Source organism: Campylobacter sp. P091, from assembly GCF_002138935.1.
Taxonomy (GTDB): Bacteria; Campylobacterota; Campylobacteria; order Campylobacterales; family Campylobacteraceae; genus Campylobacter; species Campylobacter devanensis.
This window is the reverse complement of the sequence record NZ_MJKZ01000006.1, coordinates 1-57122: the sequence shown is the minus strand read 5'-3', so window position 1 is coordinate 57122 and position 57122 is coordinate 1. Positions and strand designations below refer to the sequence as shown.

Genomic DNA, 57122 nt, shown 5'->3' with positions numbered 1-57122 from the left:
AGAGACATGCAACGAGTGCGCAACTATAGGCGTGCGATAGTATATGGATTCAATGCTTTGAGTTAGCTCCATTGAGCTTAATAATCCTCGCCTAATATCACCATCACTAATTGTACCTAAAAGTTTGCCATCGCTATTTACAACTAGCGCCATTTGGAGTGCGCCACTATCGATTATTTTAAGAGCCTCTTTTATACTGCTAGTTGGGCTTAGCTTTAGAGAGTTTATATTCATATTGTGGCCTTTTTGGGGTAGAACCCCCCCCAATTTAAAGTCATACCAAATCCTTAAATCTTTTGATTGTGATATCTTTTAAATTTATATTTTTTAGAACTTTGATTATGGTTTTACTAGGCTTTGAGTTGCCATATGGATTTTGTTTTTTCTGGACTATTTTTTGAAATTTTGGACTATAGGCAAGTTTTATTGCTTTTAAAATTTGCGCCTTTATGGGCTTGATATCTATGATGCTTGGTGCTTTTAGTCTACCATCTTGTCTTGGGCCTATATTTATGGTTGCAACTCCCATACTAGGGGCTTCTAAAAGTCCGCTAGAGCTATTACCTAAAATTATATCTACATGCTTAAGTGCGCTTAGATATCTTAGGCTTCCAAGGGATGCAAAGGCGATACAATTAGGGCGAGATTTGACATATTCATCTATCATTTTATTTATAGCTATTCCACCAGCATCACTATTAGCTTTTGTAAAAATTATATTTGTATCTTTTAGTTCATTTAGTGCTTTTAAAATCTCTTTAAAATCTTTTTTATTATCTGTTTGAGTAGTAAGTGGATGGTAGGTTACTAGGATATTTTTTTTATTTAGATTAAATTTAATTGAGTCTTGAAATTTGGCTTTATTTAATAGCTTTAGCCTTTTTATATTTTCAATTCCCATACCGCCAACATTAAAGATAAATTTAGGATCTTCGCCTAATTGAGCTACTCTTTTAGCATACTCTTTATTTGCAGTAAAATGGATATGCGACATCTTTGTAATGCTATGCCTAAATGACTCATCAATAGCTCCAGCGCTGAGTTCCCCACCGTGAATGTGAGCTATTGGAATACCTAATACTAGAGCCGCAGATGCTGCGCAAAATATCTCATATCTATCGCCTAAAACCACAACAATATCAGGAGCTAGTTCGCTTAAGGCTTTGCCAATCTCGCTAGTAGCTACTCCCATAGATTTGCATACACCAAGAGCATCATTGGCAAAATTTAAAATATTAACCTTTTTATTGATATTAAACTCATCTTGAATTTGTAAATATGTATTGCCAAAATCGCTTCGCAAATGACTACCTGTTACAATTAATTGAAGTTGCAGACTTTTGCTGATGCTAAGCTCTTTAATCAGCCAATAAAGCAGACCATATTCAGCTCTTGATCCAGTTATTACGCATATTTTTCTCATATTATCTCATCTTTTTTATAATTTTTTTGTGCTGGAGTTCCTATTATTTCATCCCATTTCATTGGGCTAATTCCTGCTGGCGTGGTACGTTTTGTAGTGATATTATCATCGGTAAAAATTTCACCTTTTTTAATATCAAATTTAGCTACAATAGACTTTCTAGCAATGTTTATATTTTTTATCTCGCTTGGGCTTGGGCTTTTGATTCCATCTCCTAGTGCTAGCTCAATTGCTCGAATTCCAGCTACCATTTGAGCTAATTCGTTTGGTTCTAAACTAGCCTTGTGATCTGGGCCTGGCTGAGTCTTATCTAGGGTAAAGTGCTTTTCAATCACACTTGCCCCAAGTGCAACCGCTGCAATTGGCACAGCAATTCCTAATGTGTGATCACTATAGCCAAATTTAACTCCAAATTCAGCTCCAATACTAACCATTGCTTTTAAATTAACATCGCAAAAAGGTGTAGGATATTCAGTATTTGCATGCAAAATCGTGATATCTTCTAGTGCTACATTGGTAGTAAGAATATTAAAAGCATCCCAAATCTCAGCCATTGTAGCCATCCCAGTTGATAAAATTATTGGTTTTTTAAATTTAGCAATAGTACGAAGTAGTGGTAGATTTGTTAGTTCGCCACTTGGGATTTTAAATTTGCTCAGACCAAGCTCAAAAAGTAAATTTGCTGAATCAATATCAAATGGAGTAGATAAAAACTCAATTCCAATATTTTTGGTATGCTCTATTAGTTTAGTATGGGATTTAATACTTAGCTCAAGAGCCTTTAGCATCTCATATTGGCTTTGTTTAGAATCTGTAGTTTGTTTTTGATAGGTTGCCTTTAAAGCAGTTTTACTAGCTAAATTTTCAGCTTTAAAGGTTTGAAATTTAACAGCATCAGCACCGGCCTTTTTAGCTTCATCTATTAATTTTTTAGCTGTGTTTAAATCTCCATTGTGATTTACTCCAGCTTCTGCTATTATATAGACTTTTTGCATAGCTTACTCAAAGTCGCTAAGTTCTAAAGGCTTAGCAAATTTAAGATCTTTTGTAGCTTTTTTGCCAATGGCTTGTTCATAATATCGTGGGTGAAGACCTTGAGCTGGGCGAATAGAGCGGATATTTTCAGGGGTTAAAATTTCTCCTTTTTTAATATCTTTTGTTACAAAAAGCGATCTAGCATATTTACGATTTTGCTCGCTAAAGCTATAATCAACCTTACCAAGGGCTTTATATGCATTTTTAACCGCTTGAGCCATTGCGCTAAATTCATCTTTGTTTAGCGAAAATCCGCTATCTTCTCCACCTAAGGCTCTATCAAGAGTAAAGTGCTTTTCAATCACACTAGCTCCAAGAGCCACAGCAGTGATTGGTACTTCTAAGCTCATTGAGTGATCGCTTAGCCCAACCTTTACACCAAGTGGAGCAAATCTAGCCATCATATCAGAGATAGTTGCAATATTCATATCTTCTATTTGAGCTGGGTAGTTAGAGGTACATTTTAGAATTGTAATATCGTGATTACCAACACTTTTGCATGCGTCAATTGCCTCGTAAATTTCATCAATTGTGCTAACTCCAGTAGATATTATCATTGGCTTTTTATGCTTTGCAGCATATCGAATAAGTGGATAATCCATCGCTTCAAAAGAGGCTATTTTATAGCGACTGACATTGATGCTTTCTAAAAAATCAACTGCGCTAAAATCAAACGGTGTGCTAAAAAACTCAATCCCAATCTCATCAGCATAAGCTTTTAAATCAGCCTGCCATTGCCACGGCGTGTAGGCCTTTTGGTATAATTCATAAAGGCTTTGTCCGGCCCAAAGTCCATCATCTCTAGTCATAAATATCTCATCACGGCAATCAATCGTAATAGTATCTGCTGTGTATGTTTGAACTTTAATAGCATCAGCGCCGCACTCTTTGGCAGCTTTGATAATTTTAAATGCTAAATCTTTATCCCCGCAGTGATTAGCCGACATCTCAGCTATAACAAATGGATTCATGATAACTCCAAATTTGATTTTATAGATTGTATCTAAAAAAGGTCAAAATATAGCTACAAATGTAGAAATTTAATCTAAATTTTTAATCCAAATCCAAATCGCCCAAAGACAAGATGAGCAAATTTAGTAGTTTTTAGTTTATTTTATAAACTAGCGGGATTTGAATTTGAACGGTTTTATCGTGTTTTGGAAAACTTTTAGCCGCTGCTGTTATTGTAGCTAGTGCAGCTTCGTTTAGAGCTTTGTGCTGGGAAGATTTTAGAATTTTTAACCCTTTTAACTCCATATCTTTTGTCCATATAAACTCAACTAATACATTGCCTTGTTGTCTTAGTCTTTTAGCGGTGCGTGGGTATATGTGATTATCATTTATAGCTGATTTTATCGCTGCTAAAAATGGATCTGGTGTAGCACTAGTTATATTATATGTTTGTATTTGTTCTACTGGTTGGGCTTGTGCTACTGGAGTGGTTTGTGCTGCTTGTGTAGTTTGTTCTATTTTTTTAGCCGGTTTAGATTCTATAGGCATTGGTTTTGGAGTTGGAGTTGGCTTTGGTTTGACTGGAGCTGGTTTTGGGGTTTTGATTGGTTCGATTTTTTGAACTTGTTTTGGTGTCTCAAATTTAGGTGTTTGCACTGGAGCTGGTTTTGGAATTTGGACTATCTGATTTAGGCTAATGCTTTGTGTAGTGATAGCTGGAACGATTGGTTTTAATGCATTTAGACCAAACCAAATAAATGGAATAAATAGCATACTAGTTAAGCAAAATGATTGGGTTTTGCTTGAGTAAATTGCTCGCATCATCGTGTTTTCTCCGTAATGATTGAGAAATTTTGGTGATTATTGACCTTTAAAATATCAATAATTTTGACAAAGCTATCAAATTTAGCACCTTTGTCGCTTTTTAATTCAACTACTGTTTGTTTTGGCGTAGCGGCAATTTTAACCTCAAGGTCGTTAATATCTATGATAGTATCGTTGAGATAAAAGTTATCGTTTTGGTCGATTATGATGGTTAGCTTTTCTTTGGATTCTAGCGGTTGAGCTGAGCTAGCATTTGGAAGATCTACTTTGATTTGTCCGCTAGCAATAAATGTAGAAATGCTAAGCACCATAGCCAAAACAACAAGCATAATATCTATAAATGGGATTATATTTAGCCCTTCATTTTTAGGTAAATTTATCAATTTTGCGCCTTATTTGTGTATTGACTAGAGATTAGATTTACCCAGCGTAATAGATAATTATAAGCTATTAGACTTGGTATAGCAACTAATAGGCCAAGGGCTGTGGCCTTAAGCGCAAGCGAGAGGCCTAAAACCACACTTTTGACATCAATAGTAGCTGAAATACTCATATCATAAAAGCTAATCATAATACCAATAACAGTTCCTAAAAGCCCTACATATGGAGCGTTTGAGTAGATTATATATAGTGTTGTAAGATTATAGCTTAGAGCATTATCAAGCTTGGTTTGGCTAGTGTAGCTGTTTATATCTACTTTGCGTAAGAACAACACTCTTTCTATCACGCACCAGCAGGCTATAAACGCCATAATTCCTAAGGTAGCAAATATAATATAATCTATATATTCTTTTAAAAATTCCATATAATTCTCCAAATCTTTTTGATAATTATACTCAATTTAACTTTAAATTAAGATTATAAAAATAGCATAAATTAGGAAATAAATTTGATATAAATTATTAAATATCTTTTTGATTTCATAATCTTAAGAATTATTATCATAGTTGAGATGTGATTTTGGAAAATTAGTACGGCATTAATGGCTAAATAATTTATTATAATTATTTTTATGTTTTTAAATTTACAATATTTAAATAATTTGATATATTATTAATTTAAGTGATAAATTTATATTTAGAGTTAAATTTGAGATTGAAATTTTAATCTCAAATTTAGCAATAAAATAAATTTATTAAAAATACTCTAAAATTACTTAGTATTTTTAATTAGCAATTTTAAAATTGAGCAATCCTTAGCAAAATCATCTAAATTATCTTTGCTATCCTTGATTGTTTCAATTGCTAAAAATTCCCCGCCGCACAAAAGCTTTAATACCCTTGCTAAATCAATGCTCCCATCACCAAAATGCATATGTGCATCAAGTTTTGCGTTCTCATCGTTATCGCTTAGATGATAAATTCTAGGATTTAGCTCGTTTAATTTAGCAATATACTCATAAGGATTTAATCCTTGATAGTTTGCACTACAAAGCGCATGTCCAGCATCAAGGCAAAACTCACATCCTACTTCGTCTAAAATTCGCTTAATACTTAAAAAATCTGCCCCTACGCAAAATGCGGTTCCATTGTCCATTGGTACGATATATGGTTTATTTTCGATAGCAAATTTGAGATTTTTTACCATTTTCATCTGTCGCACGCTCTCATCAATGCTTCCACCAATTCCAGGATGAAATACAGTATAAACGGCCTCTAGCTCGCCGCTATAGCGTTTTACTTGTTCGCATAATTCTAGATTATAACGCTGTTTATTAGGATTTGAAAAATCTAGCCCACTGCTAAAATGTGGCGCATGAATGGCAAATTTAACACCGCAATCTTTAGCTAAATTTTTCCACAAAGGTAGCATTTGCAAGCTATTAGGCACGGTATAAAGTTCGATATAATCATACTCGCCACACTCATAAAGCTCTTTAGCTGGTGCTATGTAATTCTCATTTAAACTCCAAAGCTTTAGTCCAATTTTATAGCTCATTTTTTACCTTAAATTTAATCTCTGCCATCTTCCAATCCTCCATTGTATCGATATCTTGCGCTACAGATTCATCTATTATATATGGAATTATATTTTTACCATTTAGCTTTGTGCCTTTGTAAAAGTAAAACATTCCTACATCATGATACATAGGCTCTAAATCTTGACTTCTTTTAGATGCATTTTGCGGCTCTCTATACTCTAAAAAACCATCTTTAATCCTAAAGGATCTTTGAATCGGAAAACTAAATTTAACAACAGGAGTAAGTCCATCAGCGCCACTTGATTTAAATTTATCATAAGCTAAGCGTAAAATCTCTCCATCTAAAAATGGCACGCACGGATAAACACAACAGACCACAGAAGGTTTAATTCCACGCTTTTGATACTGCTCTAAAACTTCAGTTAATACATCATTTGTAGTAGCATAATCATCTGAGTTTTTAGAAGATCTCATAAATGGTACATTTGCACCAAACTCTCTTGCTACAGTTGCGATTTCATCATCATCAGTTGAGACCATAATCTCATCGAAAATCCCTGAATCTTTGCACGCATCAATAGCGTATGCGATCATAGGCTTTCCCATAAATTCTTTAATATTTTTGCGTGGAATTCGTTTTGAACCACCACGAGCAGTAATAATAGCTAAAGCGTTCATTATAATCCTAGTGTTTTAGCATCAATTAGCATAGGCACACCACGTACAGCACCGGTGGTAAAGATTTTATCAACTTGAGCTTTAAACTTATCAATCTCTTCTTGGCTAATCATTTTAGGCTCTTTGGCATTTGGGGCAAAATATTTTCTTAGGATTTTTATTTTAGCGGTATCATTTTTAGCACTTTTTGCTTCGTTTAGTATCGCAATAGATTTTTTAATTGCAGGAATACCGTGGTTTGAGACTGGTGCTAGGATTATTTTTAAATTTGTGCTTTTTAGTTTAGCTTCAATTAGCTCTAAATCCTGGCGACAATATGGGCAATCTGGATCTGTAAATAGATATTTTGTCTCTTTGTTTTTATCATTGCCAATTGAGATTATATTATCTTTTGGTATTGATTTGATAAGTTCGCCTAGTTTTTTGGTTGCGTTTTCTATGGCGATTTTGGCTTGAGCGTTTTCAAAATTTGCTAGATAGCTGATTTTATTTTTAATATCAATCACATCAGGAAATATATAAGCCCCATCACTATAAAGTGCAATGTAAGCGCTATTTTCACCATCACTCATTTTGATTTTGATCTCTTCAAAATTTGTATTTGGTAGATTTTTGCGTGAGTCGATTGTGTATTTTAGCTCTTCATCGCCACCTTCAAAAACTTGTAAAATCTCAGCATCGCTAAGTGCGCCAAAAAGTAGGCTTGAACTAAGCAAAGAGCTTATAAAAATTTTTTTCATTATAATGTATCCTTGTTTAAAATGGCTAAGCTAAATTATATGGTTAAATTTTAAATAAAAATCAACAATTTTAAGGAAGGTTTTAAGAATTTATACTAAATTTTGGTATTTTAATAGGATAAAATTTACCAATGGTAACATTTTTACAATTTTATTTAATTTTTTTATTATAAATTTTTATTATAAATTTAGTTAAAGATATTTAAATGATTGAGTCAACACTACCTTTTAAGCACTATTTTACCAATATAAAAAGATTAAATTTATCTTAACTAAAATAAGTAAAATTTATATTTCATACAAATAATTAATACTTAAAGAGTATTTTTAGCTTAAATTCGCTATTTTTTATTTACTTTCAATTATTATATTTCTAATCGCAAACCAAATTTTGTAAGGAGTTTCATTGTGAAAAGTAGATTACTTTTAAGTTCTGTATTAGTTGCTACATCTTTATTTGCTGCTAGTGATGCTGATCTTTTAAAAGCTGCTAAAGATGCTGGTTTAAAAGCACTTCCAACTACACAAGCTCAAGTAGATGAGATGCTAAACGAGATAGGCGTAAAACCAAATAAATTTACAAAAGCAAAAGCCGAACTCGGTAAAAAGTTATATTTTGAGCCAAGATTATCAAAAAGCGGTATAATCAGCTGTAATACATGCCACAACCTAGGTCTAGGCGGAACTGATGGTATCGCTGCTGCTGTAGGTCATAAATGGACGGTAAATCCGCACCATCTAAATAGCCCAACAGTCTATAACTCAGTGCTAAACACAACACAATTTTGGGATGGTCGTGCTATGACTTTAGTAGATCAAGCCAAAGGCCCAATCGAAGCTGAACCAGAAATGGCAACTCCAGCTAAATTAGCTGTAGAAAGAATAAGCTCACTTCCAGAGTATCAGGCTGAATTTAAAAAAATATATAAAGATGGTATTACATTTGATAATATCGCCGATGCGATCGCAAGTTTCGAAAGAACACTTCTTACTCCATCTAAATTTGATAAATTTATGAATGGTGACTTAAAAGCTCTAAACAAAGCTGAAAAACAAGGCCTACAAACTTTCATTGACAAAGGTTGTGTTACTTGCCACACAGGTGTAAATCTAGGTGGATCTATGCAAGCATTTGAAGTAGCAGGTAAATATAAATTTGCTAATGTTGGCGACTTTAAAGGTGATGCAAATGGCATGGTCAAAACTCCAACTCTAAGAAATGTAGCAGAGACTGCTCCATACTTCCACAATGGTGCTATATGGAAACTTGATGAAGCTGTAAAAGAGATGGGAAGTATCCAATTAGGTATCGAAATCAGCGATGCTGAAGCAAAAAGCATTATTAACTTCTTAAATGCTCTAACAGGCGAAAAACCAAAAGTTGTATATCCACAATTCCCAGCAAGCACAGAAGCTACTCCAAAACCAGAGCTATAATCTCAAAGCCTACCAACTCGGTAGGCTAAATTCAAATTTCACCCCAAATTTAGTCAAAATTTATAATAAATTTAGTATAATCACGCCTTAATATCCAAAATAGCTCCATAAATCTCTTTAATAAATTTTTATTTAAGAGTGCTTTTTGGTCTTACCAAATTTTAAAGGATAGTTTGATGTATGCGATTATCAAACATGGCTCAAAACAATATAAAGTTAGCGAAGGCGACTTCCTAAATTTAGATCATTTTGAAGCCGAAGCAAAATCAATTGTTGAAATCACTGAGGTTTTAGCAGTTAATGATGGCAGTTTAAAGGTAGGTGCGCCGTTTGTGAGTGGTGCAAAAGTTGTTTTAGAAGTTATACGAGAAGGTAAAGACAAAAAAGTTGTTATCTACAAAAAACGCAGAAGAAAAGACTCAAAATTAAAACGCGGTTTTAGAAGAGAATACACTCGTGTAAAAGTTACAAGTATAAAAGCCTAAGGAGAGTAAAGTATGGCACACAAGAAAGGTCAGGGTTCAACCCAAAATAACCGTGATAGTATAGGTCGCCGCTTAGGTGTTAAAAAATTCGGTGGCGAGTTCGTAAGAGCCGGAAATATCATAATCCGCCAAAGAGGAACAGCAACTCACCCAGGCAACAATGTAGGTATGGGAAAAGATCATACTATATTTGCTTTGGTTGATGGCTTTGTAAAATTCGAAAGAAAAGATAAAGATAGAAAAAAAGTTTCTGTCTATCCAGCTGCATAATTTAAGCTCCGTAACGGGGCTTTCTCTTTAATTAATTTATTCTTTAAATAGCCTTTAGATAAAGGATATCCAAAATGTTTATAGATAGTGTAAGTTTTACTGTAAGTAGTGGCAAAGGTGGGCCAGGCTGTGCTAGTTTTCGCCGTGAAAAGCATGTTCCTCTAGGTGGGCCAGATGGCGGTGATGGCGGAAATGGCGGTGATGTATATTTTATAGTTGATAATAATACGCATACTTTAGCAAACTACAAAGGTAAAAGAGTTTTAAAAGCTGCAAATGGCGTACCAGGACTTCCAAGAAATATGACTGGTAAAAAGGGTGAGAACCTTGAATTAATTGTACCGCCAGGAACTGCTGTGTATGATAATGATAGTGGAGAGTTGCTACTAGACCTTACAACTGAAGGTCAAAAAGAGTTATTTTTACTTGGCGGCAAAGGCGGTCTTGGCAATATTCATTTTAAAACTAGCGTAAATCAAGCACCTTCAAAAGCTCAGCCAGGACTTCCAGGTGAGACTAAGAATATTAGACTTGAATTAAAGCTGATTGCCGATGTTGGTCTTGTTGGTTTTCCAAATGTTGGTAAATCTACCTTAATCTCAGCTGTATCAAATGCTAAACCACAAATTGCAAATTATGAATTTACTACGCTTACACCAAAGCTAGGATTGGTTGAAGTAGATCAATTCAATGGATTTGTGATGGCTGATATTCCAGGTATTATAGAAGGAGCTAGTGATGGCAAAGGGCTTGGAATTAAGTTTTTAAAACATATCGAAAGAACTAAAGTTTTGCTATATATGATAGATTTAGCAAACTATAGAAGCCTTGAAGAGCAGTTTGAAACTCTAAGATCTGAAGTTGAAAAATTCTCACCTTTACTTGCTAAACGAAGTTTTGCCATTGCTCTTACTAGAGCAGATGTGGCTGAGGATATTGATGAAAAAGTTCAAAATTTTATATCTAAATTTGGCTTTGAAACAAAACAAAGTGGATATAAAATTGATACTTCACTTCCATATTTTGTAATGCCAATTTCAAGCGTTAGCGGAGAAAATTTAAAAGAGCTTAAATTCGCTCTTTTAGAGATTTTAAAAGATGATACTACAGCCTAAAATTAGGTGATAAATTTAGATAAATTTAGATATAATTCTAGCCCTAAATAATTATAAAAAGGGCTAGAGTGAAACGCATAGTTATAAAAGTTGGCTCACATGTTTTAAGCGATGAGAATGCAATTAGTCAAAGTAGAATAGACAATCTTTGTAAATTTTTAAGTGATTTAAGCAATAAATTTGAAGTTATTTTAGTTAGCAGTGGAGCAATTAGCGCTGGTCAAGCCAAATTTGATCTACCAAGAACAAGTGTTATAAATAAGCAAATTTTATCTAGTCTTGGACAACCATATTTGATGGAAATATACTCTAATACCTTATCAAAATATGGTAAAATGGCAGCTCAAATTTTGCTTACAGCAGGTGATTTTGACTCTAGAAAAATTACTAATCATGCTAAAAATGTAATTAATGGCTTGCTTGAAAATAAAATTCTACCAATTATAAATGAGAATGATTCTACAGGAATTAGCGAGATAGTTTATGGGGATAATGATAGATTATCAAGTGCGGTAGCGTACTATTTTGATGCTGATTTATTAGTGATATTAAGTGATATAGATGGTTATTATACAGCCGATCCAAGTTTAGATAAAACTGCTACAATAAGATCAGTAGTAACTAGTATCGATCAATCTGAATTAACTAAAAATTCGCAAACAGGCTCAAAGCATGGCACAGGTGGAATTACTACAAAGCTATTAGCGGCTGAATTTTTAATGCAAAATGGCAAAGATATGTTTTTAGCCAGCGGGTTTGATCTTAGTGTAGCAAAAGAGTTTTTGTTAAACTCAAACCAAATTGGCGGTACAATTTTTAAAGGTAAAAGATGAAAAATATAGTTTTTATGGGAACTCCAAGCTATGCTAGTAAGATTTTAGAAGAGATTTATAAGGCTAAATTTAATATTCTTGCTATCTATACTCAGCCTGATAAACCAGTAGGTAGAAGTCAAACTCTTACCCCACCAGATGTAAAAAAACTAGCCATAGATTTAGGACTTAATGATATAGTTTATCAGCCAAAATCTTTAAAAGAGAGCGGAGTTAAAGAGCATATTAAATCACTAAATCCTGATATTATTATAGTAGCAGCTTATGGACAGATTCTACCGCGTGAAATTTTAGATATTGCGCCTTGCGTGAATCTTCATGCATCTATTTTGCCAGCATATCGTGGTGCATCTCCTATACAATCGGCTATTTTAGATAAAAATAGTTTAAGCGGAGTTGCAGCTATGGCAATGAATGAAGGGCTTGATAGCGGTGATATTTTAGCCTTTAGTATTCTTGATATTACCAATATGAACTCATATGAATTATTTGATAAGTTAAGCATAATGGCTGCAAATTTGACTATTAAAATACTAAATGAGTATGAAAATATCAATCCAATCAAGCAGTTTGATGCTCTTAGTTCAAAGTGTAAAAAGATAAAAAAAGATGATGGTCTAGTTGATTTTAGTGTTGATAGTGTTAGTCAAATTTGGACAAAATTTTTAGCATATTATGGATGGCCAGGGATTTTTACTAAAAATGGAATAAAAATTTTAGATATAGAAGTAGCAAATCTAAATGGTGGAATTGGTGAAATTTTATCCATTAATGATAATGGTTTTGTAGTTGGTGTAAATAATGGAAGTATTTTAATAAAAACACTACAAGCAGCTGGTAAAAAATCAGTTGATGCAAAAAGTTATTTAAATGGCAAAAGGCTAAGTGTTGGAGATAGAGTATATTTGTGAGTGCCAATCGACACAAACTAAACTAATTGAAGATATAAAATCATTTAAAAAATATCCTCCGTGTGCTATAGTGGCTGATTGTCAAAGTCATGGCATAGGAAGTAGAGCAAATAACTGGCAGAGCCCAAAAGGCAATTTATACTTAAGCTTTGCAATAGATGCCAAGGATTTACCAAGCGACTTAGAGCCAGTATCTGCAAGCATATATTTTGCCTATATTTTAGTCTTGGCACTTAGAGAAAAGGGCTCAAAATTATGGCTAAAATGGCCAAATGATATTTATCTAGGAGAGCATAAAATTGCAGGTATTATTACAACAAAAATTAATAGCGTATATGTATGTGGAATAGGGCTAAATTTAAAAAGTGCTCCTAGCTTTGCTAAGTGCCTAGATATAGAGCTTAGTAGGGATTTTATACTAGATTTGTATTTTAAAAGTTTAAATGCTAAGCCGCAATGGAAGCAAATTTTTAGCAAATATTTGATAGAATTTGGATTGTCAAAGAATTTTTGTGTCCATATAGATGAGAAGCCAGTGAGCCTAAGCGGTGCTACATTGCAAAGCGATGGCTCGATAATAATAAATAATAAAAGGGTGTATTCAGCAAGATGAGTGAGGTTATAACCATTGCCAACCAAAAAGGTGGCGTAGGAAAGACTACTACAGCTGTCAATTTAGCAGCTTCGTTGGCTGTGGCTGAGAAGAGAGTTTTGCTACTTGATATTGATCCGCAAGCTAATGCGACGACTGGGCTAGGCTTTAAAAGAAGTGATTATGAATTTAATATCTATCATGTTTTAACTGGTAGAAAAAATATCAGCGAAATAATACTAAAAACAGAGCTGCAAATGCTTGATATTGCCCCATCAAATATTGGGCTAGTTGGTATTGAGCAGGAATTTAACGAGCAAAATCGTGACTATAAAAATATTTTAAAAAGCAAGCTAGCAACCATCCGTGATAGCTATGATTATATAATAATCGATAGCCCACCAACACTTGGAATTTTAACAATTAATGCACTAACTGCTAGTGATAGCGTTATTATTCCGATTCAATGCGAGTTTTATGCTATGGAGGGTTTAGCACAGATTTTTAACACTGTAAAAGTGATAAAAGAGACAACAAATCCAAAATTAGCTATCAAAGGATTCTTGCCTACGATGTATAGTTCGCAAAATAATCTCTCTAAAGAGACGGTTGCTGATTTGAAAAAACACTTTAGTAATAAGCTATTTAAGGCTGAAAACTGCGAAGATGGGTTTGTCATAATTCCTAGAAATGTTAAATTAGCTGAGAGTCCAAGCTTTGGTAAGCCAGTTATTTTATATGATATAAAATCTAGCGGCTCTTTAGCCTATCAAAAATTAGCTCACTCGATAATGGGGTAATATGGCACTTGGTAGAGGATTAGACTCCATCTTAGGTGATGTTGAGCAAGCATATAATAAGGAATTACACAAAGAGTTAGTAGCTGATATTGAAATTGATAGAATTGAGCCAAATCCGTTTCAGCCTAGACGAAATTTTAGCGATGAATCATTAAGAGAACTTAGTCAAAGTATCGAGCGTCACGGGCTAATTCAGCCAATTATTGTTATTAGAAAGGGTGATAATTTTACACTAATTGCTGGCGAAAGGCGTTTAAGGGCTACTAAACTTTTAGGAGAGGATAAAATCAAAGCAATCGTCGCAAATATCGGCGATAAAAATTTAAGAGAATTAGCACTAATTGAGAATATCCAAAGAGAGAATTTAAGCCCAATTGAACTAGCAAATGCATATCAAGAGCTAATTAATGAATATAAAATTACCCAAGAGGCTTTAGCGTCTATTGTTAAAAAAAGCAGAACGCAAATAACCAATACTCTAAGACTTTTAGGGCTTGATGAACATACTAAAGAGTTAATAGATGAGGGTAAAATTACTCAAGGTCATGCTAAGATTATGGTTGGTCTAAATAAAGATAATCAAAAACTAGTAGCTGATAGTATAATGGGGCAAAAGCTTAGCGTAAGAGATACTGAAAATTTAGTAAAAAGACTTAAAAATAGCAATCAAAGCAGACCAAGGATAGATTTTGAGGATAGAAAAAATTTAAATTTGCTTAAAGATTTAATTGAAGAACTTGGAATAAAATGTAAAATAAACGGGCAAAAAATTACTTTAAATTTAAATGATAGTAAAAAAATCGATAATATGATAAAAATAATTCAAAAAATTCAGTAGAATTTATTTTTTAATATTGTAAAATACTCGATTAGTTTAATGAAATTACATAAGGAGAACCGATGCTACAGATAGATCCGCCGTTGTTGCTGATTACATTAGTGATCTTTTTAGGGCTTATCTTTGTGCTAAATTCCATTCTCTACAAGCCTTTGCTTGGTTTCATTGATGATAGAAATAAATCTATCAAAAATGATGAAGAGAGCGTTAGTAAAAATGCTAGCGATACTGGAAATTACGAAGCCCAAATAGAGAAGATCATAGGTGATGCTAGAGCTGAAGCTCAGGCTAAAAAGCATGCTGCTTTAAGTGAAGCTAAAGAGAGAGCAGCTACTAAAGTTGCTATCAAAAAAGAGAGTTTAGAAGCTGATTTTGACAGCTTTATGGCTGGACTTGCCGATAGAAAAGCTGAGTTAAAATCTAATTTAACCGCTAAAATTCCAGAATTAAAAAGTACCCTTGCTGGTTCTTTATCAAAAATGTAGGAGATTTGTATGAATATTAAATTTATCCTATTATTAGCAGCTCCAATGCTTGCTTTTGGTGCTGGTAGCGGAAGCGGTGAGTATGATATCATTCCTAGGGTGATTAACTTTGTTATATTCTTTGCTATACTCTACTACTTAATAGCTAAGCCAGTTAAAGCTGCATATCATGGCAGAATTAACGCTATTGCAAATAGATTAAACGCTATTCAAGAGAAGCTAAAAGCCTCAAATGCTAAAAAAGAAGAGGCTGCCAAAAAGGTAGAAAATGCTAAAGTTATTGCAAATGACTTAACTCAAGCTGTTAAAAAAGAGATAGAAATCATGTTAGTTAAGATAGAAAAAGATACTCAAAATGAGATTGCTATCTTAGAAAAAAGTTATGAAGAACAAAAAGACTTTGAAGAAAGAAAGCTTGTTAGAGCCGTAGTTAGCGAAGTTTTAGATGAGCTATTTGCAAGTGATGCTATGAAAATAGATCAAAATGAGCTTATCAATCTTATTATGAAAAAGGTGAGCTAAATGAGAGAAATAGTAGCCAAAAAATATGTAAAAGCACTAATTTTAGCTTTAGACGCTGATGAATTTAATAGAGTAAGTGACGAGATTAGTAAGTTAGCTGCTGCGTTTGGCCTAGATAAATTTAACTACATAATAGACTCGCCAATCATTGATGCGAAGTCTAAGGTTGAGTTTTTGCTAACTTTAGTTAAAGATAATAAAAATGAAAAACTTGCTAATTTCTTAATGCTTTTAAGCCATAGAGGTAGATTACACTTAATTCCAGAAATTGCAAGAGAATTTGAATATCAAAAAGCTTTAAGAGATGGTAAATTTAAAGGTTTAATCTCTGGAAATATCGAGTTAAGCGAAGCTCAAAAGAGTGAGTTGGAGCAGAAATTTTCTAAGAAATTTGATGTAAATATTGAATTTCAAACTGTAAAAAACGAATTTAATGGCATTAAAATTGAGATTGACGATTTAGGTGTTGAAGTTAGTTTTTCAATCGATAGATTAAAAGCTCAAATGAGCGAATATATATTAAAAGTAATTTAATAAGGAGTAAAAGCGTGAGTGTTAAGTTAAAAGCTGATGAGATTAGCAGTATCATCAAAGAACGCATAGAAAACTTTGATCTTAGCGTTAATATTGAAGAGACTGGCAAGGTTATATCAGTCGCTGATGGCGTGGCAAATGTTTATGGTCTTAAAAATGTCATGGCTGGCGAGATGGTTGAATTTGAAAATGGTCAAAAAGGTATGGCGCTAAACCTAGAAGAGAGCAGCGTTGGTGTTGTTGTTTTGGGTGGTTGTAATGATATTAAAGAAGGAAGTAGCGTAAAAAGACTTGGTAGACTTCTTAGAGTTCCAGTAGGTGATGCACTTATTGGTCGTGTTGTAAATGCCTTAGGAGAGCCAATTGATGGTAAAGGTACAATTGATGCTACTGAGACTAGATTTATTGAAGAAAAAGCTAAAGGCATTATGGCTAGAAAATCTGTTCATGAGCCACTTCAAACAGGTATTAAGGCGATTGATGCTCTTGTGCCAATTGGTAGAGGTCAAAGAGAGCTTATTATTGGTGACCGTCAAACTGGTAAAACTACAGTTGCAACTGATACAATTATCAACCAAAAAGGTCAAGATGTAATTTGTATTTATGTAGCAATTGGTCAAAAACAATCAACAGTAGCCCAAGTTGTTAAAAAACTTGAAGAATATGGCGCTATGGACTATACAATTGTTGTAAATGCAAGTGCTAGCGATGCAGCTGCTTTACAATATTTAGCACCGTATGCTGGTGTAACAATGGGTGAATATTTCCGTGATAATTCTCGTCATGCGCTTATTATTTATGATGATTTAAGCAAACATGCTGTTGCATATCGTGAGATGTCACTTATTCTTCGCCGTCCACCAGGTCGTGAAGCTTATCCAGGTGACGTATTCTATCTACACTCAAGACTACTTGAAAGAGCAAGCAAGCTAAGTGATAAACTAGGAGCAGGAAGCTTAACAGCATTGCCTATTATTGAAACTCAAGCTGGCGACGTTTCAGCTTATATTCCAACCAATGTTATCTCTATTACAGATGGTCAAATTTTCCTTGAGAGTGATCTATTTAACTCAGGTATCCGCCCAGCAATTAATGTCGGTCTATCTGTATCTCGTGTTGGAGGTGCTGCACAAATTAAAGCTATCAAAAAAGTATCTGGTACTCTAAGACTAGACCTAGCTCAATACCGTGAATTACAAGCATTTGCTCAATTTGCAAGTGATCTAGATGAGAGTAGCCGTAAGCAATTAGAGCGTGGTCAAAGAATGGTTGAAGTTCTAAAACAACCACCATACAGCCCGCTTCCAGTTGAAAATCAAGTTGTAATTATTTTTGCAGGAAGCAATGGATATTTAGACGATCTTCCAGTGTCTGCTGTTACTAAATTTGAAGCTGAGCTTTATCCATATATCGAGGCTAAATACCCAGATATTTTTGAACAAATTCGTAACAAAAAAGCGCTTGATAAAGATATCGAAGAGGCACTAGATAAAGCATTAAATGAATTTAAAGCAATATTTAGCGCTGAATAAGGCTAAAATATGTCAAATTTAAAGGATATTAAAAGAAAGATCAAGAGCGTACAAAACACGCAAAAAACTACAAAGGCGATGAAGCTCGTCTCTACTGCGAAATTAAAAAAAGCAGAAGAGGCAGCTCGCCATTCTCGTGTTTATGCTCTAAAGATCAATGAGGTCTTAAGCGAGATAGCTTATGAGATTAATAAGTTTAAAATCGTTGGCGAAGGTAATAAATTTTTTGATACAGAGGCTAAGGTAGAAAAGGTTGATATAATTTTTGTTACTGCTGATAAAGGTCTTTGTGGAGGTTTTAATATCTCAACTATTAAAGCTGTAAGAAATATGATAGATGAGTTTAAATCTAAAAAAGTTAAAGTTCGCTTAAGAGCTGTGGGTAAAAAAGGTATTGAATTTTTCAATTTCCAAGGTATTGAGATTTTAGAAAGTTACCGCGGCGTAAGTTCAGCACCTACATATGAGAAAGCTCAAGAGGTTATTAAAGTAGCTATTGCTGATTTTGTAGCTGGAGTAACTGATAAAGTTATTTTAGTTCATAATGGCTATAAAAATATGATTTCTCAAGAACTAAGAGTAAATACCATAGTTCCAGTTGAACCACCAGTGATTGAAGATAATCAATTGCATAGTTCACTTATGGACTTTGAGCCGGAACATGATGAGAGAATACTTGATGAGCTTATGAGAAAGTATTTTGAGTATAGTATGTATTATGCTCTTATTGACTCTTTGGCGGCTGAACATAGTGCTAGAATGCAGGCTATGGATAATGCAACAAATAATGCTAAAGCTAGAGTAAAAGAGTTAAATCTTGCCTATAATAAAGCAAGACAAGAGAGTATCACAACAGAGCTTATAGAGATTATAAGTGGCGTTGAGAGTATGAAGTAAATTTATAAGGAGTAATAATGAAAGGTGTAATTAGCCAAGTTATGGGTCCTGTAGTTGATGTTGATTTCAAAGACTACTTACCTAAAATTAACGAAGCTATTGAAGTAAATTTTACTGTTGAAGGTAATACGCATAAGCTAGTATTAGAAACTGCTGCACATCTAGGAGATAATAGAGTTAGAACAATTGCTATGGATATGAGTGAGGGTCTAACTCGTGGTCTAGAGGCTACGGCTTTAGGCGCACCTATTAGTGTACCTGTTGGTGAAAAAGTTCTTGGTAGAATTTTTAATGTTGTAGGCGATTTAATAGACGAAGGTGCTGAAGAAAAATTTGACAATAGATGGTCTATCCATAGAGATCCGCCTCCATTTGAAGAGCAAAGCACAAAAAGTGAAATCTTTGAAACTGGTATTAAAGTTGTTGACCTTCTAGCTCCATATGCAAAAGGTGGTAAGGTAGGTCTATTTGGTGGTGCTGGCGTTGGTAAAACAGTTATTATTATGGAACTTATTCATAATGTTGCATTCAAACATAGTGGTTACTCAGTATTTGCTGGTGTTGGTGAGAGAACTCGTGAAGGTAACGACCTTTATAATGAAATGAAAGAATCGGGCGTTTTAGATAAAGTTGCCCTATGCTATGGTCAAATGAACGAGCCACCAGGGGCAAGAAACAGAATTGCTTTAACTGGTCTAACAATGGCTGAGTATTTCCGTGATGAGATGGGACTAGATGTTCTTATGTTTATTGATAATATTTTTAGATTCTCTCAATCAGGTTCAGAAATGTCAGCACTTCTTGGACGTATTCCAAGTGCGGTTGGTTATCAACCTACACTTGCTAGTGAAATGGGTAAATTACAAGAGAGAATTACATCAACTAAAAAAGGTTCTATCACATCAGTTCAAGCTGTTTATGTACCTGCAGATGACCTTACTGACCCAGCTCCTGCGACTGTTTTTGCTCACCTTGATGCTACTACAGTTCTTAATAGAGCCATTGCTGAAAAAGGTATTTATCCAGCGGTTGATCCACTAGATTCAACATCTAGAATGCTAGATCCACAAATTTTAGGTGAAGAACACTATAGAATTGCTCGTGGCGTTCAAGCAGTATTGCAAAAATATAAAGACTTGCAAGATATTATTGCAATTTTAGGTATGGATGAGCTAAGCGAAGAAGATAAATTAACTGTCGATAGAGCTAGAAAAATTGAAAAATATCTATCTCAGCCATTCTTCGTTGCAGAAGTATTTACAGGTAGTCCTGGTAAATATGTAAGTCTAGAAGAGACAATCGCTGGATTTAAAGGTATTTTAGAAGGTAAATATGATCACCTACCTGAAAATGCATTTTACATGGTAGGAAATATTGATGAGGCTATCGCTAAAGCTGAAAAGATGAAATCGTAAGCCAAAAAGGAAGCTATATGAATACAATACATTTAGAAATAGTCACCCCAGAAGGGCTAATATTTTCTAATGATGCTAAAATGGTAGTCCTTCCTGGTGCAGATGGCGAGTTTGGCGTTTTGCCAGGCCACGCCTCTTTGGTTTCCTTGCTTAAAATTGGCGTAGTAGATATAGAAAATCTAGATGGAAGTCATGACGCAGTTGCTATTGATTGGGGCTATGCTAAGATCGATGAAAACAAAATTAGCATCTTAGTTGATGGTGCTGTACATGTAAGTGGTAATAGCGAAAGTGAGATTGCTAAATCTATAGAAAACGCTAAAGCTCTTGTAAGAAAAATGCATGATAGCAATGGAATCTTAGCTACTGCATTATCTAAGATTGATAGTTCAGTAAGGGTTAGATAAGTGGAGTCTATAGAACTTCTTATAAGTTATTTATCTAAAAGTAGCTTGGTGACAATCGTCGTTCTTGCGTGGTTGTCACTCTACTTTGTTATTAGTTTTACTATTTTATTCTCAAGATATAATGGACTTAATCGCTGGATTAAAAGAGAGAAGCAATCTTTGGAGGCGATCTTGCTTGGAAATAAGCTTGAAAATACAGATTCAGTTTTAAAAAAATGCCCACAATCAAATTTAAGCAAAGAACGTCTAGAAGTCTTTATATCACTAGCTCAAACTAACTCTACAAGTGGCCTTACAGCTCTTGCAATTATCGCATCTACTTCACCATTTATAGGGCTTTTTGGGACTGTTATTAGTATATTAGAGACATTTGCAGCACTTGGTCAAGGTGGTGGTGCAGCATCTCTTTCAGTTATTGCGCCAGCTATTTCAGAAGCTTTAGTTGCTACTGGTTGTGGAATATTTGTAGCTATTCCAGCTTATAGTTTTAATCTATTGATTAAACGTAAAGCTTATGAATTAATAAGTCTTATACAAAGAGAAACAAATTTATTGCTTAGTAGTAAATAGATGATAAATTTTGATGAAAATCCAGAACTAAATATTACCCCTTTAGTTGATATTATGCTGGTGCTATTAGCTATTTTAATGGTAACAACACCAGCTATTATTTATGAAGAGCAAATTAGTTTGCCAGATGGTTCAAAATCTAAAGTATTAAGCCAAGAATTAAAAAGTTTAACAGTTAGAATTGATAGTCAAAGACAAGTATATATTGATCAATCTAAAATGTCTTTAAATGAACTTAGCGATAATTTAGTATTATTATCTAAAAAGTATGATAAAAATTCACCAGTATATATAAAAGCTGATAAGAGACTTATATATGATGATGTTATGTTTGTTTTAAAAAGTATGAAAAATGCAGGTTTTTCTAAGGTTGCCTTAGAAACAAATGGTTAATGAATAGTAAATTTGGAATCTCATATAACACTACAGGCGCTTTTTGGTGTTCTGTAATATTATATTTTTTCATTATATTTTTTATATTTTTTAAACTCAGTAGATATGAAGAGAGCATAAAATATACAAATGACAAAGACGCATTTATGGATGTTTTTGTAGTAGAATCAGATATTAGTCAAAGTATCAAAGCGCCTGAGCAAAATGAACAAAAAATAGAAGAATTTATAATTAAAAAGCAAGTAGAACCACCTTTAGAATTAAAACAAGAGACAACAAATAAAGATATTGTGTCACAAAAACAAGATATACCAAGTGTAAATTTAAGCGATCTTTTTAGCGAGGCTGCACCTATAGATATTACTCCACAGACAACTCAAGCCGTTCAAAGTAATGCTAAAAGCGAGACAAAATCTAATTCAAAAAGTGCAGCTGATATTATCGCTTCGCTCCAAAAAGATATAGATAAAAAAGCACCAAAATCATCAATGACAGGCGTATATAATAAATATATGGGCGATATAGTAGAGATTATTCAAAATAGATGGGTGCGCTATAAAGCAGATACAAACAATAATGCTAAGGTTAAAATTATTATAGATAAATTTGGAAAACTAAGCTATCATATAGACGAGTATTCATTAAATAGTGCATTTAATAGCAAGGTTAGGGAGTTTTTAGAGCAGTTAAAAGCCATAGATTTCCCAGTTCCACCTAGTAAAGATGCTACTGTATTGGATATAAATTTAATTGATTTAATAGAAACGGAGTAAAAGTGAAAAAGCTATTTTTGTTACTTATGATCTGCATTGGATTAATAGCTGCAGATGGTAGAGTCGATATTGTAAATAAGGGGCTTGTATTGCCAAAAATTATAGTTCAAGATGCTACGCAAAATTTTGGCAATAGAGCATTACAAGATAAATTTTTTAAGCTTATCGTAGGGGATTTAAAAGTTGGTTCAGCATTTGAGGTCTTAGATAAGTATTATACTAGTGATTTTAATGATAGCGCAATCCTTACTAGCGAGCAAAATGCTGATTTGATATACAGATATGCTCTAACTCAGTTAGGCAATCAATTAAGTCTAAAAGTTAAGGTGTTAAATGCTAAAAATAATCAGATAAGATTTAGTGGTGAGTATATCCAAAGCGTGGATAAATTTCCATTTTTAGCGCATAAAAGCATTGTAGAACTTGCTAGAAATCTAAATTTATCCCCAATTGAGTGGATGGATAAATCCATTATATTCTCTCAATATACAACACCTGGCAAGAGCAATATTGTAGTAGCAGATTATACGCTTACATATCAAAAAATTATAATTAGCGGTGGATTAAATATCTTTCCAAAATGGGCAAATGATGATCAAAGTGCTTTTTATTACACATCTTATGTAAATTTAACTCCGACTCTTTTTAAATTTGATTTACATACTAAACAAAAGAGTAAAATCATTCAAAGTAGCGGTATGATTGTAGCAAGCGATGTCAGTCGTGATGGTACTAAATTGCTTTTAACAATGGCACCAAATGATCAAAGTGATATCTATCTATATGATATATTTACTAAAAACTTAAAACGAATTACTACATTTAGTGGAATCGATGTCAACGGTAATTTTGTAGATAATGATACTAAAGTAGTATTTGTCAGTGATAGAATGGGATATCCAAATATATTTTCTACTAGTCTTGATGGCAATGGGTTAGTTGAACAGATGGTATTCCATGGTAAAAATAATAACTCAATTAGTACTTTTGATAATTATGTGGTATATTCAAGTCGTGAGAGTGCAAATGAATATGAGCAAAAGACTTTTAATTTATATTTAATTTCAACAAAAAGCGACTATATTAGACAACTTACAGCAGGCGGAGTTAATACTTATCCAAGATTTTCTAGTGATGGTGGAAGCATTGTATTTATCAAAAATATTAATGGAAGTAGTTTGGTTGGAATTATCAGGGTTCATGAAAACCGCAGTTTTCAGTTCCCTTTAAAAATTGGTAAATTACAGTCAATTGATTGGTAATAAATATTAAATTTATATCTAAAATTTGAATATTTATGCTATAATTCGCCCAAAATTTTTTTAAAAAGGAATGAGATGAAAAAAATAGTCCTAGTTTCTACTGTTGCTGCGGCTCTATTTATGGCTGGTTGTAGCTCAAAATCTCCAGAGGTAGATATGAGTGCAGACGCAAATAAAGCTAATCAAGGTGTTATCAGCGCTGCTGAGAGATTAAATTCATTACAAGCTCAAGTTCAAAATGTATATTTTGATTTTGATAAATTTAGCATTCGTCCAGATATGCAAAGCGTAATTAATCAAAACGCTTCTATTTTTAATCAAGCTGGCAACTACAAAGTAATGGTAGAAGGCAACTGTGATGAGTGGGGTAGTGATGAGTATAACTACGCTTTAGGTGTAAAAAGAGCAAAAGCTGCTAAAGATGCTTTAATAGCACAAGGTATCGCCGCAGATAGAATCGAAATTACCAGCAATGGTGAGAGCAAACCTGTATGTACTGAAAAAACAAAATCTTGCGATGCCCAAAATCGTCGTGATGAATTTAGACTACTTCCATAATTTTATCTAATAAATGAAAAAATTTATCCATGTTGCAGCCGTTTTGGTTGCAACTTCTATATTTGCTGAAGTTTCAGTATTCGATGCAGGTAATATAAATAAAGAAAATCCATATGGCCTTACAGAAAGTGAAAAGGTTTTATTAAATAATAAAAAAAAGGTAGATAGACTAGATCAAAATATAGGCTCAATGCAATCTGATGTGGCTCTAGCTCAGGAGAATATCGAAGGTGTTAAAAGCCTTTTAGATGGTATAAATCAGCGAATTTTAGCAATTGAAAGTAGAGTAACTCAGCTAGAAAATAGCCTAAATTTGCAAAAAACTACTACCGCCAAAGATATATCAAATTTAAAATCACAAATCAAAGCAAACAAAACTAAGCATGATGAAGATATTAAAAATATCACTAAAGCACTTGGTGAGCTAACTGCTTTAATAGATAGCAAACATCAAGAGACTTCAACTGCTGAGCCAAAAGCTCAAACAAAATCTGAAGATAAAAAAGCTGTAAACAAAGAAGTTAAAGAGCAAACATCTCAAAATAAAGAGACAAAATCAAATTTAAAACTTGATGATATGCCAGCTTCTGAGATTTTAATAATGGCTGATAAGGCCTATAAAGCTAAGGAATATAAAAAAGCTAGCGAGTGTTTCACTCATTTAATTAGTAAAAACTATAAGCCAGCCTACTCAAATTTTATGCTTGGCGAGATTGAATATTTTAACAAAAGTTATAAAACTGCCGTACCATATTATGAAAAGAGTGTAGCAATTAGCCAAAAGGGTAATTATATGCCAAAGCTATTGTATCATACAGCAATTAGTTTTGATAAAATAGGCGATATAAAAAGTGCTAATAAATTTTATAAAGCATTAAAGCAAGCCTACCCAGATAGCGCAGAGGCAAAAGCTGCGCCTGATAGAAAATAATTTTAGGAGAGAGATATGTCAAAAGTTATTAAAATGTTTTATGAGCTAAAAGATGCTAATAGTGGCGAACTTTTAGAATCAAATATAGGTGGTCAAGAGATTGCATTTGTAAGTGGTAAAAATCAAGTTTTAGAAGCACTTGAGAGTGGTGTTTTAAATTTAGAAGTTGGTCAAAAAGCTACAATTAAAATTCCAGTTAGCCAAGGCGTAGGCGAATATGATGAAAACGCTTTGCAAGTACTTCCTAAAGAGCAGTTTGCAGGAATTGATTTAAATATCGGAATGGAGCTTTTTGGCGAAGGAGAAGATGGTAGCACAGTTCGTGTAACTGTAAAAGCTATCGGTGAAAATGATGTAACTGTAGATTTTAATCACCCATACGCTGGTAAAGATTTGGAATTTAATGTACAGATTACAGAAAATAGAGATGCTGATGCTGATGAGGAGCTAACAGGTGTTGTAGCTATGCCACATGTATGTGGTTGTGGTGGTCATAGTCATGAACATCATCATGGACATGGCGGCTGTGGTGGTCATGGTGGTTGCGGTGGTCATGGTCATCATCATCATGATGATGAAGATGAGTGTTGCAATGGTGCTCACCATGATGAAAATGGTGGCGGATGCTGCGGTAAACACCACTAAGAGTTTGATATGAGAGTAGCTTTTATTTTCCCTGGTCAAGGCTCACAAAGTATTGGTATGGGGCAGGAAATATATAATGAATTTAGCAGTGCTAAGGAGCTATTAGATAGTGCTAGTCAGCATTGTGGGATTGATTTTAAATCCTTGCTTTTTGAGCCAAATGATAAGCTTGGTGAGTCTGAATTTACTCAGCCAGCAATTGTGTTAAATTCATTAATGTGTTTTGAAGCGTTTAAAAGTCAATTAAATTTGAAACCAGAGCTTAGCTTTGGACACTCTTTAGGTGAGTTTAGCGCTCTTAGTGTAAGTGGAGCAATTAAACCTTTAGATGCTATTAAGGTTGTAAATTTGCGTGGTAAATTTATGGCTCAAGATTGTGCAGAAATTGGCGCTGGAATGATGGTGATTTTAGGTCTTAGCAATGAAAAAGTTGAAGAGATCTGTAAAAATAGTAATAAACAAATTTGGGCAGCAAATTATAACTGTGATGGTCAAATAGTAGTAGCTGGTATCAAAGGTGATCTTCAAGCAACTGTAGATGAGTTTAAATCTGCTGGAGCCAAAAGAGCAATGCTGCTTGATATGAGTGTAGCAAGTCACTGTCCTTTGCTTCAAAATGCTAGTATAAAGCTTGCCAATGAGCTTGAAAATTTACTAAGTGAAGAGTTTGCGCCAGTAATTTCAAATGTTACAGCCAAGACTTATACTACTAAAAAAGAGGCTTTAGAATTATTAAAACTTCAATTAACTAGCCCAGTTTTATATCAAAATAGTGTAAAAAATTATGTTGATAAGGTTGATTGTTTTATTGAATTTGGTGCAAGCGTATTAAAAGGAATGAATAAAAAAATCTGCGATAAACCAACATATAGTATCACAAATTTAAGCTCACTCAATGAAGCTTTAGAGGCGTTAAGATGAGAATTGCTATCCTTGGGGCTATGAGTGAAGAGATTGAGTTTTTGCTAAAAGCAGTTGGTAATTATCAAAAGATTGATCATGCTAGAAATTCATTTTATAAAGCACAGTGTGGCAATCATGAATTAGTAATAGCCTATTCAAAGATTGGAAAAGTCAATGCAGCTTTAACTGCAATAATTTTAGTTGAAAAATTTGGTTGCGAAAAGCTGATATTTACTGGCGTTGCTGGTGCTTTAAATGAAAATTTAAAGATCGGTGATATGCTATATGCCACTACTACAGCTCAACATGATTTAGATATTACAGCTTTTGGACATCCACATGGTTATGTGCCTGGAATTAATATTTTTGAAAATAGCGACGAGAAGTTAAATAGCGTAGCTAAAAAGGTGGCTGATTCTTTAGGTATTGGTTTAATTGGTGGAGTAGTTGCTACTGGCGATCAATTTATCTGCAATGAAGAAAAAAAAGAGTGGTTAAAATCTACTTTTAAAGCTGATGCAGTTGAGATGGAAGGGGCAAGCGTTGCTCAAGTTTGTGCTGCTCTTGGTGTTGGATTTTGTATGCTTAGAGCTATTAGCGATGAAGCTGGCGGTAAAGCAGAGGTTGATTTTGATACATTTTTAACTCAAGCAGCAGATAAATCGGCTAAATTTGTTTTAGAAATGGTAAAAAATATATGATAGAACTAAGCAAAAAATTAATTAGACAAGTTGGCCAAACTAACGCTAAGTATAAGATGTTTGAAAAAGGCGATAAGATTTTACTGGGTTTAAGCGGTGGTAAAGATAGCCTTAGTTTGGCACATATTCTTAAGCATTTTCAAAATGTAACCCCTGATAAATTTGAATTTGAAGCAGTAACGCTAAGCTATGGAATGGGTGAAAATTATGAATATTTAACCCAGCATTGCAATGCTCATGGAATCAAACACAGCGTAATTGATAGCTCTATATTTGAGATTAGTAAAGATAAAATTCGTAAAAACTCAAGTTTTTGCAGCTTTTTTAGTCGTATGAGACGAGGATATCTCTATACATATGCACTAGCTAATGGGTTTAATAAGCTTGCTATTGGACATCATTTAGATGATGCTGTAGAGAGTTTTTTTATGAATTTTACATACAATGGAGCTATGAGAACTCTAGCACCAAAATATACTGCTAAAAATGGCGTGATAGTGATTAGACCGCTTATTAATGTGCGTGAGCGTCAATTGCGTGATAATGCTACTAGAAATGAGCTTAGAGTAATTGGTGATGAGGCGTGTCCTGCTATGAGGTTTGATGTTAAAATGCCACATGCAAGAGCTGAAACTAAAGAGCTTTTAGCTACTCTTGAAAAGCAAAATCCAAAACTATTTGTAAGTTTGCAAGCTGCTTTTGAAAATATACATTTAGATACATTTTTTAAGGTTAATGGGGCTGACCCATTAGTCCCTTTTGAACCAAAAAATCGAAGGCACCCGTGAAAGATGTCTTCGATTTTTGTTTTTTTTGGATGAAATATAGAGGATTTTCCCCCTATATTTGGTTTTGTATGATTGTTTTTCCCTCATATTTCCTTACTCTAGTTACTAATTTCCTAAAATTGTGCGCAAGAAATACAAGTCCCATTTCCTTAAAAATTTTTTCAGCTCCTCGGACATGGAATCTTTTAAATTTCATATTTTGTTTAATGTTTCCAAAAACTGTTTCGACATCTATCTTTCGCTGCGCATAGTATGAGGCTGTTTCTTTGCTTTCTATCTTTTCATTCGCTTTTATTTTTATATATTCCCAGGTTGGATTAATATTCAAACGTCGATTTTTTCCTTCTTTTGCTTTGGTACATTTCTCTCTCAATGGACATCCTGTACAATCTTCACATTCATAGATTTTGAAGTTTCGAATAAATCCATTTCTATCTTTACGTTGTGAATAATGTGAGAACACTACTCTTTTCTGATTGGGACAAATATAGTAATCATCCAACTCGTTGTAAGTCCAATTATCTCGATGAAACTGATTTTGTTTATGGGCGCGTTTCTTCTCTTTTAAGTAACCTTGATGCGGAATGATGGGGGTGGATTCTGTTTCGTCTAACACATAACAATAATTTTCTTCACTTGCATAACCGGCATCTGCGACAATATTTTCTGGTAAACCTATTTTTGATTCAATCTTTTCAAGAAATGGGATAAATGTTCGTGTATCTGTTGGATTTGGATAACAATCATAAGCAAGAGCAAATTGATTTTCTGTCGCAAGTTGAATATTATAACCTGGTTTTAGTTGGCCATTAAGCATGTGATCTTCTTTCATTCGCATAAAAGTAGCGTCATGATCCGTCTTTGAGAAACTATTGCGTACACCCATAATCACTAATTGTTCTTCGTAGCTCATTTTTCTTTGGGCAAAATCATCGAATCGCTTCTTCTGCTTATGAACTTCAGATTTTTCTTTACGAAGTAATTTTCGTTCTTCTACTGTTTCGGTTTGGTCAATCGCTTCAATTAATTGATTTTCCTTTTCTTCCAAAGATTGACGAATCCTTTCAATCTCTTCTATAGAAAGTTCATCCTTTAAATCATCTATTAACTCAGGTAAGATTTTTGTTTCCACCATTTGTTGGTAGTTTTCAAGGGCTTTTTGATCAAGGCTATCCTTATACTTTAAAATACTTTTTTTCCAAACGAAAGAGTATTTATTCGCATCCGCTTCAATTTTTGTACCATCAATGTATAGAGCACTGCCACTGATTAAGCCACTTTGAACCAGTAGCTCACGAAATTGAACAAATGAATGATCTAGAATATCGTTCATAATCGGATGAACGCGAAAACGATTAATAGTACGAAAGTTAGGGAATTGCTCTTGAGATAAGTAGCGCATCCGAATACTATCTATCAGCATATTTTGTATTTGGCGGCCCGAATAAACCCCTTGAATATAGGCACAAAGAATAATGGAAAGTAGAATACGAGGATGATATTGGGGTCTACCCATAGATTGATAATAAGGAAGAAAGACTTCATCGGGAATAGAGTCAACAAACTGCACAATGGCATGAGCAAAATCATTTTCTTCTAATTTAATTTCAAGATCTATAGGCAAACAAAGTTGGTTTATGGTATAATTTTGATACATGATAAAGCACCTCTCTCAAATGGATTAATCACCTATATTATAGCAGAGTGTGCTTTATTTTTGTATTCACTTTCAAAAGATAAATAGAGGTCTTTCCACTACTATCTAAATGGAAAGACCTCTATTTTTCATATAGGAGCTACTTTTGGGTCAGCCCCAATATATTTTATCTATTTTTGATTATTTTCTCAATGCCTAAATCATCATTATCCTTAGTATTGTTATTATTTTCTTCAATAGTAATATTTTGTTTGTTTGTAGTATTTTCTTGATAATTTTGGCTATGATTTGGCTTGTTGCTTAAGACTTCCATTAGAATTTGAATTTGCGAGTTGCTTTTTTCTAGCTGAGATTTTAAAAATTCTACATTTTCATTACTAGCTTTAAGTCTTGAGTTTTCTTCTAATAATCTTTGATTAATTTGATTTTGTTTTTCTAATTCACTTTTAAAAAATGTGATTTCTGATTGTAATGATGGAATAGTATTGACTTTTTGATTTAAGTTCTCATTTATCTCTTTTTGTTTTTCTAGCTGAAATTCAAAGTCTTTTATTATATCATCACTTTCTGCGATCGCTTCATCTCTTTCATCTAGAAGTTTTTGAAATTTATCTGTAATTTCATTGATTTGAGCATTTGTGCTGTTTGTAAAATCATTGGCTTGTTGTTCTAAAATACTTTGAAACTCTTCTTGTTTATTTGATAAATCTTCATTTAGTCTTGTAACTTCAGCACTTTTTTTCGCCACTGCTGATTTTAGTTCGCTTATGTAATTATCTTTTTTTTCTAATACATCGTTATGGGATCTAATGTTTTCATTTAGATCTTTCACTACAGATTTTAGCTCTGATATTTCATCATCTTTTTGTTTTGAGTTTAAAATATCTTGTGTGAATTGAAAACTAGCAAATCGAATAGTATCTTCATTCCCATATTTTTGTCTTATATAGTCTAAAGAGTCAATTAACGATCCGCTTTCTTGCATATTTCTCTTTAAATCAAAATAAGCATTCTCGCTATCTTTTTCGGCTTTTTTCAATCTAAGTTCTGTTTTTTCACGCTCTTTTTGCCTATAAAGCTCAAAGCTTTTTTTTATGATATTATCGATACTTTGTTGAGTGATAGTTTTGTTATTCATACTGATTTCTTCTACATTTTCTGCATTTGATACATCTAGTTTAGTAATGTTTTCAGCTGATTTTTCATTGCTTCTTATTGTGATATTTGCAAATGCGTTATCTATTTGTTTATCGTTACTTCCAGCTTTTAATGAATTTCTACGACTATTATTCTCAGATTTTATCTCTTTACTGGCAATTTCACTAGCTTGTTTGCTAAGCTTTTCTTTTTCCAAAGCTTCCTTCTTCTCTTTTATGCTTAAATTAGCGTAATACATTATCTCATCTAATGAATTTTTTTTCAGTTCTTTACTATGTCCATTGAAATATTCATAAGAAAAGTTATCATTCTTAAATCCAGCGTTTGAAAGCTTAAAAGCAAAATCAGATATAAATTTAGCAGAGATAAAATTGTTATCCTTTGCGGATGAAAAATTTTCAATTATAGTTGTTCGCTCTCTAGCATTTGTTATAACATATTTATCATCTTCTTTATAGATACCTCTTTTATAATAGAAAAGTTCTAAATCGTCATTATCTATATTTTTAAGACATAAAAATGAATTTGAATTTAAATCTAAAAAAATATCTTTAATAGCTTTTTTATCGTCTTCATTGGCGAAATTTGATATATTAAATGTAAGTTTGTAAAAATCATTTTCATTGATTTTTGGTAAAGACTTAGCGTTAATGTAATTTAGTAGCTCTTTATCAAAAGAGGATATATTGCCATTTTTAAAATTTTCTATGATGGTTTCTCTAATTACATTAGCATTTTCTAATAGTTCAGCTACATCACTTTGCTGAAACATATAGTCTAAATTTAAACTTTTTACATATTGGCTATATTCATCATAGCTTCCATTGAAATGTTCCCATAAAGCATAAAAATAAGGAATTGAAACTTGAAAATCTACATTTAATTCTTTTATATCAGCTTCTCTGTTTGAAACTATTATATCCATTTTTTGTCCTTTTTATTTAGATTTTAACAAAATTCCGAAAAGTTAGGTTAAAAAATTACTTAAATTTCGTAAGTTTTCGTTTTTTATACATTTTTAATTTCATTTCAAAATTATTATAAACTATTTTATTCTTATTTTTCTTTTTCTTGCTATATTGATTGATTATATCTTGAACTCTATTATTGCTATGATTTTTTATAGAATTTACAAAATTACTTTTGTGTTTATTTGCTAATTTCTTTATATCATTTATGTTAAATTGTTGAGCTTTTTTTAGTTTTTGTTGTTTTTTATGATCTTCTATATCTTGAGCAGTTTTTGTATTTGTGATTTCTGTTTCTAGATCCAATTCGATGATTTGGTCTGTAATTTGATAAAAAGGAACGAAATTTTTCTTGCTCATAGCACTTTGAATATCCATTTCATATCCTAAATCTACAATAATTTGAGCTATTACTTGTTCAGCAATATCTGCATTAACGCCAACATACTGAATATGTGGGCTATTGATTTCTCTATCTTGTAAATGTATTTCAGCTACGCCATAACAATTGTTGTCTAAAAGCTTTTTAAACAAGATTTTTTCTAAATTTATAATATCATCTTCATCTAGACTAATATTTCTGCACCAAATATTAGCGGTTTTTAAATCACCTAGGTCTCTTAAATATGATATTAGTTTCTTTTTAAATGCCAAAAATCCATTTTTGGTATTTGGATTTTCTTGTTTATTCTTGATAATTACTGCTAGTTCGTCTAATAAGTCTTTTCTTAAATTTTCATCCTCTAAAATAAATATAGCATCTTTGAATTCTCTAAGAAATGATTTTGATTTAGGTTTTCTAGCTGGTTGTAGCATTATTTTTGCTTTCTTGTTTGCTTATGAGTGCATTCATTGTTTAAGCTATTAATTTCATTTAAATATTCCATCTGTCTTTTATAAGTGTTGATGAAAAATTCAGTATATTTTGTATAATCACCAGTTTCGTAATAATCAATCATAGCCAAACGATATAAAGAATAATCTTCTTTTTTACTATCTATTATCACTAAAGGCATAATATTGTCATTTTTTAATGAAATGAATTGCATCACTCTTGCGGTTCTTTTATTGCAATCTTCAAAATATTGTAAATAGCATAGATTATTATGCAGATATATTGCTCTTTCAAAAGGATTAGTTAAATTTTTATATTGTGAAAATAAAAATTTAAGCTCTTCTCTTAATCTTTCGCCACTAGATAAAGGTATATAAGAAGAGCCTGTTATACCAGTAAGATTTCCATTTCTCATAGCTCCTTCATTTTGTTTTAAAACTAAATCTTGTGATATGATGCTATGCAAAAAATGTATAGTATTTAAATTTACTTCCATACTATCTCTCATAATTTCATTAAATGAATTGCGTAAATTTATAATCATTTTTGCGTCTGTATATTTTTTGCCATTTGCGGTAATTCCATCTTCTATGAGTGCTAAGGTATCAGCTTTGGTATAGGTATTTCCTTCAATTTGAGCCGATGAATAGATAAAATCAAAAGAGATTTTATCTATCAATCTAGCATTATTTATAAAATCATTTAACGAAAATTCATTAGCTAAAGATTCTAATTCTTCTTTTTGATTATCAGAGAGAATCACGCTATTATTTAAAAAATTTGGATTATATAGCATTTTATCTCCTTAATTTTTTATATACTCTATTTTTGTCGCACATTGTATGGATGTTTCAAGCGATATATATTCACAATCGTAGCAATCCTTACAACCATAACATTTAAAACACTCTTCACATTTATAACATTCAAAACATTTTTTACAATCATCACAATCCTTACAAAAACCACAATAATTACAATAGCTACAATTATCGCAATTTTTACAACTTTTACAATTTCTACAATGTTCGCAATTTTCACAGCTTTTACAATCTTTACAATCTTTACAATCTTTACAATTATAGCAATCGATACATTTCGAACAATTAATACAACTTTCGCAGTCTATACAATTTTTACAATTTTCTAGCGTTTGGGCTAAAGCTTTAGCTTGTTCAAAGGTATATTTATACTTATTATATTTATTGCCGTTTTCAAACTCCCAGTATTTTTCATTGCCTAAATTCATTTTTATCTCTTTAATTTTTTATTTGAAAATAGTGCTTTATCATCTTGAAAATTAATTGCTTCAAGCAACAATTCTTCTTTTTTAGTAGATGAAAAATGCTTTTCTATCGCTACATCTAAAATTTTATTTTTGCGTTCTTTAACCATTGTAAATAAAAATTCTTTATGTAAATCAGAAATATAAGGTGTATTTTCTATAATTTCTTTAATTTTTATCAAATCAATTCTAGCTGTAATTGCTTGTAACGCATTTATACAATCTAAATTATCAGTATTTAACAAAAAATGATATGGATTTATTTTAACATTTTGATGTTTTATAGCCGAATTTGGATATATGTAAATTCTTTGCTCTAATTCATCTTTATTTGTTAAAATTTTTCTCATCAAATTTTCATCTGCTTGTGGATACAAACAAGAACCACAATCATAAATTGGAGCAATCATATGAATATTATCAGTTTCATTAATCAAAAATCCCCAGTTTCCATTGTGTCTATCAAAATTACCCAACAAACTATCAGCTATAAACATATTCCAGAAAAATTGTTTTATTTCATCATTTTTAATATTCAATTGTTCTTGGTTATCTATTGTCTCTAAAATATCAGATAATTCAGTATCATAGCCACCGCTTGAGCTTTCTATTATTGTATTTTTTAAACTAGCAAAATCAGAAAAAAATTCATTTTTCTTTCTAAAATCCTTACAAGCTACTACAATTTTATCATTATATTTTCCAAGCATTGTATCTTGTGAATTCAGACCTAATGTTTTTAAAATTTTACAAGATACATATTCTGATATACAAGAATTAGTATAACTCAACTCTATGTTTTTTTTTGGTTTTGGTGGAAATTTTAGCATATAATTTTCATCATTGTAATATATGCCTATCTTAGAACCATTAGCTCCATTGTAAGTTCTAGCATTTCTTTGGCAATTGCTAAAATCTATCTCTTCCATACTATAATCCTAAGTATTTATCTCTTAGATAATCTGCGACTTCTTTTGTGATTTCATAACTATGTTGTGCGGAATTGATAGAGCCATAGAGTTCGCCCCAATAAATATCCAATCTAAGTTTAGGATTAATATCTGAATTCTTGTAATTTACAAACTCTTTAATATCTTTTTGAAGATAAAGTGGCAAAGTTCTTTCATCTAATTCCATAATTTACTCTTTTTCTATAATTTTAGAACCATTATCATCAAATTTAATGATTAAATTATCAAATTCGAATTGCTTATCATTGATTGAAGATAAAGCAAAAATACATAATAACACATAAACAATAAAGAAAAATAAGAAAATCTTTAAAGATTTTCTTAATAATTTCATAAAAGTGTTTTTGATATGTATTTTAATTTTGCCCATTAAATTGTTGCTCTTTTGCTCTTTCTTCTTTGATAAAACGCTCTATAAGTGTTTTGAGAAAGACGATTCTATATGATAAATATTTTTCACAATATTGATCTATTCTAGCAACTTCATCAAGTGTAAAGTAGAACGCTATGCTCTTATTTGTTTTCTTTCTATATTGTTTCATTCTCTATCCTTTGAAATTATCGAAAAAATTATTGACCAATTGTCTTGCTACAGCTGAACGCTTTAAATAATTTTTATGGCAATATTCATTGAAAAAATTTAAATCATCTTCATCTAGAACGATTGTGATTGGAAAAACTTTTCTATATTTGTTATAGTCATTCATAGCGTCTTCTTGCTCAAAAGAGCTTTCACTCTTATTGGCTTGTTCCAAAAAATCAATTTCAATTTCTTCTTTCATTTTTATCCTTTTTGATTAGAATATAGATTATTCTAAAAATTAATTTTTATTTTATATAATATAATTATATATTATTATGATTTAAATTAAGCTTAAAAAATATAGATTTTTATAATAAATTATTCTGAATATTTAATAATATAATAGATTATTATTTTTTGTTATTTAAGTTACTCTATCAATCGTTGGATAAATTATAGATTTTTTAGAATAAGCAAAAACATTTTTGTAGTCTTTGCTTATTCTATTGGAAACCATTTCTATTATATCGTTTATTTATTAATTTCCAAGCAAGAAAACTTCCGCTTCTATAAGCGGAAGATGAATTGCTTCCGATTAAATTTAAAGTTACCAAACATTTAGTATAATTTGATAAAATATCGATATGCAAATAGAATACGATATAAATTTACATTCGGTGTTTTTGTTGCAATATCACTTAATTTTAGTAGTAAAATATCGCCGTGAAGTAATCGATGATAAAATTTGTGCTAGGTTAAAAGAGATTTTTGAGTATATTGCTAAAAATGACAATTACTCACTAGAATTAATAGAATTTAACCACGACAAAGACCATTTGCATATACTTTTTAAGGCTAAACCAAAAAGCGAACTTCTAAAATTCATTAACGCCTATAAGTCAGCTTCAAGTCGTTTGATTAAAAAAGAATTTCCACATTTAAAGCAGTATTTGTGGGAGCAATACTTTTGGAGTGGAAGTTATTTTTTGGCTACGATAGGCGGAGTTACACTTGATATTTTAAAACAATATGTAGAAAATCAAGGCATAGAAGATAATAGAGTAAAAAAACAATACAAAAACACAAAGCGTAAAAGGCTCTTAAATGCAAATAACTAAAGGCTTTAAGTATCGTATATATCCAAATTTAGAGCAACAAAAACTTTTAAATCATCAATTTTTCATCTATAATCAAGCCTATAATATCATTTTAACAAATATATACGTGAAGTTTATAATTATTTTTTCTCATTTTTCTTGCTTTTTTATATATTTTAGATATAATTATACAAAAATATTAAGAAAAAGAGAAATGCTAAGAGCTGTAAAATATAGAATTTACCCAAATAAAGCACAACAAGAGCTTATTTTAAAGCACTTTGGTTGTGCTAGATTTGTTTATAATCATTTTCTAAATTATAGACAAGAGCGATATGCTCTTGGCATAAAAGAAACTTATTTTACTATGCAATCAAAGCTTACTGAGCTTAAAAAAGAACATACTTTTTTAAGTGAATGTAATTCTCAAAGCTTACAAATGGCTCTTAGGCAGTTAGTTACTGCCTTTGATAATTTTTTTTCTAAAAGAGCCAAATATCCTAGATATAAATCTAAAAAACATAGCAAACAAAGCTTTGCTATTCCACAGAATATAAAGCTAAGTGAAAATAGAGTTATCTTGCCGAAATTCAAAGAAGGCATTAAAGCTAAAATTCATAAAATCCTAAGTAATGATTGTGTGATAAAACAAGCTTTTATCTCTCCTTTTGGTGTATTTTGCCATAGTCTTTTGCACCTCACTCCCTCTCGCCTTGACCGCTAATCTTATCAATGAGTTTTTTTTACCTTTTTCTCTCAAGTATAAGGGAGTGCCTTTTTGATGTCAATATCTACACCTCACTCCCTCTCGCCTTGACCGCTAATCTTATCAATACATTTTTGCACCTTTTTCTTCGTACCGACAAACTGCAATTTATCTTAGAAATTACAGCGATGTTATTTTGATAAACTTTCAAGAATTGAAATATCATGCTTATCTTTATCTCTTAATTCATAACCTGAATGGAAAACTTTTTGGCCTTTTAAAGATATACAAGGAATTGTTTTGCCTTCAAAAAAAACACTACCAAAGTAATCTTTTTCAAACTCATACCATCCACCCTCTAAATCAGCTTGTTTTGAAGTTCCGTCCTCATTTAAAACGAACGGGTGAATGTCTAAGTAACCAAGTTCATCACTATATAACTCTATTCTAACCGGTTTCCAGTCTGTATCAATTTTATAGCCCAGATTCAAAAGCACATTTAACAATTTTTCCGTATGTTGAGCATCAAAATTTATATCTATATCTCTATGAATTCTTGTTTGTTTACCAGCTAAAATATCTACACCCCATCCGCCATCCAACCAGTATGTAATTCCAGTATTTTCGAATAATTCTATTACTTTCATTAAATCTTCTTTTGTTGTTATTTCTTTTCTACCCATACAAAGTCTCCTTTACAACTTCTATATAATTGTTTAGTTAAGTCAATATCAATATCTAATTGCCAAGGCTCAAAATCAAAAATCATGGTCATCACACTCCTTTTTAAAATTCTAATTTATCGATTTCTTTTTACTTACTAATCATACCATACAACAGCATAAGAAACACTAAAATATTGCAGACCATACCGCCCCAAAACAGGTACAACTTCAAGCCCTCATATCTAAAAAAACTGTTCTTACTTTCCTCAAGCTCCCGGATCTTCTGCTTCATCACGCTCGTAAGTGTATCAGACTGCTTCTCAAGAAGCTTTGTAGCCCTCTGTATAGCCTCTATATTCGCCTGTAACGCCTTTCTAACCTCTTGGACGGTGTTTTCCTTAACCTCATCTTTCAGGCTCCCAATCTCGCCCGATATAGCGTCTTGAAGCAATTCGTTGCTGTTCTTCAGCAGCTCTACGCTCTGCTTCAGCTCGCTGATGAGCTTCCTGTTCTGCTCTGCGTCTCTCTGCCTGTTCTGCTCTGCCCTCACTTGTTCTTGATTTGACTGCTTCATCAATTCCTCGCAGTTCTCGCTCGACATCGCCAACGCTTCTTTGAGCAGACTGTTTTCCAGCTCTGTCCGGCTCTGTCGGTTTAACTCTTGAAGCTGCTCTCTTGGACTGCTCTGCTTCTGCTGTTCGTGCATTTCTCTCAAACTCATGCTCCATACTCTCCTTTCCAAAATCCATATTGTAGTATTTTTCCAGCTTGTTATCCCTGATTTTACAAGCCTTTTCTCCTGCCTGTTCCCTGGCTAAGTCGGTATATGTGATGTACTTGTGGCTGTCCTGCCAGTCCACCCCGTACCCTCTTTCATTCATCAGCCGGATAAAGGTTTCCCGGCTGGTCGCTGTTTCCTTACAATCCAGCACCGCAAGGGCAATATCCTGCACATAGCTTTTGACCTTTCCCTGCTCTGCCTGTTTCAAAAGCTGGTAGGTGTCTTTGCTCCATGCCACCGTTTCTTCCCGGACTTCTCCAGCAAATGTCTTTCCTTTCTCCGGCACATGCAAGCCCTGTTCCCAGCTCTGCTCGTTGCACCGTTCCTTTAAGTCTTTAAGGTCGTGCTTACTCAGAGGGTAATTTAGGGTATAACAAAATAACCCACCCGAATATCGTTTTTTTTATTTGGTGAGTTTGTTCTTTCAAATACGAAACAAAAAGAGCCGATGATTCGTGAATTGTTCCACAATTTCATCGGCTCTGCGTCTTAAGCGTCTGGCTCTTTGATGACAGTTATCTTCAAGTTGTCAACTTTAATCAATCTTTCTTGTCTGCATTTTGGACAATAAAGGGGATAATTCTCCAAAACAGTGTCCTTCCTAATTTTATTACGGGTTTTGCTCCCACAAACAGGACACAATATCCATTCGCATTTCATCATAATTAGTCTCTAATCCTTTCAAATCTCATTTTATATGACTTTTGCAAGCTGTTAAGCTAACTTGTGGAACATATGCCGAACCTTATCTATACGGCTATTCGGGCGGCGGGGTTGGCAAATAAATTTACCAATAGCTGGCTGGTATCCTTTTAACTCTGTCAAGCAGACTCCCTGCCCATTTGTGAAACAAGTTAAATCGTTCCTGTATTCTTGAATACATCTAGCAGGGATTTCTCCTTTCAGAATGACCTCGTCATTCTTTATCTGAGTACTTACAATATCTGCACAATACCTTGGAGCATCATGATACGCCCGTGAGAGATATTCCTGCGGTGCATAAATTTCAAAGTGGAGATATGGCTCTAATAGTTCTGTCCCTGCTTTTTTTAAAGCCTGCTCCAATACGATAGGGGAAAGCAGCCGAAAGTCTGCGGGGGTACTTACAGGACTATAATACAATCCATATTCAAAACAGATTTTACAGTCTGTCACTTTCCATCCATACAGCCCCTGCTCGCAGCCATAAAGAACCCCCTCCATAACCGCATTTTGGAACGATTGATTTAAATATCCAAGTGAAACTCTGCTTTCATACTGCACTCCGCTTCCAATAGGGAGCGGCTCTATGGACAACCCGACAGAAGCCCAGAAAGGATTTGGCGGGACTTCTATGTGGATGGTATATTCTGCTTTTCTAAGCGGTCTTTCCATATATATAACAGTAGGCTCTTTTATTTCTGCCTCCACATGATATTTTTCCTCAAGGATGGCACAAATGACTTCCATCTGCACATTCCCCAAAAAAGAAAGTATAATCTCATGCGTTGTAGTATCCACATAATATTTTAAAAGAGGGTCGCCATCTGAAATTTCTGTAAGTGCCCCAAGCAATATTTCCCGCTGTTCAGGTTTCTTTACTGCAATCGTTGTTTGGAGCATAGGGAGAGGATTTTCAATAAATTTTCTCTGCGGCAACAGCATTTCGTTCCCCAAAATACTGTTTAGCTGCAAAACATCATTTGGTAAAATTACAATATCACCAGAGCAGGCTGTATCGGATGGATATAATTCACCGTTTGTCGGAACACACATCTCTGTGATTTTTATTTTCTCTTTTTCAGATATTCTAATAACATCCCTCAAATGCAATGTTCCGCTATATATACGCACATAAACAAAACGCCGCCTTTTCTCTGAATATTCAATCTTAAAAACCTGCCCGCATAGTTCAGATTGACCTTCAGGCGTTGATGAATAAAATTTACTGGCAATTACTTCTATAAGCTGCCGAATCCCCAGATTGTTTTTAGCGCTTCCGTGATAAACGGGAAATAACGTTCCGTTTTGGAATCTCCTGTTTTCTTCCTGTTCCAGTTCTGACATTTTAAACGGTTTCCCTGACATATATTTCTCTAATAGTTCATCGTTTCCCATAATTACCGCATCCCACTGTTCCATATCGTCATTGTCCGTTACATTTATATGGGGATGCTGCCCAACCTTTTGCTTCACTATAATTTCCGAAGAAAGCTTTGCTTTCATTTCCCGATATACCATTGGCAAATCAATCCCCTCTTGGTCAATTTTATTGATGAAAAAAATTGTCGGAATCTTCATTATCTGTAGTGCATGAAACAGTATACGGGTCTGTGCCTGTATGCCATCCTTTGCAGAAACTAATAATACTGCTCCGTCTAATACGGATAAAGAACGGTATACTTCCGCCAAAAAATCCATATGGCCTGGCGTATCTATAATGTTGACTTTTACATCCTCCCACTGAAAAGATGTCACTGCTGTCTGGATAGTGATTCCCCTTTGACGCTCCAAATTCATTGTATCTGTCCTTGTTGTGCCTTCATCTACGCTCCCTAGTTCTGCAATTGCACCACTGGTATACAATAAACTTTCCGTTAATGTTGTCTTTCCTGCGTCAACGTGAGCCAGAATGCCTAAGTTAATTATTTTCATGTAATTTTCCTCCTATCAACACCCAAAAAAGGGCATAAAAATACCCAGTGATAAATACTCCTATCACTGGGTAAATAACTCCAATAGCCCCAAAACACTTATATGTTTTCGGGCATATAAAATTACATGATAAAAGTATTCTTAAACTGGGTACAAAAAACTAAGCCCCATATTAAAAGTGAAACGGGACTGCTACTTTTTGTTCTCACTATCAAATTGACAGTTTATTTAAGAATACCTTGCCGCATATTTATTAACTCCTTGTATAATACTGAATCTAATTATATTACTTAACCCTTTATTTGTCAAGCTGACAAACTAAAGCAGAAAAAGCGGCAGGATTTCCCCCTGCCACTAATCATCTGTTTATGCAAAAATAATTTCCTTTTCCACAATCTCCCTCGCACAAGCCCTTATGTTATTGAGGCATCCTGTCCATTCTAAGGCGTTTTCTGCCTTTAGCTGTTCCGTTATGCCCTGTGCCTGTTTCATACCCTCTATGAGCCTTTCAAAGCGTTCCTGTGCCTGTCTGTTGATGTCGGCAAGGTAGGCGTTTAGCCTGCCGCTTGTAAGAAGATTGGTGTATGTAACTTTACGGTACTGTTTTAGATAATCTAAATGCCGTTGCCCCCAGATGCCTATTGCCTGTTCTTCTTCGGCGGGTACAGTTAAGCACGGTATCAAATAATCCCCTTGCCTTTCGTATTTGCCGCCCAGTTCCTCAAATAATGATTTTGCCATTGTCTGTTACCTCCACATTCTTTTTTATTTTGAATGTCCGCAAAATCCGTCCTACATCCATTGGAGCTTATGACCGTTCTCATAATTTACGGAATTGACAATAAAGTGCGTGTGTATATGCCCCTTGTCTATATGCGTGGCTATCAGAACTTCATGCCCTTTCCATGCCTTTGTATGCTCTGCCAGCTCGACAGCGTTCTTGTGAGCCTGCTCCGGGGTTATTTCCTCGTCCTCATGGTAGGATTGCACATAATGCTTATAGGTTCTTCCGTCCGTCTTGCCCCACAGCTCCTTTGTGGCTTGCATTTCCTCCTTGACCGTCTCCGGCTCACAATGCAGACCGCTGACAAGCTTCTCCTCTGTCTTTTCTTTTTTCGTCACATAATCTATTGCGTGCCCTATGCCCGCCTTTGAAGATACCGCCTTAATGACTGCCATACTTTGTTCAGCTCCTCTCCATGCTTCCGCACTTCCGCTTCACTCGGCAACATTCCCCCCTCATTACACCTCTTTGCTATTTGGTTGAGGTTGTTCCCTATCCGTTTCAGTTCCGGGATAAGTTCTTTGATACCGTCCGTATTCACGATCTGCTTCTCCAGCACACAGGAAAGGATATACTCCTGCTGGTTCTTTCCACTCTCTGAAATCTTCTCCTGCAACTGCTGGTATTCTTCTTCACTTACTCGGAATGATAACTGCTTTGGTCTTGTCTTGTTCATGCCCTTACCACTCCATATCCATGACATCAAGTAAGTCAAAGAAACGCTCCAGCGTCTTATTTTCCTTTTCTGCCGGGTTCTGTTTTACATATTTATCAATTACTTTCATCAGCTCCTGCACCTCGTATCTGTACTCAAACTGAATTTTATCCATTTCTTTTTTCATGCCTTTGACCTCTCTTTCTTCGGTGCTACCACCGTCAAATTATGAGCCTTTCGGCTCTCTAAAAAGGGGGATTGAAGGGGGGCTTGCCACCCTCACAAGTTCTAAAGTGGTAACACTTTAGGGAACTTGCAATATATCCGCTACATATATTATAGCATGATAGACACCCTATATCAAGCGGATATATTCGTGCGTATATTCTGCCAAGAATATAGTGGAGCTTACTTCCTCTTGGGCGACTTTGGAAGTGTAGGCGGAAGAAAGTAAAGGGTGGTCTGCGACCATTTTTTATCTGCTGTACTCGCTGATCGGCAAGCCGAAGCTCATACTGCAGATAAAAAACAAGCCCTTGACTTTCTTCCGTCGGAACGGACAATGAAGCACAGGGGGAAGTAACGGAACGGATGGACAGCCGTTTTCCCCTCCGGCATTATAAGCCAACAAAAAAGAGTATCAAGGGTAAACGCTGCGGTCTATGACCGCCCTTGACACTCTTTTCCTTATGGCTTTGATAATAAACAAGGGGAAATGGCTTCTTGTGGCATTTCTGCCACTATGGTATAATGAGCGACGCTACCACCCCTATACAGGTACAGAAAGGGGGTGTGCCACCATGAGTATATTTTCGTCTTTCTTACTCTCTGTCTTGGCAAGTGTAATCGCCTACTACATCTGCAAATGGCTGGACGGAGATAAATAGGCGGTAGCCAGCCTAAGGAATAAGCCACCTTGCCACAACGGAATAGAAAAGCCCCGGAGTTGCGACCTCCGGGGCTTTTTGCGTGCCACAATGAGCACTTTCGTCTTTCTTGCCTACTGGCATTATAGCATATGCCTTTCGGCATTTCAAGTATGCCCTACTTCCACCACTTGTAAACGGTGGGCTTGCTCAATCCTGTCTCTCGAATGCAGTCCGCTTTCTTTCCTGCTGGGTGGCTCTCCTGCCATTCTCTGACTGTCTGCTCCGCTGTTCCACTCCCTTTTGGTCTACCCTCTTTTACTTCTTCTCCTAACTGCTTTTTTAAAGCTTTCATAGTATTCATAACCTTTACATGGTCTTTTTGCTTTCTGTAATTCCGCTTATTTGCTGGTATCGTAACCTTTGTGTTGTCCTCTATCCATTCCCGGCTTGCTATCGTTGACAGCCTTTTTCTGTCCCCTTTCAATGCCCGGAGAGCGTCTTTCACATCTGCCCGGCTGAAATGGTTGTCCTCGTCCTCGGTAAGGCTCTCTAAATGGTCCAGGAACGCATAGGCGTCTCTCCGTATCTTCTGCTCGGATATGCCACACTTCAAGCCATAAGAGCACAACGCCATAATAGAAAAGTAACGCCCTCCGGCTTTCACTTCCTCGGTTATTTTCCGTTTCCACCACTCATATAAAGCTTCGTTACATACCCACGTACCGCCCTGCTTCTTACTTTTCTGCTTCGGCTCTCCCTGCACGATCCGCTTCTCATACCATTCCGGGTACAGCTCCTTTGCTTCTTCCAGCGTAACGGTACTTTTTCTTCTCGGCTTCTCGTACAACGGAGCAAGGTCTACCTTACAGCTCGGTATGCTGGCTTTTATGTCCTCCAGCGTGTAACGGTTCTCTGACAGCTTATAGGCTTTTACTGGGAAATCTACACCCAGCTTCGACTGACTCCCCACACACCGGAAACCTTGATAAATTCCGGTTATATCCGGGCTGTCCGGACGGATAGAGCTGGTATCATTCCATAGCCGCCGAATAAAGGCTTCTTTCAGCTCCGCAAGCACTTCTTCCCGGTTTCGATACAACTGAACCGGCTCCTGCAAGAAATAGTAAAGATGTACCCCCTTGCCGGAGCTGACAAGATAAGTCGGACGAAGCTGCACACCATTCCCAAACTGCTTCAACAGGTTCTTTAACTGCTGTTTGCCTACATAATCCACGTCCACCACCACCGCAAACAGCTCATGAGCGTTCTCTTTCGTGTGTGACTTTCCGTAAAAACTAATAGGCGGTATCAGCCCAAACCTATCTCCTATGACCTTATCCAGCATTTTCAGACTATCATCAATTACCCACTGCCGGGTTCTTCCTTTGCCAGACGGTCTAATCTGTGTCGCTATAATATTACCTTTTCCGTCCTCCGGCTCTTGCTGGAGACTGCCAGCCGGAAACAACTCCCGATAGAAATCATGAGGACTTACTTCCGGGTATCCCCTCTCCAACATAAGGGCTTCTTTCTCCCGATAAGCAGACTTCCACTCATACCCTCTTTTATTAGTTGTGTAGCAGGAAATTACTATGTTTCTCTTAGCTATGAGGATAATAAATCTATACCTAAGTCAGTAGAGATAAAATCAGCTGTTGGTTTAGATATGGGTTTAGAAAACTTACTTATTAGAAGTGATAAAATAGTCTATGAAAATAAGAAGTTTTTACAAAACAAAGAAGCTAAACTCATAAAGCTACAAAAAGCCGTTTCAAAAAAGAAAAAAGGCTCAAATAATAGAGCAAAGGCTATTAAAAAACTAGCTATTGCTCATCATAGAGTTGTTCTAGCAAGAGATGACTATTTACATAAAATCACTAATGAGATAACCAATGATTATGATTTTATAGCGATAGAAAATCTAAATGTAAAAGGACTTATAAGAAATAAATACCTCTCAAAAAGCATAGCAAATGTAAGTTGGCATAAGTTAATATCTATGCTAACCTATAAAGCAGAACTAAAAGGAAAAACTCTAATGCAAATAGATAAGTTTTTCCCTAGTTCTCAAATATGCTCTAATTGTGGAGTAAATACTGGCAAAAAAGCTCTAAATATCAGAGCTTTTACTTGCCCTAATTGTAATACATACCACAATAGAGATATAAATGCTAGTATAAATATAAGAAATTATGCTCTTGGTATGCTTGATGACAGAAGTAGAGTAAAAATAGATAAATCTAGGGTGGGAATCACCCAAAGTTACGCTTGTGGAGATAGCTCTTGTGGGACTAGCAAATACGGTAAAGTATTTGCTAGTTAGCAATCTATCGTTGAAACAAGAAGCCCACCTATCTTTTAGTAGGTGGGTGATTCAATCTTATTCAATAACTCATTATATTCATTAAAAAATTGCTTATAAGCGTTTTTTGATAATGGATTTTCATTGTATAGCTCTGTAAAACTTCTACCATACATCATTGCATTGCTAAAAATCATAGATGATTTAAAATAAAAAACTTGGTATTTTGATAAATATTTATTAATATTTTCTACCAAATACTCTTGTTCTTTATCATTGCGATAATTTGTCGCCAATAAAATTATATTATTATTTATATTTTTCAACTCATTGATTGTTTCAAAAGTTTTAATTAACGAGTTTGAATTTGGCAAAATTGGTATTAGACAAAACTTACAATTTTTCACTATATCTAATACTCCACTAGCACTAAATCCACCAAAGTCATAAACACAATTATCTATATTATCAACAATTTTTGAAATTTTAGCTTTATTTGGATAAATCTTTTCTATGCAAGAGTTATCGTTACTTTGCAAATATAGATTTAAATCTTTGGCTAACGAAAAAGCAAATGGAGTTTTACCAACACCACCTTTTTTTGAAAGTATTGCTATTTTCATATTAATTACTCCTAATTTAGTTATTCCAAATTATATATTATTATTATTTAAACTAAGCTTAAAAAATATAGATTTTTATAATAAATTATTCTGAATATTTATTAATAATATAGATTATTATTTTTTGTTATAAAAACTTACTTTTAAAATAATAGATTATTGAATTAGTTAGAATAAAACAAACAATCTAGGAAAATTTATGCACAACTATCTTATGATAAATTCTAAGAATAATTTTCTTATAGGTATAGCATTAAAAGATTTTGATATTTTAATGAATGAAGTTAATTTTTTTGAAAAATTACTTCAAGAGCCAAAAGAGAAACAAGAAAATATTATTAAAAAGATAATCATTAACGAAATGAATAACTTTGAAAATATATATGCATTTGATAATGAAAATTCACTAAAAAATTATTTGTAAAATGATGATAATGCTCTTATTTTTGATATAAATGATAAAACACTATTTTATTTAAATAAAAATATAAATCAAAAACAAGCATTAAATGAACAAATTATGATAGAATTAAAAACAAATTTAAAAGGAGAAGAGAATGTTGCAACAAATGATGATGAAATTCGATCAGATGCTAGACGAATCGGAGAACAATTTGCCTATGGAATTAGAAATCCAAAAGATGATGATGTCATATTTCAAAATGAAATTAGCCGAAGCTCAAGCGAAATCGGATATTCAAATGATAAATTTGATACAAGAGCTTATCGACTTTCAAGCAAAAATGATAAAGATGACCAAAGAAGAGATAGAATTACTGAAATAGAACAATCTTTAGTTATTAAACAAATAGTTAGAAAATTATCTTCTATTTATCATATTGCAGATACTAATGATAATCCAAAAATTCATAGATATATTTCTGATAGATCTAAATTAGTATCTGAATTTACTTATCAAACGAAAAATACAACAATCAATTAAAAGTCTTTCTGAAGTATCTCAACCATAATAATTCTTATTGTTGAAAAATAAGAATTATTATTTTCAATAATGTATTTTTTTTATTTACTTATAAGATAAAAAGAATTAATAAAAATAATTTTTAAGCTTATATTAATTTAAATTATCATATTATTTTTTATGAAAAATAAAAATATAAAGGGATTAAATTTGGAAAAAAGTTCTAAAGTAGCGTTATATTTAAATGATGATGAATATAAATATATTGCAGATAACGCTACAAAAAATTTTATGTCAAATACGGCATATATTAAAAACAGAATTTTTAGCTCTATAGAGAGCAATCCAGAATCACTTGAACCAAAAGAGAAAGAAAAAAAACGCTTAAAAGTCATCGCAATTTCATTTAATAAAAATGAGATTGAAAAAATAGATGAATTAACAAATAAATTAAATATAAGTAGAAGTGCTTTAATTAAAAAAATAGTATTTAAGGATTATTCTAAGGAATAATAATACTATTTTGACTTATCTTGTGCCACACCAATTACTGGTTCGTAGCAGAAGATATTGTGTATTACAAAAATCACTCTTTATTATCTGTAGAATATAACATTCCTCTTCTAATTTTACCTAGATAAGAAGAATTAGTAGATAAATTCAAATTATACACCTGCAAGCATTTATTTGTTACCTTCTAGCCACTCTTTGATATTTTCTATGCTCTCGACACGATACGCATTATCTCCGCACGAAAAGCAACAGCAAGAGAAAAAGAGCAGTATAAGGAGCAACGATGAAAAAAGAAGTGGATTTTAGCAACGCCATTAGAAATCCCTATGCGGATAAAACGCTAAAAAGGCAAGTAACCATTAATCTAAATGGCAATGTGATTGATTATTTTAAAGAGATGGCAAAGGCTAAGGGTGTGCCCTATCAAACCTTAATCAATATCTTTTTAAATGATTGCGTAAATAAAAAACTAGATATAGCAGTGGTTGAGAGTTAAATCAAAAACGCAAGGGGCGGACGGAGGCAATGAGACTCTACCTGCCTTTATTAACTTAAAGAGTTAGAATCTAATTTTCAAATTTAGATTTTTGAAAATTAAAATATTGCTTTTATTTTTTCTCTCTTGATTTTGCAATTAGTATTTGATTTTGTTTTGATAAACTAATCTTTAAATTTTGGCATACCGATTGTTTTAAGTTGTATTTTACATCAAATTTATATAAATGCTCAACAACAAAAATTTTTAATAGTTCTTTCGCAACAGAATTATTATCTTTATCAAACTCTTCATATTTCCTAATAAGTTTATCCTTATGCAAACCACTAGAAAATTCTAATTCGACAGCATTCTTAATAATTGAATTAGCGTTATTATTATCCAAATTATTTATTTCCTCAAATAAATATTCTGATGAAATGCTAGTAGAAATTTTCTTTGTAAATGCAAAGCATATCATAACAACAAAATTAAAGATTATTTGCTTAGCATTTTGCTCTCTTTTATAGCTTTGACTATTGTCTATTTTCTTGTTTAATTCATCTATTTCTTTTATTAAAGAATCTTGATATTCATTAATTTGTTGAATAAAAAAATTTAGATTACTTAAACCTAAATTGATTACTTCGTTGAGAAGTGCCATTTTTTCATTTTTTGGGAGAGAACCATAATAATTTTTTGTAATTTGACCTATTATTTCCATTAATTTCATTGATAGATTCGTTTTGCCAAAAATATCTAAATCAATAACTTCTTCATCGTATCGCACTATTTCTTGATTGTCTTTTATGTTTAGTATTTTATTATCAATTTCATCTTTATATTCTAACTCTTTTTTTCTATATTCTTCTGGTTTAATATCTTCTTTAATGGCTATCTCTAAATCTTTATCAATAAGTTTATTAATATTTTCTAGCTCTTTTGTTGAAAAGTTGATTGCTGAAATTCCTTGAAAAAGATTTTTAGCCTTATTAAGTATTTTCTCTATAATGGATTCTGCTCTAGCTTTAGAATGATGAATAAAAAAGATAATAATATTGGCAAATTCAATCCTATATAGTCTCTCAATAATCATATTAATCTGATTGTGTATTTCTTCAGTTTTGCTCCGCTTTTCTGAATTATCTGACAAATATTTGGCTACATAAAAATAATAAATATAATTTTGTCCAAATGAATACACTTCGCAAATATTCTTAATCAATCTAGCTTTAATTAACTTCTCATAAACCTCTTGAAAATTTCTTTTATGGTATTCTTTGCAGTATTTTTCATGCATATTTTCAAGCTCAATCTTATCAATTTCTCTTATACCTCTAATAAAAAATTCGTAAGCTATAAACGATAAATATGTATGATAAAAATCTAATTCTTCAGGCTTAATACCTGCCCCACCCATTGCCTCATTAATAAGATAATTATAGAATTCTGCATAAGCACTCCCGCTTAAGTTATGGCTTGTGCCAGATTCAATTTGTTGCAACAAAACTACAATATAAAGAGGGTAAGTAGGTATAAATTTTGTCCCTATTAGAGTATCTATTACTTTGGTAATTTTATCTTTTTTGTCAAATAATTCATTATCGCTTATGGTTTCTTTTACTCCAATGTTAAGCCATTTTTCTATTATAGTATCTCTTAGTTTATAGCCATATTCTTTAATTTTATAAAGTTTAAAATTATCCAACTCATCTTTTATTTCTCTTTTTGTCAAAATTTCCATTTCTACTGAATCATCGGAGAATATTAAAATATTTTCAAAATGACTAGATAGCATTTTAAAGAAAGGAGGCTTGTATTCTCTTTTTTTAATACCTAAATCCTCTAAATCATCAATAAGCAAAACAATAGAATCTTTTTTATCTTTCATTAGAGTATTGAGTTCATTATATTCCCCATACTGATTTTTAAAACATTTAATTAGTAAATTTTCAAATTTATCATATTCGCTTGTTTTAATATCTTTAGCGTTGATACAAATTGGAATTAAACCATTTTCATTAAGCTTTATTTGATACATTCTAAGCAAAGCAGTTTTACCTGATACTTCCTCGCCAAATATAATGCACTTTTTATAATCCCCAAGTGTTAAAATTCTTTCTGAACTTATAACAGAAACTTTATCATCATTAATATTTTGCAAATTCTGCAAATCCTGATAGCAAAAAATATCGCTTAATGTAAGTTCGTTTTTGTTTGGGTGCGTTAGCTTGATTCCTATATCATTAATGCTTTTAAAATAATTACTACCTAATTTAAAATCAGTTATAACACTGCTTGAATTATAGGCATTAGTGCTATCCAAAATAAAATTAAAATTGAGATTAGAAAAGCTAGAATCAAGATTTTGTAGATTTTCTAGCAAATCTTTTTCTTTGACTAACTCTCCATTATTTGCATAAGCAACAAAAATATTTTTGGGTTTGCCTCCTTGTTTATGCTCAAAAGCCCAAAAATAGCCATATTCAGTAATTAATAGACAATGATTGCCGATTGTATTTTCCGATTCTATTCTTTTTTTGATTTCTTGTTGTGGTATATCTGGATTACAAATTAATTTATTATTTTGCAATGCCTCTAAAAACTCTTTTGGAGTGTAAAAAGTATAATGTTTGGATTTGTTTTCATCGGCTTGTATTTTTTCTTTTAAACCTTTAGCATCTTTTCCGAGTTCTGATAGGGCAATCAACCAAACCTCATTATAATTTTCTATATCTCTAATCCCAACAATATTTTTAATTACATCAGCTTGGATTTTATTATCTTCGCGATAAGCTTTGCATTCTATATAGATTTGTTTTGATGGATTTGCATTTGCTTTGCACAATAAATCAAGCTCCATTCCTGTTTTTTTAACTTCTGTTTCAACACTATAATCAAGCCTTCCTAAAAACTCCTTTGCTATTTTTTCAAGCAAATCTCCACGTTTTTTTTGATTTTTGTCATTCTTGTTGATACACACTTCAATATTGTACATTTTAACCTCACAATCATTTTCTATATTAAATGCTTTTAAATATTCTCATATAATTATACCATAAGATAGCAATAAATTTTAATTTATAGCTTAATTATCATCTTTAAAAATTCACAAAATAAGAAAATTAAATTTATTATTATTGACATATTTATGAAAATATATTATAATTTCAGGAAATTAAAATTTCTAAAAGGGGAAATTATGATGAAAGAAAAAATAACATTCTTTAATACAATTATGATTGCTATTATTAAAGAAATGAGGCTTGAAAGAAATATTCATCAGGCTGTTTTAGCAGATATATGCGGTAAAACGATAAGTGCTTGGAGTAAAATAGAGAAAGGAAAGTCTCCTATGTCTTTGGAGCTTTTTTGTAAAATTTGTAACACCTTAAGAGTTCAACCATCACTTGTTATGATTACTTTAGAAAGATACGCTGATGTTCTAGCACAAAATGGATATATTATTTTAACAGAGATTCAAAACGAACAACCAGATACATTATTGGAACAATTAGACAAATATTATTCATCAGAAGAGTTTAAGAATAGACAGCTTAATTTTACACACTATAACTGGAATATATCAATATTAAATACTCCATATTATGATATAAATGGGAATTTAATACTCAATAATGCCTTTAGGTATATCATTCAAAATGCACATACTCAATATATAGAAAAATGATTTTCTGTATATTTCTATATCATTATCAATACGTGGGGCAGCAGTTTTATTTATAAACTTTTACCTCTCCCCCATCATCCTTTTTGAATGTTGCTTCTTTTGAATACTTGTCATATTCTGCTCTAGGATTCTCATTCTATTGTTGATATTGTCTTTGTCTTTAAAATCCTTGATTTCTATTTTGTTTTTGGCAATTTCTTGTATATCTATACTTTCATTTTGTGAAATTTTCGCAACATTTTCGTCTTTAGATTCTAAATCTTTGCGTTTTTCTTGCAAATCCTCTTTTTTGGTTGGTATATTTTGTATTTCTTGCTGTGGTGCTGTTTGTTCCAAATGCGTATTTTTAGGCTCTGTTATCTCTTTTTCTAAATCTGTTTTAGATTCTTTAGATTCCTTTGGCAAAGATTCAACAGGTAAAGGGGATTCATCTTTGCGCTCTGCAATAGCATTGACTTGTAGCTTTCCTTTTTCGTCCAAATACTTAGGATATTGTGGAATCAAATCTGCTATCTCTTGGCTATCCATTTCTATTTTTATACCCTCTTTTCTCTTTTCTTGCCTAATTCTAAAAATATCATTCATATTGAGTAAGTCTTGCTTTAGCATAGCAATTAATGGCTTTCTATCGTAATTGTCTATGGTGTTATTTTCTAGGTATCTATTTTTAGCTTCTATAATGTTCTCGTACTTCTTTAATTCCTCTACTTTATTTTCTAATAGACTAGAAACTTTATCAAATGTGTTTTTGAGTTTAGTGAGTATAGAACTTACTTTAAAGGGGTCTGTAACTAATAGGCTTCTATGTGATTCTAAGTTTAGATTTTTAGGGTAGAATCTATGATTATCTTTTGTGATAATTACGCCCTTAAAATGAATATCATCACCACTAACGCTTACTAGGAAGTTTAGTTTTATTTCATTTGCAGATAAAAACTCTATTTCTCCAGCATTATTTTTTCTGCCATTACTCTCGCGGATTCTTTCTTTTGATTCTAGTGTAAAAAACTCATCGGGTTGCCTTAGCATTTGTATAATCTTAGATTGTATTTTTTCGCTAATGGCATTAAAATCCTTTTCGCTTTGCATTGCTTTTAATTTTCTTGTGGTTTTAATGCCTAAGACTTCTACTTCGTAATTTTCTTTTAAAAAGTTCTTGTTATTAAACATTTCTCGCAGAGCTTCTACTTCTCCTTTTAGCTCTTGCGCTTTGGGTGTCTCTTGTTTAATTGCTTTTTCTGCGTTGATGATACTAATTTCGTAATATCTTTTATATTCCTCCTCGCTCTTTAAAAGATTCTCTATCTTGTATTTTTCTAAAATAAAGGGGTTTCCTGTGGCAATAGCTTTCATCTCTATAAGATCTTCTATACAATATACATTTACATTATCAAATTTATTATATTTTAATCTATCTGAATTTAATAGTGATTTATTTCTACTACTAATTTCAATTTTTAAAGGATATTTTCCTAAATGCGAAACAGAGCCATAATCAATCATAAATCTAAAAACCGTATCAGTATCTTTTTTGATACTAATGTTCCACTTATTAAAATCTTTACATTGTTTTAGCCTATTAATACAATTCATATTGCTAGTCAAACAATCAAAATACAAATCCTCAGAATATCTATTTAAGCCATAATACAAGCTTAAAGCCGTTCCGCCTTTTAGAATAAATTTATCTCCAAAATATGGAAGTATATTTTTAATGAAATCTATTCTTTCTTGTTGATACTCTTCTAGCATTATTATTCTTTGTCAGCAAAATAAAGCTTTGTAAGCTCATATTTCATAAAATCATCGACTTCTTTATTAAAATTTATAGACTTTAAATAGCCAAAAAGCTCTTTTTCATCTTCATCATCCAAGTAGTCTCTAACGCAGTTTTTCAAGCCAGTGAATTCTTTCATATAGACCAAATCAGCAATAGCCCTTGCGAAACTAGCTACATATTCATCTCTATTAAGCATAGGTATGAAGCGTTTTTTTATACCTTTATTTCCTAGAATTTCATTATATTTATATTTTTTTACATTATCTTTATTACTTAAAAAGCAAAGTGGATGCCAATCTGCCACCAAGCCTTTTTCATTTGGGATATTCAAAGCTTCCCAGCCAGATATATACTCTTTCATTTTAGCTTCTTACTAAAATATACCTTTTTCAAATTTATTGTTTTTACTCTCATAGGAATGAATATTTTTATTTAACACCTCATTCATAAAATTGCTTCTATAGTTCAATATTTTTTTATAAAAATTCTTTCTTTCATTGCTTATTATATGGATATCATCTATAATTTTATATATATTATCCAAGTTAATCCTATTAGTTATCCTTTGTAGAGCATTAATAACATCTTCATCTTGTGTATCTTTTAAGAAATTTTGCGGATTTATCTTTTTTGAGTTTATGGTAATGGCTGAAGTTGTTTGATTTAACATCAAATCATTAAAGCTACCTTGATGATTTAGGTATTTTTCTATATCATCATTACTTAATTTTGGATATAGACTTGAGCCATTATCATATATAGGTGCGATAGTAGCAATATCATCATCTTTAACCAGTATCCCCCAGTTACCATTATGTCTATCAAAATTTGCTATGAGTGTATCAGCAATAAACATATCCCAAAAGAAATTTTTTAAAGTTTGAATATCTATAATCTTTTGGTTTTTGATTATTTCTATTGTGTTATGTAAATCCGTATCAGCAAAACCGCTATTAACACTTAATACAGAATTTCTTACTTTTCCAAAGTTAAACAGCCTATTGCCATCAGTTTCAAAATCTTTACAAGCCACTACTACCTTATCTCCATAATAGCCTAGTAATGTCTTTTGTGTATTAAAACCAATGCTTTCAAATATTTTAGAAGATATATGTTCGTTGATTGAACTACTTGCATATCCACTAGTTATGTGTGTATCTTTTGGAAATTTCAGCATATAAAGCTCATCATTAAAATATATGGCTAACTTTTCTCCATTTAAGCCATCATAAAATTTGGTATGCTTTACTTTGCAATTTGTAAAATCAATCATTCTAAAATATACCTTTTCCGAGTTTAATATATTAATACTTTTTTCTTAAACTTCTTAAAGATTTTTTCTGCTCATTATCGTGATTTTTAAAGCTAATTTGAATTTCATTCACAATTTCTTGATACTTATCTTGGCAACTTAGGCAAGTATCAACTAAATAGCCTTTTATATTATCATATTCTCTTAAACCTCTATAATAAAAAAGCTTATGTTCATCATCAATGATAAATGGCATTATGTTATTTTTTAGGCACTCTTTAAACATTATAAGCCTACCAGTTCGTCCGTTGCCATCTTCAAATGGATGTATGATTTCAAATTTATAATGAAAATTAATAATATCTTCTATATTTACACTTTTTAACTCATTATATGATTTTAATAATTTTGCAATTTCACTACTCACATTTTTTGGATTAGTTGTTTTTATATCTCCTATAAAATTTGCCGTTTTTTTAAAATCCCCAACGACTCTATCGCTTGTATCTTTTTTTACAATAGCGTGAATTCGTTTTATAAAATCTTCATCTAGTGGATTATCATAATTTTCTAAAATAAAATCAAATGCTTTAAAATGATTTTTAGTTTCTATAATATCATTAATCTCTATAACTTCATCTTTTTCTGATAATAAAGAGTTTGTTTCATAGATATATCTTGTCTGGTCTTTGCTTAGCTTACTTCCTTCTATTCTGTTTGAGTTGTATGCAAAAACTATCTGCGTATAATGATAGAGTCCGTTTTTTATCCAGTTTTTGTATTCATCAAGTAAAATTTCTAACACCAAATTTCTACTCATCATATTGCTTTTATTCCAACTCCTAAAAAAAATTGTAATATTATAACATACTTTAATCTAATTACAATTAAAAAGAGCACCTTTAAATTTTTTGCTAACATTATAATTATAACCAAAATATCCTTAATAAAAGATTAAATAATATAAAATATTATGAATAATTTATAATAAAATATATAATTCTGAATAATTAATTATATAAATATAGAATAATATTAATATATATTCTGATTATTTTATATTTTTTATTATAAACCTTGACAACAATTATACAAAGTAGTATAATTACGATGAATGCTAACTTCAAATTCTATTCCTCCTTTATATGGAGACAGAATTTGCCGTAGGGGTGCCACCCTATGGCATATCCCCATAACGAAATTATATCATTACAATTATTTTTGTTTGCAAAACATAGAATAATTAATCATATGAATATAAAATACTATAAATAATTAATCATATGAATATAAAATACTCTGAATATTTTATATTTTTCATTGAGATAGCAAATCGAAATTACTTTATCAAGGTTAGCTCTTGATAAATAAAATTACTACCCCATATATAAGAATATATAATAATATTATAAAAATATAAAGATATTAATATATAATATATATTTAAATTAATATTAAAATTATGATAATATCATAGGATATAAAAAATAGATATTTAATCCATCAAAGATTTACATATTTAATCTTAAAGAAATATAAAATATTATTATATAGTATATTTTTTCAATTTGAATAAAGATTATTGATTAAGATTATTTTTAGGTTTATATAGAAAGAAGCTATATGCTAGTGGAGTAGCTGATTACAATAGGAACCCCACACCCCCACCCAACCCAACCAAAACTATATTAATCATCACTTCTCATAGCACTATGGCTTAGCCATAGTGCTTATTAAAGGGCAATGCCCTTTAATAATGAGAAGTGATGATTAATATAGTTTTGGTTGGGTTGGGTGGGGGTGTGG

66 protein-coding genes and 3 pseudogenes (1 of these 69 running past the window's edge) are annotated in these 57122 nt (G+C 32.5%); 35 read left to right on the top strand and 34 right to left on the bottom strand.

Features of this window, described 5'->3' with window-relative positions:
* The 10 genes from CIGNP91_RS06850 to CIGNP91_RS06805 form a co-directional block, all read right to left on the bottom strand.
* On the bottom strand, positions 1–234 hold the 5' end (the start) of the coding sequence (locus CIGNP91_RS06850; RefSeq protein WP_086253737.1) for a nucleotidyltransferase family protein. The gene continues 804 nt to the left of window position 1, outside the view; 234 of the gene's 1038 nt are visible here — the first part of the coding sequence; the start codon lies at positions 232–234; its stop codon lies off the left edge, out of view.
* Between the two features lie 40 nt (positions 235–274).
* Positions 275–1423, bottom strand: coding sequence for a UDP-N-acetylglucosamine 2-epimerase (gene neuC / locus CIGNP91_RS06845; RefSeq protein WP_086253736.1), 1149 nt, complete (start codon positions 1421–1423; stop codon positions 275–277).
* On the bottom strand, positions 1420–2418 hold the full coding sequence (gene neuB / locus CIGNP91_RS06840) for an N-acetylneuraminate synthase (protein ID WP_086229698.1): 999 nt from the start codon (positions 2416–2418) through the stop codon (positions 1420–1422). Before neuB ends, neuC begins: the two co-directional genes overlap by 4 nt.
* Before the next feature lie 3 nt (positions 2419–2421).
* Positions 2422–3429: a pseudaminic acid synthase gene (gene pseI, locus CIGNP91_RS06835; protein ID WP_086225036.1), complete on the bottom strand. Its 1008-nt coding sequence runs from the start codon at positions 3427–3429 to the stop codon at positions 2422–2424.
* A gap of 133 nt (positions 3430–3562) precedes the next feature.
* Complete coding sequence (locus CIGNP91_RS06830; RefSeq protein WP_086246043.1) at positions 3563–4234, bottom strand: TonB family protein; 672 nt, start codon at positions 4232–4234, stop codon at positions 3563–3565.
* Positions 4231–4617: a TonB system transport protein ExbD gene (gene exbD / locus CIGNP91_RS06825; protein WP_086225038.1), complete on the bottom strand. Its 387-nt coding sequence runs from the start codon at positions 4615–4617 to the stop codon at positions 4231–4233. Before exbD ends, CIGNP91_RS06830 begins: the two co-directional genes overlap by 4 nt.
* Positions 4614–5039, bottom strand: a complete 426-nt coding sequence (exbB, locus tag CIGNP91_RS06820; protein ID WP_086225039.1) for a TonB-system energizer ExbB — start codon at positions 5037–5039, stop codon at positions 4614–4616. Before exbB ends, exbD begins: the two co-directional genes overlap by 4 nt.
* A gap of 347 nt (positions 5040–5386) precedes the next feature.
* On the bottom strand, positions 5387–6172 hold the full coding sequence (locus CIGNP91_RS06815; protein ID WP_086253735.1) for a sugar phosphate isomerase/epimerase family protein: 786 nt from the start codon (positions 6170–6172) through the stop codon (positions 5387–5389).
* The gene (pseF, locus tag CIGNP91_RS06810; RefSeq protein ID WP_179186963.1) at positions 6162–6833 is read right to left on the bottom strand and encodes a pseudaminic acid cytidylyltransferase; all 672 of its coding nucleotides are present in this window, start codon (positions 6831–6833) and stop codon (positions 6162–6164) included. The genes CIGNP91_RS06815 and pseF overlap by 11 nt, the downstream gene beginning before the upstream one ends.
* Positions 6833–7573, bottom strand: coding sequence for a thioredoxin domain-containing protein (locus tag CIGNP91_RS06805; RefSeq protein WP_086226800.1), 741 nt, complete (start codon positions 7571–7573; stop codon positions 6833–6835). Before CIGNP91_RS06805 ends, pseF begins: the two co-directional genes overlap by 1 nt.
* 369 nt (positions 7574–7942) lie before the next feature.
* Here CIGNP91_RS06805 and CIGNP91_RS06800 point away from each other — a divergent pair, with 369 nt between their 5' ends.
* The 26 genes from CIGNP91_RS06800 to CIGNP91_RS06675 all read left to right on the top strand — a co-directional run bounded on the left by CIGNP91_RS06800 (position 7943) and on the right by CIGNP91_RS06675 (position 28170).
* Positions 7943–9010, top strand: coding sequence for a cytochrome-c peroxidase (locus tag CIGNP91_RS06800; protein ID WP_442861882.1), 1068 nt, complete (start codon positions 7943–7945; stop codon positions 9008–9010).
* Between the two features lie 176 nt (positions 9011–9186).
* Positions 9187–9495: a 50S ribosomal protein L21 gene (gene rplU / locus CIGNP91_RS06795; protein ID WP_086225044.1), complete on the top strand. Its 309-nt coding sequence runs from the start codon at positions 9187–9189 to the stop codon at positions 9493–9495.
* Positions 9496–9507: 12 nt separating this feature from the next.
* A complete protein-coding gene (gene rpmA, locus CIGNP91_RS06790) occupies positions 9508–9765 on the top strand; it encodes a 50S ribosomal protein L27 (RefSeq protein ID WP_038455086.1) in 258 nt (85 codons plus the stop codon).
* Positions 9766–9839: 74 nt separating this feature from the next.
* Positions 9840–10880, top strand: coding sequence for a GTPase ObgE (gene obgE / locus CIGNP91_RS06785; RefSeq protein ID WP_086248660.1), 1041 nt, complete (start codon positions 9840–9842; stop codon positions 10878–10880).
* A 68-nt stretch (positions 10881–10948) separates the two neighbouring features.
* Entirely contained in the window at positions 10949–11713 is a 765-nt protein-coding gene (proB, locus tag CIGNP91_RS06780; RefSeq protein ID WP_086238930.1) for a glutamate 5-kinase, read from the top strand.
* Positions 11710–12624 carry a methionyl-tRNA formyltransferase gene (gene fmt, locus CIGNP91_RS06775; RefSeq protein WP_086253733.1) on the top strand — a complete coding sequence of 305 codons (915 nt, stop codon included), beginning with the start codon at positions 11710–11712 and terminating at the stop codon, positions 12622–12624. Before proB ends, fmt begins: the two co-directional genes overlap by 4 nt.
* Entirely contained in the window at positions 12602–13237 is a 636-nt protein-coding gene (locus CIGNP91_RS06770) for a biotin--[acetyl-CoA-carboxylase] ligase (RefSeq protein WP_086226796.1), read from the top strand. Before fmt ends, CIGNP91_RS06770 begins: the two co-directional genes overlap by 23 nt.
* Positions 13234–14016, top strand: a complete 783-nt coding sequence (locus CIGNP91_RS06765; protein ID WP_086225049.1) for a ParA family protein — start codon at positions 13234–13236, stop codon at positions 14014–14016. Before CIGNP91_RS06770 ends, CIGNP91_RS06765 begins: the two co-directional genes overlap by 4 nt.
* Before the next feature lies 1 nt (position 14017).
* Positions 14018–14854, top strand: a complete 837-nt coding sequence (locus CIGNP91_RS06760; RefSeq protein WP_086225050.1) for a ParB/RepB/Spo0J family partition protein — start codon at positions 14018–14020, stop codon at positions 14852–14854.
* A 62-nt stretch (positions 14855–14916) separates the two neighbouring features.
* Entirely contained in the window at positions 14917–15339 is a 423-nt protein-coding gene (locus tag CIGNP91_RS06755) for a FoF1 ATP synthase subunit B' (RefSeq protein WP_086225051.1), read from the top strand.
* A 9-nt stretch (positions 15340–15348) separates the two neighbouring features.
* Complete coding sequence (locus CIGNP91_RS06750; protein ID WP_086225052.1) at positions 15349–15861, top strand: F0F1 ATP synthase subunit B; 513 nt, start codon at positions 15349–15351, stop codon at positions 15859–15861.
* Entirely contained in the window at positions 15862–16395 is a 534-nt protein-coding gene (locus CIGNP91_RS06745) for a F0F1 ATP synthase subunit delta (RefSeq protein WP_086253732.1), read from the top strand.
* Between the two features lie 14 nt (positions 16396–16409).
* Entirely contained in the window at positions 16410–17927 is a 1518-nt protein-coding gene (atpA, locus tag CIGNP91_RS06740) for a F0F1 ATP synthase subunit alpha (protein WP_086225054.1), read from the top strand.
* A 9-nt stretch (positions 17928–17936) separates the two neighbouring features.
* A complete protein-coding gene (gene atpG / locus CIGNP91_RS06735) occupies positions 17937–18824 on the top strand; it encodes an ATP synthase F1 subunit gamma (RefSeq protein WP_086228447.1) in 888 nt (295 codons plus the stop codon).
* 17 nt (positions 18825–18841) lie between these two features.
* Positions 18842–20239 (top strand): F0F1 ATP synthase subunit beta, encoded by a 1398-nt coding sequence (gene atpD, locus CIGNP91_RS06730; protein ID WP_086225056.1) that lies wholly within the window; start codon positions 18842–18844, stop codon positions 20237–20239.
* 17 nt (positions 20240–20256) lie between these two features.
* Positions 20257–20646 (top strand): ATP synthase F1 subunit epsilon, encoded by a 390-nt coding sequence (gene atpC, locus CIGNP91_RS06725; RefSeq protein ID WP_086226793.1) that lies wholly within the window; start codon positions 20257–20259, stop codon positions 20644–20646.
* Positions 20647–21216: a MotA/TolQ/ExbB proton channel family protein gene (locus tag CIGNP91_RS06720; protein WP_086225058.1), complete on the top strand. Its 570-nt coding sequence runs from the start codon at positions 20647–20649 to the stop codon at positions 21214–21216.
* Positions 21217–21609, top strand: coding sequence for a biopolymer transporter ExbD (locus tag CIGNP91_RS06715; RefSeq protein ID WP_086225059.1), 393 nt, complete (start codon positions 21217–21219; stop codon positions 21607–21609).
* Positions 21609–22382 carry a TonB C-terminal domain-containing protein gene (locus CIGNP91_RS06710; protein ID WP_086241682.1) on the top strand — a complete coding sequence of 258 codons (774 nt, stop codon included), beginning with the start codon at positions 21609–21611 and terminating at the stop codon, positions 22380–22382. The genes CIGNP91_RS06715 and CIGNP91_RS06710 overlap by 1 nt, the downstream gene beginning before the upstream one ends.
* Positions 22383–22384: 2 nt before the next feature.
* A complete protein-coding gene (gene tolB, locus CIGNP91_RS06705; protein ID WP_086225061.1) occupies positions 22385–23644 on the top strand; it encodes a Tol-Pal system protein TolB in 1260 nt (419 codons plus the stop codon).
* 75 nt (positions 23645–23719) lie between these two features.
* A complete protein-coding gene (locus CIGNP91_RS06700; RefSeq protein WP_086253731.1) occupies positions 23720–24202 on the top strand; it encodes an OmpA family protein in 483 nt (160 codons plus the stop codon).
* 13 nt (positions 24203–24215) lie between these two features.
* Positions 24216–25133: a hypothetical protein gene (locus CIGNP91_RS06695; RefSeq protein ID WP_086251547.1), complete on the top strand. Its 918-nt coding sequence runs from the start codon at positions 24216–24218 to the stop codon at positions 25131–25133.
* A 15-nt stretch (positions 25134–25148) separates the two neighbouring features.
* Positions 25149–25778 (top strand): FKBP-type peptidyl-prolyl cis-trans isomerase, encoded by a 630-nt coding sequence (locus CIGNP91_RS06690; protein WP_086233782.1) that lies wholly within the window; start codon positions 25149–25151, stop codon positions 25776–25778.
* A 9-nt stretch (positions 25779–25787) separates the two neighbouring features.
* Positions 25788–26699: an ACP S-malonyltransferase gene (fabD, locus tag CIGNP91_RS06685; protein WP_086253730.1), complete on the top strand. Its 912-nt coding sequence runs from the start codon at positions 25788–25790 to the stop codon at positions 26697–26699.
* Positions 26696–27382, top strand: coding sequence for a 5'-methylthioadenosine/adenosylhomocysteine nucleosidase (locus tag CIGNP91_RS06680; RefSeq protein ID WP_086253729.1), 687 nt, complete (start codon positions 26696–26698; stop codon positions 27380–27382). The genes fabD and CIGNP91_RS06680 overlap by 4 nt, the downstream gene beginning before the upstream one ends.
* Positions 27379–28170: a tRNA 2-thiocytidine biosynthesis TtcA family protein gene (locus CIGNP91_RS06675; RefSeq protein WP_086253728.1), complete on the top strand. Its 792-nt coding sequence runs from the start codon at positions 27379–27381 to the stop codon at positions 28168–28170. Before CIGNP91_RS06680 ends, CIGNP91_RS06675 begins: the two co-directional genes overlap by 4 nt.
* A 52-nt stretch (positions 28171–28222) precedes the next feature.
* Here the strand turns inward: CIGNP91_RS06675 and CIGNP91_RS06670 are convergent, their stop codons facing one another.
* From CIGNP91_RS06670 to CIGNP91_RS06625, 9 genes are all read right to left on the bottom strand, one after another.
* A complete protein-coding gene (locus CIGNP91_RS06670; protein WP_086253727.1) occupies positions 28223–29827 on the bottom strand; it encodes an IS1182-like element IS1182 family transposase in 1605 nt (534 codons plus the stop codon).
* 166 nt (positions 29828–29993) lie between these two features.
* Positions 29994–31910 (bottom strand): hypothetical protein, encoded by a 1917-nt coding sequence (locus tag CIGNP91_RS06665; protein ID WP_086253726.1) that lies wholly within the window; start codon positions 31908–31910, stop codon positions 29994–29996.
* Between the two features lie 55 nt (positions 31911–31965).
* Positions 31966–32769 (bottom strand): hypothetical protein, encoded by an 804-nt coding sequence (locus tag CIGNP91_RS06660; RefSeq protein WP_086253725.1) that lies wholly within the window; start codon positions 32767–32769, stop codon positions 31966–31968.
* A complete protein-coding gene (locus CIGNP91_RS06655; RefSeq protein ID WP_086253724.1) occupies positions 32769–33584 on the bottom strand; it encodes a Fic family protein in 816 nt (271 codons plus the stop codon). Before CIGNP91_RS06655 ends, CIGNP91_RS06660 begins: the two co-directional genes overlap by 1 nt.
* 9 nt (positions 33585–33593) lie before the next feature.
* Positions 33594–34037, bottom strand: coding sequence for a hypothetical protein (locus CIGNP91_RS06650; RefSeq protein ID WP_086235097.1), 444 nt, complete (start codon positions 34035–34037; stop codon positions 33594–33596).
* 2 nt (positions 34038–34039) lie between these two features.
* Positions 34040–35002: a HipA domain-containing protein gene (locus CIGNP91_RS06645; RefSeq protein WP_086253723.1), complete on the bottom strand. Its 963-nt coding sequence runs from the start codon at positions 35000–35002 to the stop codon at positions 34040–34042.
* A 1-nt stretch (position 35003) separates the two neighbouring features.
* The gene (locus CIGNP91_RS06640) at positions 35004–35210 is read right to left on the bottom strand and encodes a hypothetical protein (RefSeq protein ID WP_086229320.1); all 207 of its coding nucleotides are present in this window, start codon (positions 35208–35210) and stop codon (positions 35004–35006) included.
* Positions 35211–35400: 190 nt separating this feature from the next.
* On the bottom strand, positions 35401–35586 hold the full coding sequence (locus CIGNP91_RS06630; RefSeq protein ID WP_086236327.1) for a hypothetical protein: 186 nt from the start codon (positions 35584–35586) through the stop codon (positions 35401–35403).
* A 3-nt stretch (positions 35587–35589) separates the two neighbouring features.
* Positions 35590–35826, bottom strand: coding sequence for a hypothetical protein (locus tag CIGNP91_RS06625; protein WP_086236328.1), 237 nt, complete (start codon positions 35824–35826; stop codon positions 35590–35592).
* A gap of 385 nt (positions 35827–36211) precedes the next feature.
* On the opposite strand from CIGNP91_RS06625, the gene tnpA reads away from it, so the two are divergent.
* The 3 genes and pseudogenes from tnpA to CIGNP91_RS06615 form a co-directional block, all read left to right on the top strand.
* Complete coding sequence (gene tnpA / locus CIGNP91_RS06620; protein WP_086235102.1) at positions 36212–36685, top strand: IS200/IS605 family transposase; 474 nt, start codon at positions 36212–36214, stop codon at positions 36683–36685.
* Positions 36672–36779 (top strand): annotated as a pseudogene (locus CIGNP91_RS08690) (helix-turn-helix domain-containing protein); the annotation flags it as partial. The gene tnpA and the pseudogene CIGNP91_RS08690, both read left to right, overlap by 14 nt.
* A gap of 99 nt (positions 36780–36878) precedes the next feature.
* Positions 36879–37328, top strand: a pseudogene (locus CIGNP91_RS06615) (RNA-guided endonuclease InsQ/TnpB family protein); the annotation flags it as partial.
* Positions 37329–37561: 233 nt separating this feature from the next.
* On the opposite strand, the gene CIGNP91_RS06610 reads toward CIGNP91_RS06615, so the two are convergent.
* The 9 genes from CIGNP91_RS06610 to CIGNP91_RS06555 all read right to left on the bottom strand — a co-directional run bounded on the left by CIGNP91_RS06610 (position 37562) and on the right by CIGNP91_RS06555 (position 45277).
* A complete protein-coding gene (locus CIGNP91_RS06610) occupies positions 37562–38053 on the bottom strand; it encodes a nucleotidyltransferase domain-containing protein (RefSeq protein ID WP_009263190.1) in 492 nt (163 codons plus the stop codon).
* A 386-nt stretch (positions 38054–38439) separates the two neighbouring features.
* Complete coding sequence (locus tag CIGNP91_RS08685) at positions 38440–38784, bottom strand: hypothetical protein (protein ID WP_201790882.1); 345 nt, start codon at positions 38782–38784, stop codon at positions 38440–38442.
* 521 nt (positions 38785–39305) lie between these two features.
* Positions 39306–39476 (bottom strand): cysteine-rich KTR domain-containing protein, encoded by a 171-nt coding sequence (locus CIGNP91_RS06590; protein ID WP_004614788.1) that lies wholly within the window; start codon positions 39474–39476, stop codon positions 39306–39308.
* Between the two features lie 54 nt (positions 39477–39530).
* Positions 39531–41450: a tetracycline resistance ribosomal protection protein Tet(O) gene (gene tet(O), locus CIGNP91_RS06585; protein ID WP_052778388.1), complete on the bottom strand. Its 1920-nt coding sequence runs from the start codon at positions 41448–41450 to the stop codon at positions 39531–39533.
* A 366-nt stretch (positions 41451–41816) separates the two neighbouring features.
* Entirely contained in the window at positions 41817–42191 is a 375-nt protein-coding gene (locus CIGNP91_RS06580; protein ID WP_001129922.1) for a TnpV protein, read from the bottom strand.
* Between the two features lie 51 nt (positions 42192–42242).
* On the bottom strand, positions 42243–42629 hold the full coding sequence (locus CIGNP91_RS06575) for a relaxase/mobilization nuclease domain-containing protein (RefSeq protein ID WP_002860781.1): 387 nt from the start codon (positions 42627–42629) through the stop codon (positions 42243–42245).
* On the bottom strand, positions 42590–42910 hold the full coding sequence (locus CIGNP91_RS06570; protein WP_009256578.1) for a MobC family plasmid mobilization relaxosome protein: 321 nt from the start codon (positions 42908–42910) through the stop codon (positions 42590–42592). Before CIGNP91_RS06570 ends, CIGNP91_RS06575 begins: the two co-directional genes overlap by 40 nt.
* A 4-nt stretch (positions 42911–42914) precedes the next feature.
* Positions 42915–43076: a hypothetical protein gene (locus CIGNP91_RS08635; RefSeq protein ID WP_004614779.1), complete on the bottom strand. Its 162-nt coding sequence runs from the start codon at positions 43074–43076 to the stop codon at positions 42915–42917.
* A gap of 857 nt (positions 43077–43933) precedes the next feature.
* Positions 43934–45277, bottom strand: a complete 1344-nt coding sequence (locus CIGNP91_RS06555; RefSeq protein ID WP_002860777.1) for a hypothetical protein — start codon at positions 45275–45277, stop codon at positions 43934–43936.
* A 42-nt stretch (positions 45278–45319) separates the two neighbouring features.
* Here CIGNP91_RS06555 and CIGNP91_RS06550 point away from each other — a divergent pair.
* A pseudogene (locus CIGNP91_RS06550) lies at positions 45320–46081 on the top strand (RNA-guided endonuclease InsQ/TnpB family protein); the annotation flags it as partial.
* Positions 46082–46116: 35 nt separating this feature from the next.
* Here the strand turns inward: CIGNP91_RS06550 and CIGNP91_RS06545 are convergent.
* Positions 46117–46683: a hypothetical protein gene (locus tag CIGNP91_RS06545; RefSeq protein WP_086253721.1), complete on the bottom strand. Its 567-nt coding sequence runs from the start codon at positions 46681–46683 to the stop codon at positions 46117–46119.
* 199 nt (positions 46684–46882) lie between these two features.
* Here CIGNP91_RS06545 and CIGNP91_RS06540 point away from each other — a divergent pair, with 199 nt between their 5' ends.
* The 4 genes from CIGNP91_RS06540 to CIGNP91_RS06525 all read left to right on the top strand — a co-directional run bounded on the left by CIGNP91_RS06540 (position 46883) and on the right by CIGNP91_RS06525 (position 48614).
* A complete protein-coding gene (locus CIGNP91_RS06540; RefSeq protein WP_086253720.1) occupies positions 46883–47107 on the top strand; it encodes a hypothetical protein in 225 nt (74 codons plus the stop codon).
* Between the two features lie 96 nt (positions 47108–47203).
* Complete coding sequence (locus CIGNP91_RS06535; RefSeq protein WP_086253719.1) at positions 47204–47626, top strand: hypothetical protein; 423 nt, start codon at positions 47204–47206, stop codon at positions 47624–47626.
* 189 nt (positions 47627–47815) lie between these two features.
* Positions 47816–48118, top strand: a complete 303-nt coding sequence (locus CIGNP91_RS06530) for a hypothetical protein (RefSeq protein ID WP_086235089.1) — start codon at positions 47816–47818, stop codon at positions 48116–48118.
* 283 nt (positions 48119–48401) lie between these two features.
* Positions 48402–48614: a BrnA antitoxin family protein gene (locus tag CIGNP91_RS06525; protein WP_086253718.1), complete on the top strand. Its 213-nt coding sequence runs from the start codon at positions 48402–48404 to the stop codon at positions 48612–48614.
* Between the two features lie 112 nt (positions 48615–48726).
* Here CIGNP91_RS06525 and CIGNP91_RS06520 read toward each other — a convergent pair whose 3' ends face one another.
* Complete coding sequence (locus tag CIGNP91_RS06520) at positions 48727–51591, bottom strand: STAND family AAA ATPase (RefSeq protein ID WP_086253717.1); 2865 nt, start codon at positions 51589–51591, stop codon at positions 48727–48729.
* 204 nt (positions 51592–51795) lie between these two features.
* Between CIGNP91_RS06520 and CIGNP91_RS06515 the strand changes: the two genes are divergently transcribed.
* Complete coding sequence (locus CIGNP91_RS06515) at positions 51796–52284, top strand: helix-turn-helix domain-containing protein (protein ID WP_180381518.1); 489 nt, start codon at positions 51796–51798, stop codon at positions 52282–52284.
* A gap of 60 nt (positions 52285–52344) precedes the next feature.
* On the opposite strand, the gene CIGNP91_RS06510 is transcribed toward CIGNP91_RS06515, so the two are convergent.
* Genes CIGNP91_RS06510 through CIGNP91_RS06495 form a run of 4 tightly spaced genes read right to left on the bottom strand, consistent with a single transcriptional unit; the run spans position 52345 to position 56139 of the window.
* Complete coding sequence (locus CIGNP91_RS06510; protein WP_086253715.1) at positions 52345–54036, bottom strand: nucleotidyl transferase AbiEii/AbiGii toxin family protein; 1692 nt, start codon at positions 54034–54036, stop codon at positions 52345–52347.
* 2 nt (positions 54037–54038) lie between these two features.
* Positions 54039–54425 carry a hypothetical protein gene (locus CIGNP91_RS06505; protein WP_086253714.1) on the bottom strand — a complete coding sequence of 129 codons (387 nt, stop codon included), beginning with the start codon at positions 54423–54425 and terminating at the stop codon, positions 54039–54041.
* A gap of 12 nt (positions 54426–54437) precedes the next feature.
* On the bottom strand, positions 54438–55337 hold the full coding sequence (locus CIGNP91_RS06500; protein WP_086253713.1) for a HipA domain-containing protein: 900 nt from the start codon (positions 55335–55337) through the stop codon (positions 54438–54440).
* Positions 55338–55368: 31 nt separating this feature from the next.
* Positions 55369–56139, bottom strand: coding sequence for a Fic family protein (locus CIGNP91_RS06495; protein ID WP_201790132.1), 771 nt, complete (start codon positions 56137–56139; stop codon positions 55369–55371).
* Positions 56140–57122: the final 983 nt, after the last annotated feature.

Bases quoted from the DNA above. Each gene is read 5' to 3' on its own strand.
- CIGNP91_RS06570 (WP_009256578.1), bottom strand. From the start codon at position 42,910: ATGAACAAGACAAGACCAAAGCAGTTATCATTCCGAGTAAGTGAAGAA.
- rplU (WP_086225044.1), top strand. From the start codon at position 9,187: ATGTATGCGATTATCAAACATGGCTCAAAACAATATAAAGTTAGCGAA.
- CIGNP91_RS06665 (WP_086253726.1), bottom strand. From the start codon at position 31,910: ATGGATATAATAGTTTCAAACAGAGAAGCTGATATAAAAGAATTAAAT.
- CIGNP91_RS06715 (WP_086225059.1), top strand. From the start codon at position 21,217: ATGATAAATTTTGATGAAAATCCAGAACTAAATATTACCCCTTTAGTT.
- CIGNP91_RS06625 (WP_086236328.1), bottom strand. From the start codon at position 35,826: ATGAAAGAAGAAATTGAAATTGATTTTTTGGAACAAGCCAATAAGAGT.
- CIGNP91_RS06640 (WP_086229320.1), bottom strand. From the start codon at position 35,210: ATGGAATTAGATGAAAGAACTTTGCCACTTTATCTTCAAAAAGATATT.
- CIGNP91_RS06545 (WP_086253721.1), bottom strand. From the start codon at position 46,683: ATGAAAATAGCAATACTTTCAAAAAAAGGTGGTGTTGGTAAAACTCCA.
- CIGNP91_RS06520 (WP_086253717.1), bottom strand. From the start codon at position 51,591: ATGTACAATATTGAAGTGTGTATCAACAAGAATGACAAAAATCAAAAA.
- CIGNP91_RS06500 (WP_086253713.1), bottom strand. From the start codon at position 55,337: ATGATTGATTTTACAAATTGCAAAGTAAAGCATACCAAATTTTATGAT.
- obgE (WP_086248660.1), top strand. From the start codon at position 9,840: ATGTTTATAGATAGTGTAAGTTTTACTGTAAGTAGTGGCAAAGGTGGG.
- CIGNP91_RS06650 (WP_086235097.1), bottom strand. From the start codon at position 34,037: ATGAATTTAGGCAATGAAAAATACTGGGAGTTTGAAAACGGCAATAAA.
- CIGNP91_RS06700 (WP_086253731.1), top strand. From the start codon at position 23,720: ATGAAAAAAATAGTCCTAGTTTCTACTGTTGCTGCGGCTCTATTTATG.
- CIGNP91_RS06655 (WP_086253724.1), bottom strand. From the start codon at position 33,584: ATGCTATATAATCCAAATTTTTTAAATAATAGCGTGATTCTCTCTGAT.
- CIGNP91_RS06610 (WP_009263190.1), bottom strand. From the start codon at position 38,053: ATGGGTAGAAAAGAAATAACAACAAAAGAAGATTTAATGAAAGTAATA.
- CIGNP91_RS06815 (WP_086253735.1), bottom strand. From the start codon at position 6,172: ATGAGCTATAAAATTGGACTAAAGCTTTGGAGTTTAAATGAGAATTAC.
- CIGNP91_RS06580 (WP_001129922.1), bottom strand. From the start codon at position 42,191: ATGGCAAAATCATTATTTGAGGAACTGGGCGGCAAATACGAAAGGCAA.
- fabD (WP_086253730.1), top strand. From the start codon at position 25,788: ATGAGAGTAGCTTTTATTTTCCCTGGTCAAGGCTCACAAAGTATTGGT.
- atpC (WP_086226793.1), top strand. From the start codon at position 20,257: ATGAATACAATACATTTAGAAATAGTCACCCCAGAAGGGCTAATATTT.
- CIGNP91_RS06750 (WP_086225052.1), top strand. From the start codon at position 15,349: ATGAATATTAAATTTATCCTATTATTAGCAGCTCCAATGCTTGCTTTT.
- CIGNP91_RS06805 (WP_086226800.1), bottom strand. From the start codon at position 7,573: ATGAAAAAAATTTTTATAAGCTCTTTGCTTAGTTCAAGCCTACTTTTT.
- CIGNP91_RS06525 (WP_086253718.1), top strand. From the start codon at position 48,402: ATGAAAAAAGAAGTGGATTTTAGCAACGCCATTAGAAATCCCTATGCG.
- CIGNP91_RS06540 (WP_086253720.1), top strand. From the start codon at position 46,883: ATGCACAACTATCTTATGATAAATTCTAAGAATAATTTTCTTATAGGT.
- CIGNP91_RS06765 (WP_086225049.1), top strand. From the start codon at position 13,234: ATGAGTGAGGTTATAACCATTGCCAACCAAAAAGGTGGCGTAGGAAAG.
- CIGNP91_RS08635 (WP_004614779.1), bottom strand. From the start codon at position 43,076: ATGAAAAAAGAAATGGATAAAATTCAGTTTGAGTACAGATACGAGGTG.
- CIGNP91_RS06555 (WP_002860777.1), bottom strand. From the start codon at position 45,277: ATGTTGGAGAGGGGATACCCGGAAGTAAGTCCTCATGATTTCTATCGG.
- CIGNP91_RS06670 (WP_086253727.1), bottom strand. From the start codon at position 29,827: ATGTATCAAAATTATACCATAAACCAACTTTGTTTGCCTATAGATCTT.
- tnpA (WP_086235102.1), top strand. From the start codon at position 36,212: ATGCAAATAGAATACGATATAAATTTACATTCGGTGTTTTTGTTGCAA.
- CIGNP91_RS06745 (WP_086253732.1), top strand. From the start codon at position 15,862: ATGAGAGAAATAGTAGCCAAAAAATATGTAAAAGCACTAATTTTAGCT.
- pseI (WP_086225036.1), bottom strand. From the start codon at position 3,429: ATGAATCCATTTGTTATAGCTGAGATGTCGGCTAATCACTGCGGGGAT.
- CIGNP91_RS06590 (WP_004614788.1), bottom strand. From the start codon at position 39,476: ATGAAATGCGAATGGATATTGTGTCCTGTTTGTGGGAGCAAAACCCGT.
- CIGNP91_RS08685 (WP_201790882.1), bottom strand. From the start codon at position 38,784: ATGGATTTTGGAAAGGAGAGTATGGAGCATGAGTTTGAGAGAAATGCA.
- CIGNP91_RS06645 (WP_086253723.1), bottom strand. From the start codon at position 35,002: ATGGAAGAGATAGATTTTAGCAATTGCCAAAGAAATGCTAGAACTTAC.
- fmt (WP_086253733.1), top strand. From the start codon at position 11,710: ATGAAAAATATAGTTTTTATGGGAACTCCAAGCTATGCTAGTAAGATT.
- CIGNP91_RS06675 (WP_086253728.1), top strand. From the start codon at position 27,379: ATGATAGAACTAAGCAAAAAATTAATTAGACAAGTTGGCCAAACTAAC.
- CIGNP91_RS06755 (WP_086225051.1), top strand. From the start codon at position 14,917: ATGCTACAGATAGATCCGCCGTTGTTGCTGATTACATTAGTGATCTTT.
- CIGNP91_RS06695 (WP_086251547.1), top strand. From the start codon at position 24,216: ATGAAAAAATTTATCCATGTTGCAGCCGTTTTGGTTGCAACTTCTATA.
- CIGNP91_RS06575 (WP_002860781.1), bottom strand. From the start codon at position 42,629: ATGGCAGTCATTAAGGCGGTATCTTCAAAGGCGGGCATAGGGCACGCA.
- CIGNP91_RS06495 (WP_201790132.1), bottom strand. From the start codon at position 56,139: ATGATGAGTAGAAATTTGGTGTTAGAAATTTTACTTGATGAATACAAA.
- atpD (WP_086225056.1), top strand. From the start codon at position 18,842: ATGAAAGGTGTAATTAGCCAAGTTATGGGTCCTGTAGTTGATGTTGAT.
- CIGNP91_RS06830 (WP_086246043.1), bottom strand. From the start codon at position 4,234: ATGATGCGAGCAATTTACTCAAGCAAAACCCAATCATTTTGCTTAACT.
- neuC (WP_086253736.1), bottom strand. From the start codon at position 1,423: ATGAGAAAAATATGCGTAATAACTGGATCAAGAGCTGAATATGGTCTG.
- CIGNP91_RS06660 (WP_086253725.1), bottom strand. From the start codon at position 32,769: ATGCTACAACCAGCTAGAAAACCTAAATCAAAATCATTTCTTAGAGAA.
- CIGNP91_RS06510 (WP_086253715.1), bottom strand. From the start codon at position 54,036: ATGCTAGAAGAGTATCAACAAGAAAGAATAGATTTCATTAAAAATATA.
- neuB (WP_086229698.1), bottom strand. From the start codon at position 2,418: ATGCAAAAAGTCTATATAATAGCAGAAGCTGGAGTAAATCACAATGGA.
- CIGNP91_RS06710 (WP_086241682.1), top strand. From the start codon at position 21,609: ATGAATAGTAAATTTGGAATCTCATATAACACTACAGGCGCTTTTTGG.
- CIGNP91_RS06535 (WP_086253719.1), top strand. From the start codon at position 47,204: ATGATAGAATTAAAAACAAATTTAAAAGGAGAAGAGAATGTTGCAACA.
- atpG (WP_086228447.1), top strand. From the start codon at position 17,937: ATGTCAAATTTAAAGGATATTAAAAGAAAGATCAAGAGCGTACAAAAC.
- CIGNP91_RS06515 (WP_180381518.1), top strand. From the start codon at position 51,796: ATGATGAAAGAAAAAATAACATTCTTTAATACAATTATGATTGCTATT.
- CIGNP91_RS06505 (WP_086253714.1), bottom strand. From the start codon at position 54,425: ATGAAAGAGTATATATCTGGCTGGGAAGCTTTGAATATCCCAAATGAA.
- pseF (WP_179186963.1), bottom strand. From the start codon at position 6,833: ATGAACGCTTTAGCTATTATTACTGCTCGTGGTGGTTCAAAACGAATT.
- CIGNP91_RS06690 (WP_086233782.1), top strand. From the start codon at position 25,149: ATGTCAAAAGTTATTAAAATGTTTTATGAGCTAAAAGATGCTAATAGT.
- CIGNP91_RS06630 (WP_086236327.1), bottom strand. From the start codon at position 35,586: ATGAAACAATATAGAAAGAAAACAAATAAGAGCATAGCGTTCTACTTT.
- rpmA (WP_038455086.1), top strand. From the start codon at position 9,508: ATGGCACACAAGAAAGGTCAGGGTTCAACCCAAAATAACCGTGATAGT.
- exbB (WP_086225039.1), bottom strand. From the start codon at position 5,039: ATGGAATTTTTAAAAGAATATATAGATTATATTATATTTGCTACCTTA.
- CIGNP91_RS06760 (WP_086225050.1), top strand. From the start codon at position 14,018: ATGGCACTTGGTAGAGGATTAGACTCCATCTTAGGTGATGTTGAGCAA.
- CIGNP91_RS06680 (WP_086253729.1), top strand. From the start codon at position 26,696: ATGAGAATTGCTATCCTTGGGGCTATGAGTGAAGAGATTGAGTTTTTG.